Annotated in this window: 55 protein-coding genes and 2 pseudogenes (2 of these 57 only partly in view); 18 read left to right on the top strand and 39 right to left on the bottom strand. The window is 70.1% G+C overall.

The genetic code is table 11. From position 1 onward, the window contains the following. Positions 1–724, bottom strand: partial view of a FecCD family ABC transporter permease gene (locus BLV72_RS36790; RefSeq protein ID WP_093467832.1) — the 5' portion only. 335 nt of this gene lie to the left of the window's left edge; the window shows 724 of its 1,059 coding nt (coding positions 1–724); the start codon lies at positions 722–724; its stop codon lies beyond the left edge, outside the window. Between the two features lie 19 nt (positions 725–743). Further along, positions 744–2,099, bottom strand: coding sequence for a lysine N(6)-hydroxylase/L-ornithine N(5)-oxygenase family protein (locus tag BLV72_RS36785; protein ID WP_093467830.1), 1,356 nt, complete (start codon positions 2,097–2,099; stop codon positions 744–746). 238 nt (positions 2,100–2,337) lie between these two features. Between BLV72_RS36785 and BLV72_RS36780 the strand changes: the two genes are divergently transcribed. Then, on the top strand, positions 2,338–3,285 hold the full coding sequence (locus tag BLV72_RS36780; protein ID WP_093467829.1) for a methionyl-tRNA formyltransferase: 948 nt from the start codon (positions 2,338–2,340) through the stop codon (positions 3,283–3,285). A gap of 98 nt (positions 3,286–3,383) precedes the next feature. Here BLV72_RS36780 and BLV72_RS36775 read toward each other — a convergent pair whose 3' ends face one another. Both BLV72_RS36775 and BLV72_RS36770 read right to left on the bottom strand, forming a co-directional pair. Then, positions 3,384–4,076, bottom strand: coding sequence for a TOPRIM nucleotidyl transferase/hydrolase domain-containing protein (locus BLV72_RS36775; RefSeq protein ID WP_093467827.1), 693 nt, complete (start codon positions 4,074–4,076; stop codon positions 3,384–3,386). A gap of 108 nt (positions 4,077–4,184) precedes the next feature. Further along, entirely contained in the window at positions 4,185–5,219 is a 1,035-nt protein-coding gene (locus BLV72_RS36770; RefSeq protein WP_093467826.1) for a LacI family DNA-binding transcriptional regulator, read from the bottom strand. 346 nt (positions 5,220–5,565) lie between these two features. Here BLV72_RS36770 and BLV72_RS36765 point away from each other — a divergent pair, with 346 nt between their 5' ends. From BLV72_RS36765 to BLV72_RS36755, 3 genes are all read left to right on the top strand, one after another. After that, positions 5,566–6,771, top strand: a complete 1,206-nt coding sequence (locus tag BLV72_RS36765; RefSeq protein ID WP_093470764.1) for a Gfo/Idh/MocA family protein — start codon at positions 5,566–5,568, stop codon at positions 6,769–6,771. A 25-nt stretch (positions 6,772–6,796) separates the two neighbouring features. Beyond that, on the top strand, positions 6,797–7,795 hold the full coding sequence (locus BLV72_RS36760) for a sugar phosphate isomerase/epimerase family protein (RefSeq protein WP_093467824.1): 999 nt from the start codon (positions 6,797–6,799) through the stop codon (positions 7,793–7,795). A gap of 93 nt (positions 7,796–7,888) precedes the next feature. Then, a complete protein-coding gene (locus tag BLV72_RS36755; protein WP_093467823.1) occupies positions 7,889–8,773 on the top strand; it encodes a sugar phosphate isomerase/epimerase family protein in 885 nt (294 codons plus the stop codon). A gap of 95 nt (positions 8,774–8,868) precedes the next feature. Here BLV72_RS36755 and larC read toward each other — a convergent pair whose 3' ends face one another. The 11 genes and pseudogenes from larC to BLV72_RS36695 form a co-directional block, all read right to left on the bottom strand. Beyond that, positions 8,869–10,080 carry a nickel pincer cofactor biosynthesis protein LarC gene (gene larC, locus BLV72_RS36750; protein WP_244321193.1) on the bottom strand — a complete coding sequence of 404 codons (1,212 nt, stop codon included), beginning with the start codon at positions 10,078–10,080 and terminating at the stop codon, positions 8,869–8,871. Further along, entirely contained in the window at positions 10,073–10,756 is a 684-nt protein-coding gene (larB, locus tag BLV72_RS36745) for a nickel pincer cofactor biosynthesis protein LarB (protein ID WP_093467819.1), read from the bottom strand. Before larB ends, larC begins: the two co-directional genes overlap by 8 nt. Next, on the bottom strand, positions 10,753–11,577 hold the full coding sequence (gene larE / locus BLV72_RS36740; RefSeq protein ID WP_167746463.1) for an ATP-dependent sacrificial sulfur transferase LarE: 825 nt from the start codon (positions 11,575–11,577) through the stop codon (positions 10,753–10,755). The genes larB and larE overlap by 4 nt, the downstream gene beginning before the upstream one ends. Before the next feature lie 280 nt (positions 11,578–11,857). Further along, positions 11,858–13,165, bottom strand: a pseudogene (locus BLV72_RS36730) (lactate racemase domain-containing protein); the annotation flags it as partial. A gap of 422 nt (positions 13,166–13,587) precedes the next feature. Next, a complete protein-coding gene (locus BLV72_RS48980; protein ID WP_208905847.1) occupies positions 13,588–13,827 on the bottom strand; it encodes a hypothetical protein in 240 nt (79 codons plus the stop codon). A gap of 62 nt (positions 13,828–13,889) precedes the next feature. Continuing rightward, positions 13,890–15,155 carry a 2Fe-2S iron-sulfur cluster-binding protein gene (locus BLV72_RS36720; protein WP_093467815.1) on the bottom strand — a complete coding sequence of 422 codons (1,266 nt, stop codon included), beginning with the start codon at positions 15,153–15,155 and terminating at the stop codon, positions 13,890–13,892. Beyond that, positions 15,152–16,048 (bottom strand): FAD binding domain-containing protein, encoded by an 897-nt coding sequence (locus BLV72_RS36715; RefSeq protein WP_093467813.1) that lies wholly within the window; start codon positions 16,046–16,048, stop codon positions 15,152–15,154. Before BLV72_RS36715 ends, BLV72_RS36720 begins: the two co-directional genes overlap by 4 nt. An 8-nt stretch (positions 16,049–16,056) precedes the next feature. Continuing rightward, entirely contained in the window at positions 16,057–16,836 is a 780-nt protein-coding gene (locus BLV72_RS36710) for an enoyl-CoA hydratase/isomerase family protein (protein ID WP_093467811.1), read from the bottom strand. A 1-nt stretch (position 16,837) separates the two neighbouring features. Continuing rightward, a complete protein-coding gene (locus BLV72_RS36705) occupies positions 16,838–19,270 on the bottom strand; it encodes a xanthine dehydrogenase family protein molybdopterin-binding subunit (protein WP_208905846.1) in 2,433 nt (810 codons plus the stop codon). Between the two features lie 5 nt (positions 19,271–19,275). Further along, positions 19,276–20,829: a class I adenylate-forming enzyme family protein gene (locus BLV72_RS36700; RefSeq protein ID WP_093467810.1), complete on the bottom strand. Its 1,554-nt coding sequence runs from the start codon at positions 20,827–20,829 to the stop codon at positions 19,276–19,278. A 419-nt stretch (positions 20,830–21,248) separates the two neighbouring features. Continuing rightward, positions 21,249–21,824, bottom strand: coding sequence for a PadR family transcriptional regulator (locus BLV72_RS36695; RefSeq protein WP_093467808.1), 576 nt, complete (start codon positions 21,822–21,824; stop codon positions 21,249–21,251). 266 nt (positions 21,825–22,090) lie between these two features. On the opposite strand from BLV72_RS36695, the gene BLV72_RS36690 reads away from it, so the two are divergent. From BLV72_RS36690 to BLV72_RS36675, 4 genes are all read left to right on the top strand, one after another. Continuing rightward, a complete protein-coding gene (locus BLV72_RS36690) occupies positions 22,091–22,438 on the top strand; it encodes a nuclear transport factor 2 family protein (RefSeq protein ID WP_244321191.1) in 348 nt (115 codons plus the stop codon). A gap of 262 nt (positions 22,439–22,700) precedes the next feature. Next, positions 22,701–23,318: an MPN domain-containing protein gene (locus BLV72_RS36685; protein ID WP_093467805.1), complete on the top strand. Its 618-nt coding sequence runs from the start codon at positions 22,701–22,703 to the stop codon at positions 23,316–23,318. 59 nt (positions 23,319–23,377) lie between these two features. Beyond that, a complete protein-coding gene (locus tag BLV72_RS36680; RefSeq protein WP_244321190.1) occupies positions 23,378–23,788 on the top strand; it encodes a VOC family protein in 411 nt (136 codons plus the stop codon). A 411-nt stretch (positions 23,789–24,199) separates the two neighbouring features. Next, positions 24,200–25,738: a pentapeptide repeat-containing protein gene (locus BLV72_RS36675; protein ID WP_093470761.1), complete on the top strand. Its 1,539-nt coding sequence runs from the start codon at positions 24,200–24,202 to the stop codon at positions 25,736–25,738. A 53-nt stretch (positions 25,739–25,791) separates the two neighbouring features. Here BLV72_RS36675 and BLV72_RS48280 read toward each other — a convergent pair whose 3' ends face one another. Together BLV72_RS48280 and BLV72_RS36670 are read right to left on the bottom strand one after the other, a co-directional pair. Continuing rightward, positions 25,792–25,962, bottom strand: coding sequence for a hypothetical protein (locus BLV72_RS48280; RefSeq protein ID WP_167746462.1), 171 nt, complete (start codon positions 25,960–25,962; stop codon positions 25,792–25,794). Continuing rightward, positions 25,953–26,225, bottom strand: a complete 273-nt coding sequence (locus tag BLV72_RS36670; RefSeq protein ID WP_093467803.1) for a LysR substrate-binding domain-containing protein — start codon at positions 26,223–26,225, stop codon at positions 25,953–25,955. The genes BLV72_RS48280 and BLV72_RS36670 overlap by 10 nt, the downstream gene beginning before the upstream one ends. A gap of 57 nt (positions 26,226–26,282) precedes the next feature. Between BLV72_RS36670 and BLV72_RS36665 the strand changes: the two genes are divergently transcribed. Together BLV72_RS36665 and BLV72_RS36660 are read left to right on the top strand one after the other, a co-directional pair. Next, positions 26,283–26,711, top strand: a complete 429-nt coding sequence (locus BLV72_RS36665) for a PALP domain-containing protein (protein ID WP_093467802.1) — start codon at positions 26,283–26,285, stop codon at positions 26,709–26,711. Next, a complete protein-coding gene (locus BLV72_RS36660) occupies positions 26,708–27,214 on the top strand; it encodes a pyridoxal-phosphate dependent enzyme (RefSeq protein ID WP_167746461.1) in 507 nt (168 codons plus the stop codon). The genes BLV72_RS36665 and BLV72_RS36660 overlap by 4 nt, the downstream gene beginning before the upstream one ends. Before the next feature lie 42 nt (positions 27,215–27,256). Here the strand turns inward: BLV72_RS36660 and BLV72_RS36655 are convergent, their stop codons facing one another. Then, on the bottom strand, positions 27,257–28,843 hold the full coding sequence (locus tag BLV72_RS36655; protein WP_093467799.1) for a Na+/H+ antiporter: 1,587 nt from the start codon (positions 28,841–28,843) through the stop codon (positions 27,257–27,259). 196 nt (positions 28,844–29,039) lie between these two features. Between BLV72_RS36655 and BLV72_RS51225 the strand changes: the two genes are divergently transcribed. The 3 genes from BLV72_RS51225 to BLV72_RS36640 all read left to right on the top strand — a co-directional run bounded on the left by BLV72_RS51225 (position 29,040) and on the right by BLV72_RS36640 (position 32,679). Continuing rightward, a complete protein-coding gene (locus BLV72_RS51225) occupies positions 29,040–29,360 on the top strand; it encodes an enoyl-CoA hydratase-related protein (RefSeq protein WP_280143031.1) in 321 nt (106 codons plus the stop codon). A 340-nt stretch (positions 29,361–29,700) separates the two neighbouring features. Then, the gene (locus BLV72_RS36645) at positions 29,701–31,242 is read left to right on the top strand and encodes an FAD-binding oxidoreductase (RefSeq protein ID WP_244321189.1); all 1,542 of its coding nucleotides are present in this window, start codon (positions 29,701–29,703) and stop codon (positions 31,240–31,242) included. A 186-nt stretch (positions 31,243–31,428) separates the two neighbouring features. Next, complete coding sequence (locus BLV72_RS36640) at positions 31,429–32,679, top strand: MFS transporter (RefSeq protein ID WP_167746460.1); 1,251 nt, start codon at positions 31,429–31,431, stop codon at positions 32,677–32,679. 33 nt (positions 32,680–32,712) lie between these two features. On the opposite strand, the gene BLV72_RS36635 is transcribed toward BLV72_RS36640, so the two are convergent. The 10 genes from BLV72_RS36635 to BLV72_RS36590 form a co-directional block, all read right to left on the bottom strand. Next, the gene (locus BLV72_RS36635; RefSeq protein WP_093467793.1) at positions 32,713–33,633 is read right to left on the bottom strand and encodes an NAD-dependent epimerase/dehydratase family protein; all 921 of its coding nucleotides are present in this window, start codon (positions 33,631–33,633) and stop codon (positions 32,713–32,715) included. Next, positions 33,630–34,154: a hypothetical protein gene (locus BLV72_RS36630; protein ID WP_093467792.1), complete on the bottom strand. Its 525-nt coding sequence runs from the start codon at positions 34,152–34,154 to the stop codon at positions 33,630–33,632. Before BLV72_RS36630 ends, BLV72_RS36635 begins: the two co-directional genes overlap by 4 nt. Then, positions 34,151–35,848: a class I adenylate-forming enzyme family protein gene (locus BLV72_RS36625; protein WP_244321188.1), complete on the bottom strand. Its 1,698-nt coding sequence runs from the start codon at positions 35,846–35,848 to the stop codon at positions 34,151–34,153. Before BLV72_RS36625 ends, BLV72_RS36630 begins: the two co-directional genes overlap by 4 nt. Next, positions 35,845–36,447, bottom strand: a complete 603-nt coding sequence (locus BLV72_RS36620; RefSeq protein ID WP_093467789.1) for a hypothetical protein — start codon at positions 36,445–36,447, stop codon at positions 35,845–35,847. The genes BLV72_RS36625 and BLV72_RS36620 overlap by 4 nt, the downstream gene beginning before the upstream one ends. Then, positions 36,444–37,619 (bottom strand): beta-ketoacyl synthase N-terminal-like domain-containing protein, encoded by a 1,176-nt coding sequence (locus BLV72_RS36615; RefSeq protein WP_093467787.1) that lies wholly within the window; start codon positions 37,617–37,619, stop codon positions 36,444–36,446. The genes BLV72_RS36620 and BLV72_RS36615 overlap by 4 nt, the downstream gene beginning before the upstream one ends. Further along, complete coding sequence (locus BLV72_RS36610; RefSeq protein WP_093467786.1) at positions 37,609–37,872, bottom strand: phosphopantetheine-binding protein; 264 nt, start codon at positions 37,870–37,872, stop codon at positions 37,609–37,611. The genes BLV72_RS36615 and BLV72_RS36610 overlap by 11 nt, the downstream gene beginning before the upstream one ends. Then, positions 37,869–38,141, bottom strand: a complete 273-nt coding sequence (locus BLV72_RS36605; RefSeq protein ID WP_078646301.1) for a phosphopantetheine-binding protein — start codon at positions 38,139–38,141, stop codon at positions 37,869–37,871. The genes BLV72_RS36610 and BLV72_RS36605 overlap by 4 nt, the downstream gene beginning before the upstream one ends. A 63-nt stretch (positions 38,142–38,204) precedes the next feature. Next, positions 38,205–39,590, bottom strand: coding sequence for a class I adenylate-forming enzyme family protein (locus BLV72_RS36600; RefSeq protein ID WP_208905842.1), 1,386 nt, complete (start codon positions 39,588–39,590; stop codon positions 38,205–38,207). Further along, entirely contained in the window at positions 39,590–40,630 is a 1,041-nt protein-coding gene (locus tag BLV72_RS36595) for a 3-dehydroquinate synthase II family protein (protein ID WP_093467784.1), read from the bottom strand. The genes BLV72_RS36600 and BLV72_RS36595 overlap by 1 nt, the downstream gene beginning before the upstream one ends. Then, positions 40,627–41,433: a 2-amino-3,7-dideoxy-D-threo-hept-6-ulosonate synthase gene (locus BLV72_RS36590; protein WP_093467783.1), complete on the bottom strand. Its 807-nt coding sequence runs from the start codon at positions 41,431–41,433 to the stop codon at positions 40,627–40,629. Before BLV72_RS36590 ends, BLV72_RS36595 begins: the two co-directional genes overlap by 4 nt. Before the next feature lie 211 nt (positions 41,434–41,644). Here BLV72_RS36590 and BLV72_RS36585 point away from each other — a divergent pair, with 211 nt between their 5' ends. From BLV72_RS36585 to BLV72_RS36575, 3 genes are read left to right on the top strand one after another with little or no spacing between them, the layout of a single operon-like run. Beyond that, entirely contained in the window at positions 41,645–42,241 is a 597-nt protein-coding gene (locus tag BLV72_RS36585) for a flavodoxin family protein (RefSeq protein WP_093470758.1), read from the top strand. After that, on the top strand, positions 42,238–43,845 hold the full coding sequence (locus tag BLV72_RS36580) for an MFS transporter (protein WP_244321187.1): 1,608 nt from the start codon (positions 42,238–42,240) through the stop codon (positions 43,843–43,845). The genes BLV72_RS36585 and BLV72_RS36580 overlap by 4 nt, the downstream gene beginning before the upstream one ends. Next, a complete protein-coding gene (locus tag BLV72_RS36575) occupies positions 43,829–44,707 on the top strand; it encodes a LysR family transcriptional regulator (RefSeq protein ID WP_162003934.1) in 879 nt (292 codons plus the stop codon). Before BLV72_RS36580 ends, BLV72_RS36575 begins: the two co-directional genes overlap by 17 nt. A gap of 23 nt (positions 44,708–44,730) precedes the next feature. On the opposite strand, the gene BLV72_RS36570 is transcribed toward BLV72_RS36575, so the two are convergent. From BLV72_RS36570 to BLV72_RS50495, 5 genes and pseudogenes are all read right to left on the bottom strand, one after another. Next, positions 44,731–45,900, bottom strand: coding sequence for a sensor histidine kinase (locus BLV72_RS36570; protein WP_143059834.1), 1,170 nt, complete (start codon positions 45,898–45,900; stop codon positions 44,731–44,733). A 144-nt stretch (positions 45,901–46,044) separates the two neighbouring features. Beyond that, complete coding sequence (locus BLV72_RS36565; RefSeq protein WP_093467778.1) at positions 46,045–46,740, bottom strand: response regulator transcription factor; 696 nt, start codon at positions 46,738–46,740, stop codon at positions 46,045–46,047. 4 nt (positions 46,741–46,744) lie between these two features. Beyond that, complete coding sequence (locus tag BLV72_RS36560; protein WP_143059833.1) at positions 46,745–47,020, bottom strand: hypothetical protein; 276 nt, start codon at positions 47,018–47,020, stop codon at positions 46,745–46,747. Between the two features lie 87 nt (positions 47,021–47,107). Next, entirely contained in the window at positions 47,108–47,821 is a 714-nt protein-coding gene (locus BLV72_RS36555; protein WP_093467775.1) for an SDR family NAD(P)-dependent oxidoreductase, read from the bottom strand. A gap of 217 nt (positions 47,822–48,038) precedes the next feature. Beyond that, positions 48,039–48,188, bottom strand: a pseudogene (locus tag BLV72_RS50495) (mycothiol-dependent nitroreductase Rv2466c family protein); the annotation flags it as partial. Between BLV72_RS50495 and BLV72_RS36545 the strand changes: the two are divergent. Then, positions 48,179–49,189: a Glu/Leu/Phe/Val dehydrogenase family protein gene (locus BLV72_RS36545; protein WP_167746459.1), complete on the top strand. Its 1,011-nt coding sequence runs from the start codon at positions 48,179–48,181 to the stop codon at positions 49,187–49,189. The pseudogene BLV72_RS50495 and the gene BLV72_RS36545 overlap by 10 nt on opposite strands. 76 nt (positions 49,190–49,265) lie before the next feature. Here BLV72_RS36545 and BLV72_RS36540 read toward each other — a convergent pair whose 3' ends face one another. The 4 genes from BLV72_RS36540 to BLV72_RS36525 form a co-directional block, all read right to left on the bottom strand. Beyond that, positions 49,266–49,703 carry a DUF7919 family protein gene (locus BLV72_RS36540; protein WP_093467772.1) on the bottom strand — a complete coding sequence of 146 codons (438 nt, stop codon included), beginning with the start codon at positions 49,701–49,703 and terminating at the stop codon, positions 49,266–49,268. 88 nt (positions 49,704–49,791) lie between these two features. Beyond that, on the bottom strand, positions 49,792–50,661 hold the full coding sequence (locus tag BLV72_RS36535) for an ABC transporter permease (RefSeq protein ID WP_093467771.1): 870 nt from the start codon (positions 50,659–50,661) through the stop codon (positions 49,792–49,794). Then, complete coding sequence (locus tag BLV72_RS36530; RefSeq protein ID WP_093467769.1) at positions 50,621–51,475, bottom strand: ABC transporter ATP-binding protein; 855 nt, start codon at positions 51,473–51,475, stop codon at positions 50,621–50,623. The genes BLV72_RS36535 and BLV72_RS36530 overlap by 41 nt, the downstream gene beginning before the upstream one ends. Further along, a complete protein-coding gene (locus tag BLV72_RS36525) occupies positions 51,472–51,927 on the bottom strand; it encodes a MarR family winged helix-turn-helix transcriptional regulator (RefSeq protein WP_093467768.1) in 456 nt (151 codons plus the stop codon). Before BLV72_RS36525 ends, BLV72_RS36530 begins: the two co-directional genes overlap by 4 nt. A gap of 148 nt (positions 51,928–52,075) precedes the next feature. Between BLV72_RS36525 and BLV72_RS36520 the strand changes: the two genes are divergently transcribed. Continuing rightward, positions 52,076–54,049, top strand: a complete 1,974-nt coding sequence (locus tag BLV72_RS36520) for an alpha-L-arabinofuranosidase C-terminal domain-containing protein (protein WP_093467766.1) — start codon at positions 52,076–52,078, stop codon at positions 54,047–54,049. A 22-nt stretch (positions 54,050–54,071) separates the two neighbouring features. On the opposite strand, the gene BLV72_RS36515 is transcribed toward BLV72_RS36520, so the two are convergent. Together BLV72_RS36515 and BLV72_RS36510 are read right to left on the bottom strand one after the other, a co-directional pair. Then, positions 54,072–54,542 (bottom strand): GNAT family N-acetyltransferase, encoded by a 471-nt coding sequence (locus BLV72_RS36515; RefSeq protein ID WP_093467765.1) that lies wholly within the window; start codon positions 54,540–54,542, stop codon positions 54,072–54,074. Between the two features lie 104 nt (positions 54,543–54,646). After that, positions 54,647–55,155 carry the 3' portion of an ABC transporter permease gene (locus BLV72_RS36510; RefSeq protein ID WP_093467763.1) on the bottom strand. The gene runs 352 nt beyond the window's last position, so 509 of the gene's 861 nt are visible here — the last part of the coding sequence; its start codon lies beyond the right edge, outside the window — the gene reads right to left on this strand; its stop codon occupies positions 54,647–54,649.

The following is a 55,155-nucleotide window of genomic DNA, read 5'->3' as shown; positions in this document are numbered from 1 at the left end:
CGTCACCCAGGTTGAGCAGGTTGAGGGCAGGCAGCGTGGTCACCGCCAGCACCAGCCCGACCGCGATGAACAGGGCCACCGGCCAGATGACGTCGAATCCGACACCGGCCACGGAGCCCGCGTTCCAGAACCGCAGCGCGTTCAGCGACGCCTGGTCCGAGAGCGCGACCGCCGTGGTCATCGCCGCCAGGAACACGGTGATCCCCTGCCCGGCCAGTGCGAGCGTCAGCGGATTGCCGGCCCCTCGTCCGATGCTCGCCAGCCCGAACACCACGACACCGGAGCCCGCCGCCCCCAGGAAGGCGAACCAGACGTACTGGAACGGGTCGGCGAACCCGAACACGGCGATCACCGACACCACGGCGAACGAGGCGCCGGAGTTCACCCCCAGCAAGCCCGTGTCGGCGATCGGATTTCGCGTGTACCCCTGGATCAGCGCCCCGCCGACCCCCAGCGCGATGCCCGCCACGATCGCGAGCACCGTCCGGGGCATCCGCACGGTCCGCACGATGAGTCTGATCTCGGTGAGCCGCTGGTCGGAGTCCGGCGCCGCGAACAACCCGTGCCACACCTCGGCGGGGCTCAGCGCGCGCGCACCGACGGCCAGCGACACCGCCGCCGCGATGACGAGGACCGCCACCAGCGTGCCCAGACCCACCACCCGCCGCCGACGGGCCTTTGTTGTGCCCCTGGTCAAGGGGCGTTCCATCGCAGTCGTGCCCATGTCTCAGTACGTCATCCCCCTAGCGAGCGGTGCTGCCGACTCCGTCGGCGACCGGCCGGGCCCCGTCGGAGGCGAACGGGACGCCCCGGTCGATGAGCGAGTCCAGGATCTCGCCGACCCGGGTCGCGGTGTTGGACAGCAGGGAGGAGGTGATGCCGTGGGTATGCTCCGTACCGCCCTGCAGATAGATCCCGCAGCGCAGCCCGGGAATCGTCGCGACGCGGTAGTCACGCTCGACACGGATGCGGCCCTCGTCGTCACGGAGGCAGCTCTCGGCGACCTCGCCGAGGAGACCGAGGGGGTCGGCGGGGCTGTAGCCGGTGGCGAAGACCACCACATCCGCGTCCAGGAGCGTCTCCTCGCCGGTGACGAGGGACGTCACGGTGGCACGGACCTGCGTCGCCGTCTCCTTGACGTCGGCGAGCCGGGACACGTTGAGGAAGCGCAGCCGCTCCACGCCGAGGACCTTCTCCTGGTACATCTGCCGGTACAGGTCGTCGATCAGGTCGATGTCCACCACGGAGTAGTTGGTGTTCCCGTGGTAGTCCATCAGCCGGCGCTTGACGTCCTCGGGCGCGGCGAAGTACTCGTCGACCGCCTCGGGGTCGAAGATCCGGTTGGCGAAACCGCTGTCGTCCGCGGGGCTGTAGCCGTAGCGGGAGAAGACCGCGCAGACCTCGGCCTCCGGGAAGCGGCGGTGCAGGTAGGCGACGTTCTCGGCGGCACTCTGCCCGGCGCCCACGACGATGAACCGGGAGGGCGAAGTGCCTTCCAGGGCGTCGGCCTTCGCCAGCAGTTCAGAGGTGTGCCAGACGCGGTCACCGCGTTCCACCCCCTCGGGCATGAAGGGACGCAGCCCCGTACCGATGACGAGGTTGCGGGCGCGGTGGACCGCGAGCCCCTCCCCCGACCGGACCGTCACATCCAGGTACTCCACGGCTCCGTCACGGACGACAGGCGCCACGCCGACGACCTCATGGCCGTAGGAGACCATGTCCCCGACCTTGGCCGCGGCCCATTCGAAGTAGTCGTGGAACTCCACCCGCAGCGGGAAGAGGTTCTTGTGGTTGATGAAGTCGATCAGCCGCCCCTTGCTCTTCAGATAGCAGAGGAAGCTGAACTCACTGGCCGGGTTCCGCAGCGTCACCAGGTCTTTGAGGAAGGACACCTGCATGGTCGCGTCGTCGATCAGCATGCCTCGGTGCCAGCCGAAGCGCGGCTGCTGCTCGAAGAAGTGAGCGCTGATCTCCTCTCCCCCGGCGGCGCGTGCGTTGTGCTCGCTGAGTGCGATCGCCATGGCCACATTGGACGGCCCGAAACCGATGCCAATGAGGTCGTGGACCACTGATGCGCCACCAGGAAGAACCTGTGACATGTCACTCCCATCGTGCGGGGCAATCGCCTGTCAGGCGTGGGGAAGCCGCAGTGGGCAGGCCGATGAAGCGGCACGCCCACTGAAACTTAGGTGAGCCTAAGCTAAACCCGCGAACCTGTCGATAGGGCGGATCAGGCAATCACGCCCGCCAACTACCCCATTTCATACACCCGTTGCAGGCTAAGGTAAGCCTTGCTTTACTTGCTCCCGGCCATCCCCTGCTTCGAGGAGGAACCCCATGCGGGTCGTCATGTTCGGTTACCAGACCTGGGGGCACCGCACCCTGCAAGCCCTCCTGGACTCCGAGCACGACGTGGTACTCGTCGTTACGCACCCCAAGAGCGAGCACGCGTACGAGAAGATCTGGAGCGACTCCGTCGCCGACCTCGCCGAAGAGCACGGCGTCCCGGTGCTGATCCGCAACCGCCCTGACGACGACGAGCTGTTCGAGCGCCTCAAGGAGGCCGACCCGGACATCATCGTGGCGAACAACTGGCGCACGTGGATCCCCCCGCGCATCTTCGACCTGCCCCGCCGCGGCACGCTGAACGTCCATGACTCGCTGCTGCCGAAGTACGCCGGCTTCTCCCCGCTGATCTGGGCCCTGATCAACGGCGAGCCCGAAGTCGGCGTCACCGCGCACATGATGAACGACGAACTCGACGCGGGCGACATCGTCCGGCAGGAGGCGGTTCCGGTCGGTCCGACCGACACCGCCACCGACCTCTTTCACAAGACCGTCGACCTCATCGCCCCGGTCACGATCGGAGCGCTCGACCTCATCGCCTCCGGGCAGACGGAGTTCACCAAGCAGGACCGGTCCCAGGCCAGCTTCTTCCACAAGCGGTCCATCGAGGACATCCGCGTCGACTGGACCTGGCCGGCGGAGGACCTCGAACGCCTGGTCCGCGCCCAGTCCGAGCCGTACCCCAGCACCTACGCCTTCCATAAGGGCAAGCGCCTCGAAATCCTGGCCGCGGTGGTGTCCCAGGGCCGGTACGGCGGCACTCCCGGCCGCATCTTCTACCGCGAGGGCGACGGCGTGGTGATCGTCGCCGGAGCCGACGCCCGCACCGGCCGCAACCACGGCCTGGCCCTCACACGTGTACGGACCGAGGACGGCCATGAGATGGCCGCCACGGAGTACTTCACCTCCATGGGCGGCTACCTGACCAGCCGCCCCTGACGCGGCAACGCACCACAGCAACTCCCGTGGCCCGAAGGGACATCGCCACCGCGCGGACCGGAGGTCCGTGCGGTGGCGATTCGTCGTCGGCCCGGCGGTCAGAGGCTGGTGAGCAGGCCGTCGAGTGGGGCGGGTATGCGGTCGGGGTCGAGGGCCTCGGCGAGGACGCGACCGTAGTGGATCTTGCGCCCCTTCTTCGTGCCGAGGAAGCGCCGCAACTGCTGCTGTGAGGTGCGGCCCCGCTGTGCGGGCTGGCGCAGGAAGGTCTGCAGGGCGCGCAGGTCGCCCTCCGCCCGGATGAGCTCCTCCACCCGGGTCACGCCCAGCGCGCGGATGAGCTCGTCCTCCAGATCCACCGCGCAGACGAAGATCCGTCGCTGGGCCGGATCGGGCTGTGCCGCATGAGGCTGCGCTGCGTTGAGCTGTGCCGCGTTGAGCTGTGGCGTACTGGGCTGTGCCGCATTGGTCCGCTCCAAGCCGCGCGCGTAGTAGCCACGCTCCGCCTCGTCGCACAGTCCCGTGAGGCGAAGGCCCAGGCCGCAGGGCCCGAGGAGGCGGGCGAAGCGCCCGACACTCATCGCGCCGCCCATCGACAGGACGCAGACTCCCTCGGCCGCCAGGTTCCGTCCGCGACTCGCGGCCAGCGCGCCGACCGCTGCGACATCACTCGGGCCTTCGAGCAGGACGGCCGCCCGGACGGGCAGCCGCGCGGCCATCTCGCGCGCACGGTCGCCGGGCCCACCGGCCGCCCACGCGATGACCGCTTCCCGGAACGCCCCCATGTCTGCCATGAGAGGAGTCTCCGCCCATTCCGGCCACCACGGTAGGGTATTTCCGCCGGCTCGTCGCTCGCCGGCGAGCGGTCGGCCCCGACGGTGCCAACGAATGGAGCCGCCCGCTCAGGCCGGGCCGGCTGTGCTGCCGCGTACGACGAGACGGGGCGGGAGAACGACCTCGCGGGGCTCGGTGCGGCCCTGGTCGAGACGTTCGACGGCCGCGGCCACCGACTGCCGCGCCTGCTCCCGCGCGTTCTGACTGACGGTGGTCAGGTCGAAGCAACTGAGCCGGGAGAGGGTGTCGTCGTCGTATCCGGCCACGGACACCTCGCCCGGGACGGCGATGTCGGCACGGGAGAGGGCGGCGAGAACACCGATGGCGCACTGGTCGTTGAAGGCCACGACCGCGGTGGGCAGCTCGCCGCTGTCGAGGAGGTGGCGAGCGGCGCGCTCACCGGCCGCTTCGGTGTTGTCGCCGTGCAGGATCCGGATGTGCGCGCCGAGGCCATGGCGGCGCATGGCCGTACGGTAGCCGCGGCGCCGGTCGGTGGCGATGACGCCGCCCTTGCCCCCGTCCACGTAGACGATCGCGCGGTGGCCGAGGCCGACCAGATGGTCGACGGTCTGGCTCACACCGTCGTCATCGGCGGTGCGGACGACATCCAGCTCGGCGTCGGCGATCCGGCGGCCGACGGCGATCACCGGGGCCTTGCGGTCGAGGGCGGCGAGGGTGTCGGCGGGACCGGTCGGGCCGAGCAGGATCAGGGCCTCGCTGCGGAAGGCCAGCAGGGTCTCGACGGCGGTGTGCTCGTCGCGGGTGCGGGTCTGCGTGCTGAGGACGAGGTCGTAGCCGACCTCCTCGGCGGCCGTGTGCAGGTGCTCGACCAATTCGGCATGGAAGGGGCTGTGGATGTCGACCATCACGCCGAGCAGCCGGGTGCGCCTGCTGGCCAGCAGGCTGGCGGTGCGGTCCGCCTGGTAGCCGAGGTCGGCGGCGGCCTTCAGGACGCGCTGCCGTGTGCGTTCGCTGGGGCCGGGCACACCACGCAGGACCAGGGACACCGACGCCGTGGACAGCCCCACCCGGGCGGCCACGTCCTCCAGCCGGGGGCGCTTGTCCGCGCCACTTCGGTGGCGCTCGGAGCCGACGTCATCCACTGATACCTCCCGCGGCCATCTCCTCGGGCAACCCCTTGACACCCCCAGGAAACGCGCCGATAGTACCAGGGATTTAAAGCGCTTTAAAGCTCGCGAACAACGTCTCCGCGGGCAAGGCCGACCCCCCGTATTTCGCCGCGAAGGGGACCCGGTGATGGCCAGGGCCCGGTCCACGGCACGGGCGGCGAATCCTTCGTGGCCGCCGTGGAAACACCCGCGTCATCGCGTAGCGACAACCTATTGACATGACATTTGAGCCCGGGCATCGTATTGCGCAAGCTGATCTTAAAGCGCTTTAAGACCAGCACCGCCCCGGAGTCCGACCCTCACCGTGAAAGGCACCTACATGCCCACCCACCCCAGCTCCGGCAAGCCCCTCTCCGTGGCGGTGATCGGGGCCGGAATGGCCGGCCGCACCCACGCCGCGGGCTACCGCAACGTGAACACCGTCTACGGCGCCGGGCTGCCGCCGGTCCGCCTGGCCGCGATCGCCGACGCCAACATCGAGCTCGGTGAGGACGCCGCCCGCCGCTACGGGTACGAGAAGGCGCTTCCGAGCTGGGAGGCCGTCGTCGAGGACCCGTCCATCGACGCCGTCAGCATCGTCGTCGGCAACGATCTGCACCGGCCGATCGCGGAGGCGCTCGTCGCCGCGGGCAAACACGTGCTGTGCGAGAAGCCACTGGCCGGCTCGCTCGCGGACGCCCGTGCGATGACCGAGATCGAGCGCACCGCCGATGTCGTGACCGCCGTGGGATACACCTTCCGGCGCTCCCCCGCCATCGCCGCGATCCGTGACCATGTCCGAAGTGGCGAGTTGGGCGACCTCAGCCTGTTCAGCGGCCGGTACTGGTGCGACTACGCCACCGACCCGAACGGGCCGCTGAGCTGGCGGTTCAAGGGCGGCCCCGGCTCCGGCGCGCTGGGGGACGTCGGCGCGCATGTCATCGATGTCGCCGAGTACATCGCCGGACCCATCGCCTCGGTCTCGGGCGCCTCGCTGTCGACGCAGATCCCCAAGCGGCCCCTGCCACTGGGCGCGGTCGTCGGGCACAACGCCGCGCCCGTCTCGGACGAGGTGGGAGAGGTCGGGAACGAGGACACGGCGTCCTTCACCGCGCGCTTCGAGTCCGGTCTGGTGGGCACCTTCTCGCTGTCGCGCACCGCCTTCGGCCTGCCCAACGGGCTCTCCTTCGACGTCGTGGGGCTGGGGGGCCGGGCCGCGTTCGACCAGCACCGGCCGGCCGAGTACCTCTTCGACGACGCGCAGCCGGAGGCCCGCACACGCGGCGCACGCCACATCATCGCCGGTCCGCAACTGCCGTACTTCGCGGGCGGCTACCCGATGGAGGCGCCGGGCGTGGGTGGCGGCAACGCCGAGATGTTCACCTACCAGGCCCGGGCCTTCCTCGACCAGGTGGCGGGGGTCACCGAACCACTTCCCGCCTGCGCCACGTTCGCCGACGCGCTGCGAACCATGGAGATCATCCAGGCGGTCGTCGCATCCTCCCGCAACGGTGGCGCGGTCGCCACGGTTCCGCCCCACGCCTGACCCGACCACACCGAAGGAGAAAGCAATGGCCCTCAAACTCGGCGCCTACACCGCCTGTCTGCACGACCGGGCCCTCACCGAGGCCCTCGACGTGTTGCGGTCCAACGGCCTGACCTCGGTGGAGGTCAACACCGGTGGTTTCATCCCCGCCCCGCACTGCCCGGTCGACCTGCTGTTGTCCTCGGCCACCGCGCGCGAGGAGTACCTGGCGACATTCGCCGACCGCAGGATGGAGCTGACCGGGCTCAACTGCAACGGCAACCCGCTCAACCCGCTCCCGGGGGTCGGGCCCAAGCACGCCGACGATCTGCGCCGTACCATCCGGCTCGCGGGCCTGCTCGGTGTGCGGCACGTGGTGACCATGTCCGGCACCCCCGGCTCGGACCCCGACGCCAGGTATCCCTCCTGGGTCGTGAACCCGTGGGACGGCGTCTATATGGACGTCCTGGACTACCAGTGGGGGGTGGCCGTCGAGTTCTGGACGGAGATCGACGCCCTGGCCCGCGAGAACGACGTACGGGTCGCCATCGAGATGCACCCGCACAACGTGGTGTTCTCCCCCGTCACACTGAAGCGCCTCATCGACGAGACGGGCGCGACGAACCTCGGCGCCGAGATGGACCCGTCGCATCTGATGTGGCAGGGCATGGACATCGTCGCCGCCATCAAGTGGCTGGGCCCGCTGGTGTTCCACGCCGCCGCCAAGGACGCCATGCTCTGCCCCGGCGCCGACATCCGCGGCGTATTGGACACGTCGTTCACCCGGGTACCGGCCGATGCTCCCGGCAAGGTGCCCACCGGCTACGGGTTCTGGTGCAACGCCTGGCCGGAGAATCCCGCCTGGAAGTTCGTCGCCGTCGGCATCGGACACGACGTCGCCTACTGGACGGAATTCCTGCGCGCCCTCGCCGAGGTCGATCCCGACATGGCCGTCAACATCGAGCACGAGGACGCCGCGTACTCCCAGACCGAAGGGCTCGCCCTGGCCGCCAAGAACCTGAACCAGGCCGCGGCCGCTGTGTAACGGCTCCGGCACGTGGCCCCCATTGCCTCGTTCCCGCGGGACGGGCACCGGGCCACGCGGCACCACCCACACCCATCACGACGGAGGACAGCGGTGAAACTCGCCCTGGATCCACAGATGTTCTACGCGACCCACTCCGTGCTGGAGCTGCCCGATGTGGTCGCGCGCATGGGCTACTCCTGGATGGAGCTCTCGCCCAAGGCCGATTTCATTCCCTTCTTCGGCCACCCGCGCGCCGACGACGCCACGGTCGCCAAGCTGCGCAAGCGGGCCGCCGACGCCGGGGTGGGCATCGCCTCGGTACTGCCGGTGCAGCGCTGGTCCGGCCCCGGGGAGGAGGAACGGCAGGCCGCGGTCCGGGCCTGGAAGCGGGCCATCCGGATGACCGTCGATCTGGGCGTCGACACGATGAACTCCGAGTTCAACGGCCGCCCCGAGGCGGCGGAGTTCGCCGAGAGCCAGTTTCTGCGCTCGATGGACGAGTTGATCCCGCTCTTCGAGCGCGAGGGGCTGAAGCTGGCGCTCGAACCGCACCCCGACGATTTCATCGAGGACGGCCACGCCGCGGTGAACCTGGTGCGCGGGCTCAACCGGGACTGGATCTCGTTCCTCTACTGCACCCCGCACACCTTCCACCAGGGCAATGACGCCACCGGCGTCATCAGCCACGCCGGCGAGAAGGTCACCCATGTGCATCTGGCCGACACGCTCGACCACACCGCCTCGAACGGGCTGCGCTACATCGTCAACCCGCCCGGCTCGCCCGCGCGGGTGCACCAGCACGCCGAAATCGGCCGTGGCGAGGTCGACTTCGACGAGGTGTTCGCCGCGCTCGCCCCGGTCGGCTTCGACGGCGTGGTGTCCTCCTGCGTGTTCGGCTGGGAGGAGCAGGCCGCCGAAATCAGCGTCCGCCAGCGGGAGAAGGCCACCGCCCTGATCGAGAGGTACTTCGGCGCCGGCACACTCGGCGGCAGCTGACCCCGGGACCCGCCGCCGGCGGCGAAGCCGTACGCGGGGCTGCCGGAGAGGGGTCGGCTTGGCAGGCGGCGACGGCGCCCCTCCCCGGACCGGTTTCACGGGTCCTGGCGCTGGAACTCGGTCATCAGCTGATCCACCACCACACGCAGCGGCAGATCCAGGGCTTCGGCCGCCGATTCCACATCGGAAAGCTCCGGTTTGACCGTACGGCTCCCGTCTCCGACTTCGGACACCTTGACGCTGATGCGCTGCCGTCGCCCCTCCGGTCCGACGGCCACGGTCACCGACCGGCGGGGAAGGGTGGCCCGTTGCCAGGACGACCAGCGCACGCCCACGGTGGTGGTGTGGCGGAACACCGTGTCGACGATCGCCCCCCGCAGGCTCTCGTCGCACAGGGCGGTGAGGACCTGCCCGTGCCTGCCGTGCCGGGCGGTGATCGGGCTCGTCCAGCAGTCCCAGGCACCGGCGGCCCGGACCGCGGCGAGCACCGACGGCCACAGCTGCGGATCCAGGTCGTCGATCGTGGCTTCGACCACCAGCACATCGCCGGAGGGCCGGCGTACGGTCTCCTGGGCGGTGCCCAGGACGACCCGGGTGATGTTGGGGCGGTCGGCGGGGTCCCGGGAACCGCCGCCGATGCCGACTCTCCGGACCGTCATGGCGGGAAACACCCCGGGCCGGGCGAGCGCCGCGACCAGGGCCGCCCCGGTGGGGGTGGTGCGTTCCCCCTCCAGGTCTCCCTCGGTCAGCGGCAGGCCCGCTCGCGCGGCGATGCCCAACACGGCCGGGGTGGGCACCGGCAGCCGGCCGTGCTCGGCGCGCACAGTGCCACTTCCGGACGCCAGTGGCGAGGTGGTCACCACGGGGCTTCCGGTGAGCAGCCCGAGGTCGTCCAGCGCCGCCGCGCAGCCCACGACGTCGGCCAGCGCGTCCAGCGCCCCCACCTCGTGGAAGTGCACCGCGGTGGGGGCGGTTCCGTGCACGCCGCCTTCGGCGTGAGCGAGCACGTCGAACACCCGCCGGGCGTAGCTCTTCGCGTCCGGGCCCAGCTCCGCCGCCTCGACCAGCGCCAGGACGTCGTCCAGGTGCCGGTGCACCGGAGGTCCCGCGGGAACGCGGACCTGGGCGCGCAGACACCTGAATCCGCCGCGCCGGTCGGGTTCCGCGTGTACGACGACGCCGAGACCGAGCGACGCTACCGCGGCGGCGACCCGGTCATGGGCCGCGCCCGCGTCGAGGAGGGCGGCCATCAGCATGTCGCCGGCCAGCCCGGACGTGGCGTCGATCCAGCAGGCTCGCTCAGCCACGGCACGCCACTTTGAGGATCTTCGCCACATGCACGGCAGCGCCGAAGCCATTGTCGATGTTGACCACGGCCAGCCCAGGGCTGCAGGACGACAGCATGGTCGCGGCGGCGGCGACGCCCCCGGCGGCCACGCCGTACCCGACACTGGTCGGCACACCGACGACCGGGGCCGCGACAAGCCCGGCGACCACGCTCGGCAGGGCTCCGTCCATTCCCGCCACGACGACGAGACAGTCCGCGGCGCGCACGTCGTCCAGCTTCGCCAGCAGCCGGTGGAGTCCGGCCACTCCGACGTCGGCCACCACCTCGGCGCCCACGCCCAATGCCGTCAGCGTGACCAGGCATTCGCGGGCCACCGGCAGGTCGGTCGTCCCCGCGGTCAGGACCAGGGCTTGCCCCGTCGGTGGTGGCGGCTCCCCGACGGTGACCGTCGCGGCCGTCCGGTCGACGCTCACCACCTCGCCGGGAAACGCCTCGGCCGCGGCGTCGAGAACCGCTTCCGGGCAGCGGGTCGCCAGAGCCGGGCCGGTGCGGTCATGAGCCCGCAGCTCGGCCAGCAGCCGTAGCGTCTGCTCGGGCGGCTTGCCCGTACCGAAGACCACCTCCGGGACGCCCGTCCGCGTCCTGCGGTCCACATCGAGCCGGGCGTACTCGTCGACTCCGACCGCCCCGCTCACCGGCTTCGCTCCACGGGAGTGATCGGCAGGTTCAACGAACCGGAGCGGAAGGGCTGTTCGTCGATTTCCACCTGGTCGTAGCCGGCGGCCCGGACGGCCGCCACCACCGCGGCGCGCTCCCCGGGATCGCCCACCCGCACGAGTTCTTCGGCGGCCAGCTGCACCCTGCCGAGGAGCCCGTGGTGCCGCACTCGCAGAACCCGGTAGCCGAGCCGCTTGAGCGCCAGCTCCGCCCTGTCGACCTGCGCGAGCACGGGAACGCTGACGGCCGTGCCGTACGGAAGGCGGGAGGCCAGGCAGGGGGAGGCCGGTTTCTCGGCGGTGGGCACGGCCAGGTCGCGGGCCAGCGCCCGGACGGCTTCCTTGCCGAGACCGGCCTCCAGCAGGGGATGCCGTACACCGCGCTCGGCCGCGGCGCGAAGCCCCGGGCGCCAGTCGCCGACGTCGTCGGCGTTCGCGCCGGACAGCACCGCGGCGTAGCCACGCCGCACGGCGAGTTCATCCAGCCGGTCGTAGAGTTCGGACTTGCAGTGGTAGCAGCGGAAACGGTCGTTGCGGCGGTAACCCTCGCGGGCCAGCTCGGCGGTGTCGACGACTTCGTGGGCGATACCGACCGAGGCGGCCACCGCACGCGCCTCCTCGAGCTCGCCGGTGGCCAGCGCGGACGACACGGCCGTCACGGCCAGCGCCCGTGGCCCCAGCGCTCGCGCCGCCACCGCCGCGACCAGCGACGAGTCGACGCCGCCCGAGAAGGCGACGACGGCACTGCCGACGGCGCCGATGCGCTCGGTCAGGGCCTCCAGCGGGGTGGTGGTGTGCACGGTCAGCCCTCCTTGGGTTTCTTCGCCTTCGCGGCGGCTATCAACTCATCCGACGGCCACCCGTCGTCGAGCGCCTGGCATACCCGCAAAAACGCCCCCGGGTCACGGCCGTGCCGGCGGGCGGCCAGGGTGATCGGCTCCCGCGGAGCTCCACCGCAGTAGACACAGCCCACTCCGATGGCGGACAGCAACCGCGTCGCGGAGCCGTCAGGATGCCGCCTGATCAGTTCCGTGATGGTGGTCGACCCCCGGACCGGTGGCCGGGGTGGCCCGTCCACACTCACCGCAGCGCCTCTTGCGGGAAACGCAGGGGCTGGGCGTCCAGTCGGACCAGTTCGCGGGGCAACTGATACCGGGCGAAGGGCAGGATGGCCACCTTGGCGTCGGGGCCATGGCGCTCCATGGCCGCGGCGAACGCCACATCCAGCGAGGTGGTGGCGTCGATGCCGATGTCGGCCGCCATGGCGAGGTTCTCCTCGAGGGTGACCAGGGTCAGGTGCTTGCGCACCATGACCTCGTAGATCGGGGCCCAGATGCAGCCGGCCCACATCTGGATCTCACGGGCGTGGATGTCCTTGAGCAACCGGTGGTATCCGGCCTCGGAAGGCGGCATGTAGGGCTTCATCAGATCCATCAGGGCCAGCCCGGGGAAGAAGCCCGTCTCGGTCCGCACACCGGGCGAGGGACTGGTGTAGATGACGGTGCCGCCGTCGCGCACCACATGGTCGGCGGACATGCAGCCCCAGCCGGTGTGGAAGAACAGATGGTCGGTGGGCGCGAACACCCCGCAGATGACGATGTCGGCCGGGCCGCTTTCGGCGACCGGGCTGTCGAAGGCGTAGATCTCGTTGAACCGCTCGATGGTCCTGCGGTGCGACACCGGATGTGCCCCGAAGTTCATCTCGATCACCTTGCCGCGGGTGTCGAGCAGGACGTCCAGGGTCGCGGTGAGCCCGGCCATCGTGGCGATCTCGTCGATGTCCGAGCGCATCGGCCCGGCCAGCGCCCCGTAGTGCGTCTGGGGCGACATCACGAAGTTGCCGTGATTGGCCTCGATGGTGATGTCGGCGCACACTCCCGGCATGACCAGCTTGCCGCCTCCGCCGTAGCCCCAGTGGTTGGCCTGTGCCTGTCCGATCGCGATCACCACGTCGTGGCTGGTCACGGACTCATGCACCCATGCGGGTGTGCCCCGCGAGGTGACGCCGAGGTGGGTGTAGACGTCGTAGTTGAGGGGATCGTTCTGGAGCAGCGGGATGCCCAGCCGGGCCATGCGCGCGAGGTTGTCCCGGCCGACCTTCTGCTCGATGTCGCGCCGCGACATCGAAATGACCTTGCCGTTGCCGGTGATGACGGTGGCCTTGGTCGTGCCCGCCCGTTCGATCTCGTCGAGTACCGCCGGAAGGATCTTCGAGGCAGGTGTGGGCCGGAACTGGTTGTCGATGATGACCGTGATGCTCCGGCCGCCCTCGAGCAACTGCGCGAGACTCGGCCCCGCCACCGGGTTGGCCAGTGCGCGCCGCGCCTCGTCGGTGGTGTTCGGCACCGCGGGGGGTTCGTCGGGGTAGATCGCCGCGAGCAGGTTGCGCTCGGGATGTCGAGTTCGAGTTCTTCGCGGCGGACGTTGCTTTCGTCGTCCATGACGCCGATGGTCAGCGGGTCCAGCGACTCATAGGGGATGCGTGCGTGGAATGTGCCGGTCATCGTCGACCCTCTCCCGACAGGTGGCCCCGCATCGCGGCAACGATGCTCAACGGACCGTATGCTTCATACCATCTGTTCAAGATTTTGGACGCTAGGCGAGATTTCAGACCCTGTCAACGGCCCCGCCATCACGGTTTCCGACCCGTTCCTGCCGTCGGCCGAAGGACACCGAGCCCCGGGTCCCCGGGACGGCGATGAGCGCGACGACGAAAACGAGGCTCGATCCGGCCAGGAAGAACACCAGCCGCGAAGGAACATGGGCGAGATCAGGACTGAGCAGGGTGCAGCCCGAATCCCAGCATGGTCCTACGGCTCGCCGAGCCGCTCGCTCAGCTCCCCCGCACCGATCGCCGCGACCACCACAGCCAGGCCGCAGACCAGCAGGATCGTCCCGCGCAGGCTCTCGCCGACGGGCACGATCTCACTGAGCAGGGTGGGCAGGAAGCCCGATGTCAGGTAGTACCGCGCCCCGCCACCAGCCGCGACGGCGATGTTCAGCGCGAGGACCTTCTTGCCCGTGCCGCGGAGGAGTGCACGGAACGGCACCGGCTCGGGGGCCCGGCCGGCCTCGCCCCCGTCCCAAGCCGGTGAGTCGTAACACCTGGGTCCTAACGCTCCTTCTCGCGGCCGCCGCGCCGACGCCTTCCGCCCCTGCGCAGCAGCCGCTTGACGCGGTCGAGCAGGGGGGCGAACACCAGGCTCAAGGCGCTGGGGGCCTTCACCGGGCCGGACGGGGCCTGCCCGGATGCCGCCGCTTCGGTGACGGCGTCGGCGAACTGCTCGAACATCCGACGGCTGACGTCACCGGCGAGAGCGCGCCCGAACTGGGCGATGCGGCCGGTGAGATAGACCTTGGCGTCGGCGTGCATGGCGGTGCCGGTCTCCGTGGCCTCGGTGGTCAGGGTGATGTCCGCCTGTGTCTGCGCTCCACCGGTGTCCTGCCCTTGCGCGATGGCCCGCAGCCGACCGGCCGCACGGTCGTGTTCGAGGATCTGCGCCACCCCGTTGAACGTCAGTTTGACCGGTCCCACGGAGACCCGGGCCCGGCCCGCGTAGTGGCCATGGCCGTAGTCATCGGTGAGTTCCGCGCCCGGCAGACAACGCGCCAGCAGGTGGATGTCGTCGAGAACGCCCCAGACCCTGTCCTCGGGCAGGTCGATCCCCGTGGTGATCCGCACCGCGATCGTGGGATCGCCGCCCGGCAGCACGATGTCCTGGGTGCCCGACGACGCCGCGTTCTCGGTCTCGTCCGGGCCGTCGGACGCGTCCGCGCCCTGCCCGGCACGGCCGACGAGCGCCGTGCGCCCGCAGTTGCCCGGCGCGGGGACGCCCTCGGGGTGTGCGCGCCGGGTCTCGTCCACCGCGGTGAGGATGTTCCGGTACCCGGTGCAGCGGCAGATGACGCCCGACAGCTCCTCCGGCAGTTCCTCCTCGGTGACGTCCGGCTGGTTGGTCAGCAGGTCGTAGGAGCTCATCAGGAATCCGGGGGTGCAGAAGCCACATTGCAGGGCGTGGTGACGCCCGAACGACTCCTGCAGCGGGTGCAGGGCGTCGGGTCGTCCCAGGCCCTCGACGGTGACGATGTCCGCCCCGTCCAGCTGCACGGCGAACAGCAGACAGGCGCGGGCGGCCTCGCCGCCGACGAGCACGGTGCACATACCGCAGACTCCGTGCTCGCAGCCGACATGCGTACCGGTGAGGCCGAGGTGGTCACGCAGCGCGTCGGCGAGGGTGACCCGCGCCGGGAGGCTGAGCGCCGTGGGCGTCCCGTTGACGGTCATGCGGACCTCGACCGGATCGTCCGCGCCCGCCTTCACCGGGCGCGGTGTGAAGGGCACCCCCTCACCGCGGGGCACGGCTTCGTTGACGGTCACGTGGCCACCTCCTCGGCGCCGTCGCGGGCGCGCTCGTAAGCCTTGGACAGCTCCCGGCCGGCCAGGGCGAGAAGCAGCCGGCGCCGGTAGTCCCTGGATGCGTGGATGTCGCCGTCGGTGTCGACGATCTCGTCGGCGACAGCGGAGAGCGGCCCCTTGAGCCGGTCCGCGGGCGCGTCGCCGCTGTCGGTGACCGCGGCGGCGAGCTGCTCGGAGACGTCACGGGTGACCGGCCGGTCGGACACGCCGAACGCGGTCAGCGTCGCCTCCGGACGGCCGGCGCGCAGACGTACCCGCACGGCGACGCCCGCGAGCGCGAAGTCGCCATGGCGTCGGGCGATTTCGGCGAATCCGAACCCCTCCCGCTCGGCGGCCACGGGCAGCCGTACGGAGGTGAGGATCTCGTCGGGGGTCAGCGCGGTGGTCATCGCGCCGTGGAAGAACTCCCGGGCGGACACGCGCCGGTGGCCGCTCGGCCCGGTCAGCGTCAACTCCGCGTCGAGGCAGCAGGCCACGGCGGGCAGCTCGGCGGCCGGGTCGGCGTGGGCGAGGCTGCCGCACACCGTCCCCCGGCTGCGCAGTTCGCGGTGGCCCACCCAGGGCAGCGCCAGGCGCAGCAAGGGAACACTTCCGCTGAGCGGGTCCCGCTCCACACGGCGCTGCCGTACGACCGCGCCGATGTGCAGCGCCGATCCGGAGCGGGTCAGCGCCCCGAGTTCTCCGATGGAGTTGATGTCGATCAGCGTGTCGGGGCGGGCGAGCCGCATGGCGAGCACCGGTGCCAGCGACTGCCCACCCGCGATGACCTTGCCGCCCCCGCGGGTCTCCGCCAGCTCGGCGATCGCGTCGGACAGACGTGGGGGACGAACGTAGGCGAACGGTGCGGCTTTCATGGATCAGATCACCGGCCCTGGAACTTCGGGGCACGCTTCTCGCCGAACGCGGCGACGCCCTCGGCGAAGTCGTGGCTCGACCGCAGCATCGCGTACGCCTTGCGCTCCAGCTCGATCCCGGAGTAGAGCGGTGCGTCGACCCCCTTGTCGAGGACCTCCTTGGCGGTGCGCAAGGCCAGTGGCGAGTAGCCCAGCATGGTCTTCAGCACCCGCTCGACCTCCGCGTCAAGCGCCACGCGATCGGGCACCACGGCCGACACCAGGCCCCAGTCCCCGGCCTGCCGCGCCGTGATGCGGGTGGCCGTCATGACGTGGTACTTGGCACGGGAGAGACCGATGAGCCGGGCGAGGCGCTGGGTGCCGCCGGAGCCGGGAATCATGCCCAGGCGCATCTCCGGAAGGGCGAACTGGCTGCGCTCGGTGGCGATACGGATGTCCGTGGACAGCGCGAGCTCGAAACCGACACCGAAGCAGTAGCCGTCGACCGCGGTGATGACCGGCTTCGGGCTGCGGGACGGAGCCGTGATGTCCTGACCCAGGTCGGTGAGGTCGGCAGGCTCCACCTCCATGAAGCCGGCGATGTCGCCACCCGAGGTGAAGTGCTCGCCCTCGGCCCGGATGACCACGGCCTGGATGTCCTGGTCCGCGTCGACCTCGGCGAAGCGGTCGGCCATCACCTGGCGGGTCTCCATGGTGACGATGTTGTACTTGCCATGATCGAGGGTCAGGTAGGCGACACGTCCGTCGTGGCCGCGGTCCAGCCTGATCTGGCCTCCGGTCAGTGCCATGTCACAGGTCCCTTTCGCTGTCACTGCCGTTGAGCAGCTCGTTGAGTACGTTGCCGTGGAGGGGGAGGGTGGTGATGTCCACACCCGCCGGAGCTAGCGCGTCGGCGACCGCGCTGGCGATCGCGGCGGGAAGGCTCATGCTGCTGCCCTCGCCGCACCCCTTCGCGCCGAGGCGGGTGAGCGGGGAGGGCGTCTCGAGGTGGTCGCTGTTGAGCGCGTACCGCGTCTCCGCCGTGGTGGGGCAGAGATAGTCCATGAAGGTCGCCGTCGGTTGCCCGGCGTCGGTGTAGCGCATCTCCTCGAACATCGAGCCGCCTATGGCGTGTGCGAGCGCGCCGTGGATCTGGCCTTCGAGGAGCGTGTGGTTGAGGATGGTGCCCGGGTCGTGGACGGTCACCACCTGGTCGAGCCGGAGCTGCCGGGTCTCGGCGTCGATGCGTACGGTGACGAGCTCGGCGACGAATCCGTAACACAGGCTCGAGTTGATCTGATCACTTCTGCTTGCGGCCTTCGACTGAGGAGGCGTGAAGGCGGCCTCCTCGTACAGCCGCGCGGTGGTGCCCTCGGGCAGCGCACCGGGGTCCCAGTGGACCAGCCCGGCCGCGTGCCGGAACAGCGCCGCCCGCTCGGGCTCGTCCCGGACCCGGATGTGGCCGTCGGCGAGTTCCACCTCGTCCGGACGGACGTCCAGCAAGGTGGCGCCGGCGACCTTGACGGTCTCTGCGAGTTTTTCACTGGCTTCGACCAGTGCGCTGGTCAGCAAAGGGGCGAACCGCGACGAATAGCTACCGGAGGTCACTGTCCAGGGGGTGGTGGCGGTGTCCATCTCGACCACCGGACGGACCTGATCCAGCGGCAGCCCGAGCTGTTCGGCGACCACGGCCTGTGCCACCGTGGCGTGCCCCTGTCCCTGTGGCACGGTGCCCAGCAGGACGGACACGATGCCGTTGAGGTCGACGCTGACGCGCACGTGCTCGGTGGAGCCGGACTTGCCGCGCCCCGCCGTGCGCTGCTCGGCCGGGGTGGCCAGGCTCACATAGCCGATGTTGGTCGCCGACGGGTCGACGATGGTGGCGACGCCGATGCCGTAGTATTCACCGCGCTCACGCGCCGCACGCTGCTGTTCCCGCAGCGCCTGGTAGTCGGCGTTCTTCAGCAGCATGTCCATGGCGCGCTGGTAGTCGCCCGAGTCGTAGATGCCGCCGGTCGGAGTGGCGTAGGGGAATGCCTCACTGCCGACGAAGTTGCGCTGCCGCAGTTCGACCGGGTCCAGACCGCAGACCCCGGCAATCTTGTCCATCAGCCGTTCCAGGCCGAAGTACAGCTGCTGACCGCCGAATCCACGGTTGAGTCCGGTGGGTGTCTTGTTGGTCACGACCGCGCGGGAGCGGATCCGCACGGCGTCGATCGTGTACGCGCCGGTGATGTTGCCGAAGCAGCGGTACAGCGTGCTGGGCTCCGGCGGGCGGAGATACGCGCCGACGTTGTCCACCAGGTCCGCGCTGAGCGCCCGCACCTTGCCGTCTGCTGAGACCGCCGCTTCGAACCACATCACGCGGTCGGATCCGGCGGAGCTGGCGAGCATGTGCTCGATGCGGTCCTCGGTCCAGCGCACCGGGCGGCCGGCGTGCTTGCTGGCCAGCGCCATCAGGGCCACGTAGGGGTAGATGCCGGCCTTGATGCCGAAGCTGCCGCCGTTGTCGGACGGGATCATCAGCCGGACGCGGGAGGCGGGTACGCCCAGCGCCCCCGCCAGCACCGGAACCATGGAGAACGGGCCGTGGAAGTTCGCCCACGCCTGAACGGCCGGTCCGTCGGCCTCGTCCTGCCATTGCGCGATGACCGCGTAGCACTCCATCGGGGTCGAGGAGTACCGCGGGAAGGTGTACTTGCCCTTCACCACGTGGTGGGCGGTGGCGAAGCAGCCGTCCACATCACCGAATTCGAAGGTACGATCCGTCGCCACATTGCTGTCGGCGCCCTCGTGCAGTCGCGGGGCGTCGGGCAGGAGCGCCTTTTCGACGTCGACCACCGGGGGCAGCGGGTCGTAGTCGATCTCGACGAGTTCGGCGGCGTCCTCCGCGAGGTAGCGGTCCCCCGCCACCACCACGGCGACCGGTTCACCGACGAATCGGACCTTGTCGGTGCCCGTCGGGTAGTACGGCATGGGCGTCTTGAGGGAGAGCGGGAACGGCCGCAATGTCGCGGTGACCTCATCGGGACCGATCACGGCGGCCACACCGGGGTGCCGCCGCGCCCGTTCGAGATTCACACCGCGGATGCGGGCGTGAGGGTGCGGGCTCCGGACGACCGCGGCGGTCAGTGTGCCCGGCAGCGGGTCGAGATCGTCGAGGAAGCGGCCTCGGCCGGTGAGCAGCGCGGGGTCCTCGATCCGTGCGGTCGGCGGGCCCGTCCGTCCCATGGTCGCGGTCACGTGGTTCACCTGTCTGTCGCGGTGTCGCTGTCGGCCAGCGAGTGGTAGTCGCCGGAGCTCAGCCGGCGGCGGAGGATCTTGCCGGCGCCCGACTTCGGGATTTCTTCGACGGCGATGAGCCGCTTGGGGCGTTTGAGGGACGGCAGTCCGGAGCCCTCGCGCACATAGGAGTGCAGCTCCGCCAGCGCGTGGTCGGGGGTCGTCCCGCTCTCGGGGACGAAGAAGGCGGTGGCGGCCTGTCCCCAACGGTCGTCGGGAAGCCCGACGACGACGACTTCGCTGATCACCGGACAGCCGATCAGCTTGTCCTCGATCTCGTCCGGATAGAGGTTCTCGCCGCCAGAGTTGATCATGTCATCGACGCGTCCGGTGACCCACAGGTCGCCGTCCTCGTCGGCGACGGCGAGGTCACCGGGGAAGTACCAGCCACCGCGAATCGACTTGGCGTTCGCGTCGGGCCGGCGCCAGTAGCCGGCGAAGGCGTCCGGGTTCCGCATGGAGACGGCGATCTGCCCCTGCTCGCCCGGTGCCACCTCGGCGTCGGGCGAGGCGTCCGGAACCGGCTCCACCAGGCGGACCCGGGAGAAGATCCCGGCCCGGCCCGCACATCCCGGCTTCCCGATGACGTCGGCCCCGATGGTGAAGGTGTAGATCTCAGTGCTGCCGAAGTGGTTGACGAAGGACTCCGGCCGCAGCGTGTCCACCAACTGCTCCACCAGCCTCGGAGTCATCGCAGCGCCGGCATAGGCCAGCTTGCGTACGGATGTGGCTTGCTCCAGGCGGCCCGTGCGCAACAGCGACCAGTAGATCGTGGGCACCAGGTAGAGCGAGCTGATCTCCTCGTCGGCGATGAGGCCGAGCATCTCCTCGGCGTCGAACTTCGCCTGGGGAACCCAGGTGCCCGCGGCGACGACGGTGGAGATCAGCGTGCGCAGCCCCATGGTGTGGAACAGCGGCATCACGCCGAGCGTCGTGTCGAAGAGTGACTGTCCGCTCTGCAGCAGGTGGGCGACCGAGGCGTGGTACTCGGCGCTGTGCGTGCGTGGCACACCCTTGGGCCTGCCCGTGGTCCCCGAGGTGTAGAGCATGACGCTGATGTCCTGCTCGGACACCTGGACGTCGAGCGGTCCGTCCGGCTGGGTGCGCGCCAGGCGTTCGATCGTCGCCTCGCCCGGGTCTCCCGAGCGGATCCACGGCACCGCCTCGATGGCACCGAGTGCCTCCTGTGCGACGGCCGAGGTGGAGTCGTCCGCGATCACCAGCGCCGACTCCGCGTCGGATATGCAGTAGGCGAGTTCCGAAGCGCCGAAGCGGAAGGACAGGGGGACGGAGGCGGCACCCAGCTTCTGCGCCGCCAGATGGAGGCTGGCCAGCGGCTCGCCTCCGCTGCTCAGCAGCACCACCCGTTCCCCCGGACGGACACCGAGCTCGGCCATCGCCCGAGCCAGCCGATTGGTGTGGGCGTCCCACTCTCTGTACGTCATGGGGGTCCTGCCGCCGATCGCCCGGCGATGCGGATAGCGCTCGGCTGTCCAGCGCAGAACCGTGCTCAGATCCATCGCGGTCCTCTCCGTTCCACACGCGCCTGCCAGCGTTCGGCAGAAGCTGCGAATCGTACGGTGCTATGCGCACCGTATGATTCAGACTATTGGAGGTTGGAGTTGGAAGCTACGCCGACCTGGGGGACGTGTCAACGGTCCGGACGACGACGGCGCACCCCGCCCCTCCGGGCACGTGCGCAAGGAAGTGGCGCGGAGCCGGCCGGCCCAGCCTTCGGGGGCATTTCGCGGTGCGATGCTCGCTCCGGAAGCGGCGGTCACGGCACATCGGGGCCCGGGTGACGGCGTCGCGCGTCGCACGCGCGAGTGACGCAACCGCCCAGCGTGTAGTGGCCTGCGGCCGGCAGCCAAGGGATGATGCGGCGTACGGAGGCCGCGAAGGGCGGCGAGAGTGGTTGGCGCGTCAGCGCGTGATGGCCCTACCGGGCCATCGGCCGCCCCTTCACGGACGAGAACTCACCACGTTCGACGCGCGCCTGGACACCGCGCCAGAAGTCGCGCGCGGCGTATTCCATGCCGAGGCCGAGCTCGAGGGTGACCATCCGGCTGGAAACCTCTTCGATCCCGCCGTAACGGCGCCGCATCTCCTCGTACTCCGCGATGCGCCGCTCGTGCTGCTCGATCTGGTCCCGGGCGAGGCGCGCCACGTCGTCCGGCTCCGCCAACTCGTTGAAGAACAGCTTGATCTCCGCGATGTCGCGCAGCTCGAAGTGCTCCTTGACCGGTTCGGCCAGCCAGCCCCGCAGCGCGTCGTCGCCCGCCTCGGTGATCGTGTAGATCTTGCGCCGCCGCCCGGTGTCCTCCTCACGCACATCCAGGAGCCCTGCCTCCTGAAGCCTCTTGGGTTCCGCATAGAGCTGAGCGTGCGGGAAGTTCCAGAAGTAGCCCACAGACCGGCCGATCGCACGCTTGAGGTCGTAGGGGGTGGACGGGCCACGCATCGCGATCATCCCGAGAACCACGTACGACGTCGTCGAGAGCCGGAGTGTTGACATGGTCTGAATCGTACCGTGCACCCCCCGCGGCCCCTCAGAGAGGAGGCGAGGCCCGGAGCCCTTGGGCGCGCGCGGCACGGGAAGAGCGCGAGGAGAAGCCGTGACCGGCGTCCGGACGCCAGACACCGACACCCCGAAATAGACGGCGCTTGCAATGAACGGCGTATGCAATTATTTTTTTCGGAGCCACGCCCAGTGGGCGGCGCGCTTTCCCACCGACCGGGAGGAGAGCGCATCACATACCTGAGAACGGAATGGTTGCAGCGATGACCCGGACACCCGAACAGATCTTCCACGACCACGGCCAAGCGCTCGGCTCAGGAGACTTGGACGAGATCAGCGCCAACTACGCGGAAGACGCGGTCTTCGTCACTCCTTCCGGCGTGCTGCGGGGACGCGACGGAGTGAAGCAGGGCATCGGCACCTTGCTCGGCGATCTTCCGGACGCCGCATGGGACTTGAAGCCTCAGTTCGCGGATGATGTGCTCTTTCTCGAATGGTCGGCCGCCACCGCCCATGCGCGAGTGGAGGACGGAGTCGACACCTTCGTCTTCCGTGACGGCCTCATCCAGGCCCAGACCGTGCGTTACACCCTGGTCACCGAAGACGGCTGAGCTTCGGGGCGGGGGCGGCGCGGAGCGCGGTTCCGCGCCGTGATGGATGCGATGAGTGGCGAGGTGGGCGGCTCCGTCGTGCAACCGGTAGCGGTGTGACACGTGGCCATCCCCCGGGGCCGGTCAGGGCCGATCCCTGAGGGCGGGGACGAAGGCAGGGATGAAGGCGCGGATGCCGTTTGAGACTTCAAGAATACCGGGATACAGTACGACGGCTCCGCTCCCCCACCGCATTAGACATCCACGCCAAGAGGTGGTTGACATGCGCGCGACGCATTTAGGTGAAGGTTGTACGGTCCTGATAGAGGATCAGGCGCTCGATGAATTCCTCGAGGTGGCCGTCGGTGAATACCAACGCATCACCTCCGAAACACCACTGCCGTGCTTCGCCCTCCTCGTAGGTTCGGCGGACCATGCGACATTCACCGTCGAGCGCGTCGCGTTCGGCCGCAATGCCCGTACCACCGACCCGGCCGCGCGCCGTGAGTTCACCGAGTCGATCGTGCCGCTCTTCGGCCCGGCGTACGAGAACGAGACACGTGGCTGGTGGATCGACTCCCACGACCTGCTGAGGGCCTCGCGCGAGGCCGAGGCCGACGGTCTGGAGATCCTGGGGTCCGTGCATATGCACCCCGACTGGCATCGCATAGGTCCGCCGGAGGAGCGGAAACTCATCCTCAGTGAGCGCCCCACCCCGATGGATCAGCATGTCTTCGGCAACACCGGCTGGCCCGTCAACCTCATCTGCTACCTGGAACGTCGCGGCGATGTCATGTACCACGCCCTCGCCGCCTGGGCGCCGCCCCCACCCGCGAACCCTCATCAGCCGTGCGCCGAACTGCCGCTGCGGATACGGACCAACGCCGTGGTGGCGGTGTGAGGCGATGACCACGACCGACCGGCCACTCCACCGAGTTCCGAGAACCGAAGGAATTGCCCATGTCTGACGCGCCCACCCCGGACAGGCCCAAGCTGCGGCATCTGGCCATCGTGGCCCGTGACCCCGAGAAGCTGGCCGAGTTCTACAGCGAGATCTTCGGCATGGAGCTCTTCCACCGGGACCCCGATGGCAGCTGCTTCCTCTCCGACGGGTATCTCAGCCTCGCCCTGATCAAGCATCAACTCGACGGCGACACCCCCGTGGGCATGAACCACTTCGGATTCCACGTGGCCGACACATCCGAGACCTCCGCCGCTCTGGTCGCCGCCGGCGCCGACAAGCCCGCCGAGCGCTTCACCAACCGCCCCTTCGCCGAGTATCGGGCCATGGACCCGGAGGGCAACTGGTTCGACCTCTCCGCGCACGGCTTCGGCGGTCCCCGCCCGGCTGCCGAAGCGGACGAGGAGTAACGGGGCCGAGAGGGCGCGGAGTTCACTCCTGTCTCCCTCCCCCGCCGACGTACACGAGGCTCAGGGGCCGCTTCCGCACACTTGCGGGGCGGCCCCCGGCGCGAGGCGCGGCGCGGGCAACCCGCCAGACGTAGACCGCATACGCCGCCAGCGGTCGGTTGGACACGCTTCTCGGGATCCTGCCGAGCACATCGGGCGGCAAAGTCAACGCGGTGATATGGGCAGTGGCGGCCTGCCTTCCCCACACTGGTGTGGATCGCGACCCGCCAGGCGTGGCTGCCCTGGGACCGCCTCGCGCCCCGCCATCTGCGCCACGCGCGCCGCCACCCCGCCGTTCGGATGCCCGACCGGCTGCACAGACCCCCGTGAATTGGCTGCGCACGGCCCCTCCTCGCTGGTGGGATGGCCTCCATGGATATCACTGCCCCGGATTGGACCCACTGCGGTGACGGGGCCACAGGGGACGAGCCGGTCGGATGCACGGGCATCAGGATCGGCGGATTCCAGCGGTGCCTCGGACACCTGGGCCAAGAGGAGCGCCACGCCCACCTCGCGACCCTGACGCCCGGGGACGACATCGACGCGCGAGGCACCGAGATCAGCGGTGAGTTGCTGGACGAACTGTTGGACGCGCTGTGCCGGCCTGGCGAGGAGCGGCCGCGCTGTGGACGGGCTCGGTTCGACAAGGCGGTCTTCACCGGCGCCGCCCACTTCAACATGGTGTGCTTCGACAAGGGAGCGTGGTTCAGGGAGGCGACGTTCAGGCAGGACGCCGTGTTCGCCGGCGCGATATTCGGTTCGGCGGCCCGGTTCGACGGGGCCGAATTCCACGCGCTCGCCAACTTCGACGAGGTGCGGTGCCCGGCCGACGGCACAACCCCGGCCGGGCACCTGGTCTTCCGCGGTGCGTCGTTCGCGACCGGTCCCTGGTTCATGGGGGCTCACGGCGTACGGCTGCTGAACCTGAGAGAGAGCCACATCACCAGGCCTACGGTCGCCCAAGTCGTCGCCGAACACGCCGACTTCACCGGGGCCTGGTTCGAGGCACCGGTCACCCTCAAGGCGAGTGGCGCGTCCGTCGACCTCACGCGCGCCCGTCTTGCCGAGCGATGCACCCTGACGTCGATGGAACACCATGTGGCGCACTCCGGTATCCCGGCCTACCCGACCGCGCCCGACCAGCGCCCCTCGGTCACCTCGCTCTCCGGCGTCGACGCGTCCATGCTGCTCCTCTTCGACGTCGACCTGTCACGGTGTGTCTTCGCGGGAACCCATCACCTCGACCAATTGCAGATCGAGGGCTCCTGGGTCTTCGCCGAACCGCCCCGCGGCCGACGCTGGACCCGACGGCATGTCATCGTCGAAGAGGCGTGGTGGAGGGGCTGGCAGACCCCGGAACCGGCCCCGTACCCGGCCGCCCTCGCCGATACCTACCGGCAGTTGCGCAAGGCCCGCGAGGACGCCCGCGACGAACCGGGAGCCGCCGACTTCTACTACGGCGAGATGGAGATGCGCCGCCACAGCCGTACGTGGAGTGAGGCGGACCGCTGGCTGCTCCAGGCGTACTGGCTGCTGTCCGGCTACGGTCTGCGTGCCTCACGCGCGCTCGGGTGGCTCGCTGCCTCGATGCTTCTCACCATCGTGCTGCTGACAGGCTTCGGCCTGCCCCAGGGTTCCCCGAAGCAGGAGGCGACGGCCACGGTGCCGCCCCCGGGCGGCAAGGTCACCTTCGAGATCGACAAGGAGGACCCGGAGAACCCCACCGGCGACCGGTTCACCGGCAAACGCCTTGAGAAGGCTCTGGAGGTGACGCTCAACTCGACCGTGTTCCGCTCCGGCGGACAGGACCTGACGGTAGCCGGCGGGTACATCGAGATGGCATCCCGCTTCTCGGAGCCGGTCCTCCTCGGCCTCGCCGCCCTCGCGATCCGTGGGCGGATGAAGCGATGAGGCATCGGACCATCGGACGTCCGTCCCGGCACCGCCACGGCCCGGCCACCGGGCTAGCCGCTCGCCCGCAGGTCAGCCGCGGTCGCCGCCAGGCAGGTCTCCAGCCGGGCGACGATGGTCGGCACCCGGCTCGTGTCCACGCGGCAGGAGTACAGGTAGCGAACGAGCGGCTCCTCGGTGATGGGCCGGGCCACGATGCCGTTCACCGGGCCGGTCAGGGCCAAGGCCGGAAGAAGGGCGATGCCGAGCCCGTGCGCGACCAGCCGAGCACCGTCCGGAAGTGGTCACCCTCGAACGCGAGCCGTGACGTGAAGCCGGTGGACCGGGCCAGTTCGGCGAGCAGGTCGAGCTGGGCGCCGGTGACGGGAGTGCCGATCCACGCCTCGTCGGCCAGATCGGCCAGGCTCAACGACGGGCTCTGCGCCAACGGGTGCTGCGTGGGCAGTGCGACCAGGACGGGGTCCCGGTCGATCAGTGTCCGGTGCATAGCGTGACGTCCACTCGCGGAGGGGTCACGCGGAAGCGAGCGAGCGCCCGGGGAACGATGCTGCCTGCCGCGGAGACGAAGGCGCTCAGCCGCACCGCGCCCGCGAGCCCGGCGTCCAGGGCGGCCAACTCGGCGGCAGCCCGGGTCATCGCGGTGCGTACCGAACCCTGCGCCTCCAGCAGGACCAGTCCGGCGGCGGTGTGCCGGACGGGTCGTCGTTCGATCAACCTGTCCGCCACCCACGGCGTCAACTTCTTCCTGAAGCGTGAGGACATGGCCGGGCCGGGCACCCTCAGCGGAAGCAAGACCCGCCTCGCCGAGTTCATCATCGGCCAGGCACTGCGAGAGGGCGTCACCCACGTGATCAGCCAGGGCGTCTACCTGACCAACTCCGGGATGCCGTTCGCCACCGCCTGCCGGGTCGCCGGACTGACCCCCATCCTCTACCTCACCCGCGACGAGAACCGGCACGGCGAACTCACGTGATCGAGCAGGCCGAGACCCATGGGGTCGGCCTCGATTACGTCTACCACACCGCGGGCACCGGGACCGCCCTGCCGGGGCTGATCGCGGCGAAGCTGATGACGGGCCATCCCGTGCGGTTCCGCTCCATCGCGATCTGCGGCTACCAGCCGGGCGGCTGGATGAACGTCGAGGTGATCGTCGAGCGCGCGCGGCACATCCTCGAGCTCCTGGGCGTCCCGGTGCCCACCGACGAGGTCATCCGCGCCGAGATCGACGTGGACGAACGGTTCATCGGCGAGGACTACGCGGTGCCCTCGCCCGAAGGCGTCGCCGCCATCAGGGAACTCGCGACGGCCGACGGCGTCTTCCTCGGCCCCGTCTACACCGCGAAGGGCTTCGCAGGTCTGCTCGATCACGTCCGATCGGGCCGAGTCGAGCCGGGCAGCAACGTGGCCTTCCTGCACACCGGTGACACCGGCAACCTGTTGAAGATCCCGGAGGTCGTCGGCAACGTGGCGGTGTGACAAGCCGTCGTCGTACTGAGCAAACGGTCCGGCCGCCGGCGGCTACGGCGGCCGACCGGTGAAGGCACGCAGGGCCAGCTCGATCCTGATCTCCTCGGTGTCCAGCAGCGACTGCAGCCGGCGCAGAACGATGTCGTCGATGCTGCGCTGGTCCCGCAGGCGGATCAGGGCGCTGCGTTCGACGCCGATCAGGGCGCGGCGCAGTTCGAGCCCGGCCCGCACACCGGTGTCGTCGGTGTCCGGTGGTCCCGCCTTTTCGGCGGCGTACTGGCGCAGTTCGCTCAGAATGGCGTCGGCGATCTCCGGCGGCGTTTTCAGACGCTCGGCGTGGCCGGGAAGGGCCTCCAGCGCGGCGGCGATGATCTGGCGATGGGCGCGGCGTTCCTCGGTGGTCTCGTCGGGATCGCCGTGCAGTCCGGACCAGCGGATCACCGCGGGCATCGTCGTCCCCTGGAGGACGAGCGTGACCAGGATGACGGTTACGGCGGTGAAGACCAGCAGGCCGTGTCCCGCGAGCGGCCGGCCCGCGGTGGTGGCGGTCGGGACGGCGAGCGCGGCCGCGAGCGAGACGGCACCGCGTACCCCGCTCCAGGCGACCGGGAACCTCTGCCGGGCGCCGTAGCGCAGCGTGCGCTGGACCGGGCGGCGGTCGACGGCGCGGATGATGTAGGGCACCGAGTACAGCCACAGCAGTCGGGTGGCGATGACTACGCCGCTGACCAGCGAGGCGGTGATGACCGCGTGTCCCGGGGAGACGGAGCCGATCGCGCTGACGATGGCGGGCGTCTGGACGCCGACCAGGACGAAGAGGGCGCTGTTGAGGAGGGAGGTGCTCACCTCCCAAAAGGAGATGATCTGCACTCTGGAGCTCGCGCTGATCACCTTGGGGCCCGCCTGGCTGAGGATGAGACCGCAGATGACCACCGCCAGGACGCCGGAGACGCCGAGCACTTGTGCGGGCAGATAGGTGGCGAACGGGGTGAGCACGCCCAAGGCGTTTTCCACCCTGCGGTCACGCAACCGCCTGCGCAGAGCCACGACGACGGCCGCGCATCCGCAGCCGATCGCGGCACCGCCCGCGTAGGCGAGCAGGAATCGCACGGTGGTGTCCGTCCAGGTGACGGCCAGCCCCTCGACGGCGACACCGATCACCACGGCGTAGAGGGTGAGCGCGGTGCCGTCGTTGATCAGGCTCTCGGCCCGGAGGATGGTCCGGATCCGGCGGGGCAGCCCGCGGGCGACCGTCGCCACGGCGATGGCGTCCGTGGGGGCGACGACGGCACCGAGGACAAAGGCCAGTGGCCAGGACAGGCCCAGCGCATGCCCCACCGAGGCCACGGCGGCGGCGGTGGCCAGCACCAGACCGGTCGCGAGCAGCACGATGCCGCGCACGTTCGTCCGGATCTCCCGGAGCGAGGTGGTCAGCGACTCCCAGTAGAGCAGCGGGGGCAGGAACAGCAGCAGGACCACCTCGGGCGGCAGGGCCAGCCCGCGGAAGTCGGGGATCAGGCCGATCAGGCAGCCGCCCGCCACCAGCATGACCGGCTCGTTCCAGCGTAGGCGGCGAGCCAGCCAGCTCATGGTCAGCACCGCAGCGAGCACCACCACGATGACTTCGAGGCCACGCATCCGGTACCGCCTTCCCGATGGGAGCGTGGTGCGGGCCACGCCCCGGGAAGCCTGCCACCTCGAATCCGATCAGGGTCGCGCCCGACCACCGCCGAATGAGTGCTCCGGCCTGCGACTTCCGCCAACCGGAGCACTCGCTCACACGGAGGTGTGACTGCGTGCGGGGAGATGGCCGCGTCGGCCGTGCGGTGGCCCGATGCCGGAGGTCCGGGCGACGCCTCCCCCGGGATGCTGTTCCGCAGGCTCAGCGAGATCCCGGCCGTCACCATCGCCAAGCTGCGCGGCCGGACACCGGGGGGCGGGCAGCGAGTTTCTTCTCGCCCGCGATATGCGCTTCGCCTCCCGGGAGAACGCCGTCCTGGCCCAGCCCGAAGTCGGCATCGGCACCCCGCCCGGCGCGGGAGCGGTCCAGCACCTCACGCGCCTGCTGGGCCGGGGCCGGTCGCTCGAAGCCGTGCTGACGTCGGCCGACTTCGAACTCGGCTCCGTGCTGGGCGACTTGAAGGCCGTCGACTGAGCAAGCAGGAGATGCACGAAGGGTCGCCACCGGCACGCGATGATGGCGGCCCGCATCGCACAGGGCGCCATCGACGGCGAGCTGGCCGAGGCGGGGCGGACGGGGTAGGCGCGCGCTGTTCGTCATACCGGGCTGGGGCATATAGCGGCAGGTCGGCCTTCTTTCGGGTTGCGGCCCCGTGGGCGGGAATCGGTTTCGCGGCTGTGCCGATCGACGGCCGGTTGACTCTGCGAGGGAGGGAGACGATCGCGTCTCCGGAGCACTTCTTGCGAGGGCAGCCACGTTGATCAACAGGCGGAACCTACTGCGAGCGGGCACGGCCGGTGTTCTGGGCACGGAGGTGGCGGGCTTGCCGTCATCGCCCGCCGCTGCCGCGCCCCTCACCGAGGTGGCGGAGCGGGTCGGCGAACGGGACTGGGAACTGCTGGCTCAGGCGCTGTCGTCGCGTTCCACGCTCTATCGGCCGGGCGATTCCGGCTACCCCCCACTGGCGCTTCCGTTCAACCACCGGTACGCCGGGATCCGCCCCGCGGGGATTGTGGCGTGCGCGACGACCAGGGATGTCCGTGCGGCGGTCCGCTGGGCCCGCGCGGTGGGACTGCCCGCCGTCCCTCGTTCCGGGCTGGGCCACAACTACGCCGGGTACTCCGCCACCACGGGTCTGCTGCTCAACATGGCCCGGATGAAAAGCATCGTCTCCACCCCGCTGCCGGGTGCCCGCTCCCGGACCCGGACCTACGGGCGGATGAGGGTCGTTCACGGCGCGGGCACCCTTACCGTGGGAGCCGGCGTCACCAACGGCGACCTGCACCCGATGCTGGAGGACCGCGGCATGTTCGTGCCGACCGGCCGCTGCCCCACGGTCGGGGTGGCGGGGCTGGTGCTCGGCGGCGGTATCGGCTTCAGCGACAAGATGTTCGGCCTGACCTGTGACCGGCTGGTCTCGACGACCGTGGTACTCGCCGACGGCCGCGTGGTGCAGGCCGGCGAGGACTCGCACCCCGATCTGTTCTGGGGCTGTCGCGGCGGGGCGGGGAACAACTTCGGTGTCAACACCTCCTTTACGTTCCAGTACGAGCGGTTCCAGGGCGACGTGGGCTTCTACGAGTTGCGCTGGAGCCCGGACTCGGTACTGCCGGTGCTCGCCGCCGCGCAACAGATCGCCGTGGACACCCTGGACGACAAGCGATTCCATCTCCGCGTCGGCATGGGGACCCACGGGCTCACCAGGGACCAGATCCACGCCAACGCGGGCGTCAATGCCATCGGCCAGTACTACGGTGACCTCGAGGAGTTGCGCGCCATCCTGGCCCCGCTGCTCGCCATCGGCACGGCGGAGGAGCGCGCCCGCAACAGGGCGTCCGTCCGCGAGGTCACTCCGGGGCAGGCGAGCGAGCTGCTGAGCGCGACCACGCCGGTGCAACAGTTCGCCGCCAAGTCGGCGGTTCTGACCTCCCGGACGCTCCTGACCGATGAGCAGATCGGTGCCGCTGCCGAGCGGCTGCTGGAGTGGCCCGGCAGCGACAACGAGGACGGGGCCGGGTTCGCCCTGTTCGCCCTCGGCGGCGAGATCAACCAAGTGCCGCCGGACGCGACGGCGTTCGTCCACCGAAACGCAGTCTTCATCCTCGCCGCCGAGACCTCCTGGGCGGATTACGATCCGCCACGCGTCGCCACGGCGAATCTTCACTGGCTCAGCGAGTTCTACCAGAGCCTTTTCGGTGACACTCCCCCGCCGCAGTCCTATCAGAATTTCCCGGATCCGACCCTGAAGGACTGGCGGCGGGCCTATTACGACGCGAATTACGACCGGCTGGTCCGAGTGAATCGGACGTACGATCCGACCGACTTCTTCAGCTATCCCCAAGCGATCGGCACCTGACCTGCGCGAACCGTCGCGGCGGTGTGTCGGCCGCCGGAGCGGTGCGGTCCGCCTCGGGGTCGCACCGCCTGCGTCCGTAGGCTTGACACGCTGTTCAGGCACTTCATATGTTGCTCGTCTTGCCCTTTTCGGGGTGGGGTCGCATGAGACGTGGTGCGGCTGGGACGTCCCCGAAAGGGCTCTGCTGTGCGCGCATGGCTTCCGGACGCTCGTGGCCACCGCCGCCTGTTTTCCGCGCTGTCCATCGATGCCCTGGGCACCGGCCTCTTTCTGCCGTTCTCGATCCTCTATTTCACCGCGACGACCGATCTGACCCTCGGCAGGGTCGGACTGGCCTTGTCCATCGCCGCGTTGGTCCGCATTCCGGCGACCGCGGGCGCCGGGATGTTCTGTGATCGGTTCGGCGCCCGTAGCACGGTGATCGTCTCCAATCTCACCCAGGCCGTCGGGTTCTTCAACTACCTGTTCGTGGGGTCCTTCGGCCATCTGCTCATCGCCGCGGTCGTCGTACAGCTCGGCAACTCGGCGTTCTGGGTGGCCTACCCGGCCCTGGTGCATGACGTCGCCGAGGGAAAGCAGCAGGAATCCTGGTTCGCCCTGATCACCACGCTGCGCCATGCGGGACTCGGCGTCGGCGCTCTCGGCGCGAGCCTGGCTGTCGCGATCGGCGGGGTGGACGGATACATCACGATCGTTGCCGTCAACGCCCTGTCGTTCACCGTCGCGGCGATCCTGACACGGCTCGACTCCTCCTCAGGTAGCGCTCATGCCGTCGCCGTCAGCGCCACGACCGCCAAGGGCGGCTGGGCGAACACGCTTCGGGACCGGCCCTTCCTCGGGTTCGTCGGTCTCAACTTCGGACTCGCCCTGCTCTCGCTCGCCTTCGGCCTCGCCGTTCCCGTCTTCCTCGTCAACACGGTGCACTTGCCGCCGTGGATACCCGGCACCGTCCTCGCGGTCAACGCCGTACTCGGCGCGGTGGGTGCCACGCCCGTGGGCGCCGCGCTCACCGGGCATCGGCGATGGAGCAGCCTGATGGCATCGCAGGCCATCGTCGGCGGTGCCTTCGTCGCGGTGCTGTGCTGTGCGTACGTGCCGTCGGCACTCGGTATCTGCTGCGCTCTCGCCGCGGTCGTCCTGGTGACCGTCGGCGAACTGATCCAGAGCCTGATCGTGTCGCCCATCGTCAACGACTGTGCCACCGCGTCGAGTCGCGGCCGGTACAACTCGCTGTCCCAGATGGCCTTCAGCATCGGTGACGTGGTCACGCCCGCGCTCATGACCATGCTTCTCGCCCGTGGACCGGCCGCCACCTGGATACCGATGGCGGCCCTCGCCCTCGTCGACATGCTCGGTATCGCCCTGCTCGCCAACCACCTCCCCGCGATGCGGCGACGTATCAATCACCCCAGCCGCACCGAACCCGACGGCCTGTAGACGGCCATTGCTGTTCATGGGCCCGCTGCCCGGTCAGTCGTCGGCCAGTCGTGTCCGCCAACTCGGCACCGCCGGCTTCCAGTTGAGCGCCCGCCGTGCGCGGTCGTTGGCGGCGCCGCGCATGGCGGTGAGCTGGTAGCCGGTGAGCCAGCCCAGCAACCGCTCGGCCAGTTGCGACGGCACCGTACGGGGCGGGGGCGCTCCGAGCAGGCGGGCGTACTCGGGCAGCCAGACCGCGGCCTCGGCCGGGTCGTCATCGGCCACGTTGAACACGCCGTCGGTATCCGCTTCCACCGCGCACACCGCGGCCCGTGCGGCGTCCTCGATGTGGAGGAACGAGGTGACGCCGACGGCGGGCTCCGGTAGTGGCAACCTGCCGCGCGCCACCGCGCCGCCGATCGCACCGGCGCGGTGGTAGAGGGTGCCCGGCCCGTACAGGGTTCCGTAGCGCAGTACGGTCCCGGAGAGGTGTGCGGCGCCCAGTACCCGGTGCTCCAGTTCGGCGATGGCGCGCGTGGTGAGCGCCCAGCCCGGATCCGGTGCGTCGACATACAGCGGTGCGTCCTCGGTGAGCACCGGCCCGCCGCGGGGAGCGGTGGCGAACGCGATGCTCTGCGCCACCATGCGTTCCGCCCCGGCGGCCTCGGCCGCCGCGATCAGCTGCGCGGTGCCTTCGGTGCGCAGCCGGGCGGTCCGCTCGAAGCCCTCCGCCGTGGAGCCGCGCAGGGCGGTGAGCTGATGCACCACCACCTCGGGCCGGGCCGAGAGCACCGCCGCGCGCACCGCCCCGGCTTGCAGCGCGTCGGCCACCACGACGCCGTCCAGGGCCAGCCCGGCCGCCCGGGAGGGCTCCCGTACCAGCGCGGTCACATGATGGCCGCGGGCACGGAGCAGCGGAACCAGTGCGCGGCCGATCACCCCGGTGGCCCCGGCGACAAGGACCCGCGCCGTCATACCGGGCTCCCGACCCGCATCAGGAGCCGGCAGGCGGGGTCGCCGTCCCGCAGACACGCGGTGGCGCAGTTGCGGGTGAGTTCGACCCCGAGCCCCTCCGACCAGCCGGCGTGGATGTCGGTGCACGGGCACTTGTAGCCGTCGAGCGAACCGGCCATCCGGACCATCACCACGGCGAAGTTCTGCCGCATGGTCAGCTCGATCTCCCCGTCCGGGAGCACCGCGGTCGCCCCGTCCCGCAGCTCGCTCGGGAACATCCACTCGGAACAGGCGTCGTAGCGGCGGCGGAGCTCCTCGAGGTCCACCGCGGGCTTTCCGCCGAACTGACGGGCTATCCGTTTGCCCACCTGGACGGCCACGTACCGCAGCGCCTCGGCGTTGATCTCATTGGCCACCGCGTGTCCGAACCGCTTCGCCACCCCCTGGTACCAGCGTGCGTCGTGCAGCCACCACTGCCGGTACACGTCCAAGGTCCGGGGCCGGGGGCTCGTACCGGGACTCGTACGGTCGACCGCGGTCATCGCACCTTCCCGTCCAGCTCGCCGGCGGCCACCCTGGCGCGGAAGCGTTCGCGCATCTCCCGCTTGAGCACCTTGCCGGTGGCTCCCTTCACCACCTCGCTCGGATCCATCCGCAGCGCTCCGGTCAGCTGCGGGAAGCCCGCGGCGATCAGCACCCGGTTGACCTCGGCCGTCCATCGGGCGTCGTCGGTCTTCGTGTCGGCCGCGTCCGCGCGCACCTGCAGCAGGGCGTAGGCGTCGGCGGTGCCGTCGCCGTCCCAGTCCGCTCGTACGCCCTCGGGCGCGACCGCCACCACCGTGCAGTCGTCCAGCTCGGGCATCTCGCGCAGCAGCAACTCCTCGGTGCGGGTGCTGAACACGATGCCCGTGGGGGTGCGGATCGCGTCCGGCGCGCGGTCCAGGTGGTAGAAGTTTCCTTCCTCGTCCCGATAGGACAGATCGCCGGTGAGCCAGTAGCCACCGAGCCGCAGCCGGTGGAAGGTCAGCGAGTCGTTCCAGTATCCGGGGGTGAGCGTGGGCGAGCGCACGCCGAGGCGGCCGATCTCGCCGGGTGGCAGCGGTGTGCCGTCCTCGGAGAGCACCGCCGCCTCGGCGAAGCTCATCGGTTTGCCGACGCAGCGCGAAAAGGACGATCGGCCGGGCTTGTGTCCGTTGTGGAAGAGCGAGTAGCCGGTCTCGGAGGAGCCGAGTCCGTCGGTGAAAACGGAGCCGGGGACCCGGCGCCGCTGCAGATCCCGGCCGACGGTCTCATGGCTGCCCTGTTCGATCAGCGCCTTGATATGTGTCTCGTGCGCCGCGTCGCCGGTGTTGTACCACGCCTCCACGCTGGACAGATCGCGGGCGGAGAGATCCTGGGCCGCCATCTCCCCGTAGGTTCCGGCGAACGCGAACACCGTGGTGGGGCGGAACGTCTCCATGGCGTCCAGGACGTCGATCCCGCGCTGGCTGGACAGCATCGACACGGGCGAGCGCAGCAGGAAGCCGAACAGCATGACCGAGATGGCGGCGTTGTGCGAGCCGGGCAGCGCGACCAGCAGCCTGCCCATCGCGGAGCCGACCGACAGCTTCAGCCGGTGCAGTTGCGCATACAGCAGGGTCTGATGCGTGTGCGGAACGGCCTTGGGCATTCCGGTGGTGCCCGAGGAGTGCGAGATGATGATCGGGTCGGTGGCGTGGTGGGAGTACGGATAGACCGCGGGGAGGGGCTCGCGGTTCTCCGCGCGGATGTCGGCCGCCGTGACACAGAAGCCGAGGCCCAGTTCGGCACGGTCGGGAGCGAGGACCGCGCGATGGGCCCGGTCGGTGACGGCTCCCACCGCGCCCTGGCGCCGCACATACTCGCGGGCGATCTCCGGGCGGAGGTTGCCGTTGACGAAGGAGGGGATCGCGCCCAGGGAAGTGAGGGCGAGGAAGTTGATGGCGAACTCGGTGCTGGAATAGGTCTGGATCGCCACCGGGTCGCGGGGCCCGACGCCCTGTGCGTGGTACCAGCTCGCGTAGATCTCCACGGCGTCGTGCAGCTCGCCCAGGGTCATCACCTCGGGGTGGCCGCCGTCCGGGGCCTGCCAGGTCGCGTCGGTCCACAGGACCTGCTCGTCGAGTTCTCTGCCGTACGCCTTCAGCCGGTGGATCACATTCCCGGCCCCCAGGGCGGCGTCCTCGCTGATCCGCGCGCGTTCCTGTTTGGTGATCATGATGTGGTTCCTTGGATTCGGGCGGCCAGCTCGACCAGGCCGCGAAGGGTGCCGTACTCCCCCGAGGGGGTGGGCGGGGTGTCGGGCGGAAGGCTCGGGACCGGATCGTCCCGGTCCAGCACGATCGCCACGGCCAGGTCCGCGGCGGGTGGGCCGGTACGAAGCTCGCGGTACGCCGCCGTGGTGCGCTCGGTGCCGGTCAGCTCGACCCCGATGAGCACGATCCGGTCCAGCTCCTCGTCCTCCAGCAGCAGTTCCGCGGTGCCCAGCAGCTCACCGGCCGGGTCCGCCACGGTGGACAGGCAGAGCAGCGGTCCGGTGATGGCGAACTCGAGGCTGAGCCGGCCGAGGACCGCGTTCGGGGTCGACTGCATGAACAGCAGCGGATTGTGCACCTGCCCGGCCACCAGCAGACGGCTGCCGAGATCGAGGGTGGCGGCATCCCCCATCGTGCTGGCCAGGACCATGGCGGTCCGGGAGCCGTCGCCCGGCCGGGCGGTCAGACATCGCTCGACAGCCTGGTGCACCATCGGGTTGAAGGCGGACTCCACAAAGCCGGCGACGGGCGGCGCGGACGGCCCGGATATCGCGGCGATCATGCTCGCTCCAGTACCAGTGCGGTGTTGGCGCCACCGAACGCGGCGTTGACGGTGAGCGCACGCCGGAGCTCGGCCTTGTGGGGGCGGTTCGGCACATAGTCGAGATCGCAGTCTGGATCCGGTTCGGTGAATCCGGCGGTGGGTGGCAGGACCCCGTCCCGCAGCGCGAGCAGGGTGATCACGAGTTCCACCGCACCGGACGCCTCCAGCAGATGTCCCGTGGTGCTCTTGGTCGAGCTCACCGGTGTGCGGGCCGCGTCCGCGCCGAGGAGCGTGCGCAGTCCGCGCGTCTCGGCGGGGTCGTTGTGCCGGGTCGCGGTGCCATGCGCGTTCACGTAGTCGATCCGCGGGCCGCCCGCACGCCGCAGGGCCCGGCCGGCGGCCGCGACCAGCCCGGCGCCTTCCGGATGGGGCCGCGCGATGTGGTGGGCGTCGCCGGCGGCGCCCCAGCCGGTCAGCGCAGCGAGCGCACGTGCTCCCCTGCGCCGGGCACTGTCGACGGATTCGAGCACGATGGCGGCGGCTCCGTCGCCGAGCAGCAGACCGCTGCGGTCGGCGCAGAACGGCCGCACCATTCCGTCCCGGGAGAGGGCGAATCCCGAGTCGAACTTGGCCAGGTTCTCCTCCTCCACCAGGTACGCCCCCGCGCAGATCGCGGTCTCCGCCCGGCCGGAGGCGATGAGCTGGCAGCCATGCGCGATCGCCGCGGCCGAGGCGACGCACGCGCCGGTGAACGCCAGCCGGGGGCCGCGCACGCCGAGCGCGTCCGCGAGGGCCTCGGCCTGCCAGGCGGGCACGGTCTCAGCGGCGCCGCCGGAGGCCGCCGCGCCGGGAGAGCCAGGAGAGCCGGGAGAGCCGGGAGAATCCCGGGCGCGCCAGAAGCGGGTCAGCCCGGTGAAATCGCCCGCGGTCCCCACCAGGACGGCGGCCCGCGCCCCCGTCGGCAGCCCGGCCATGCCGACCGCCGCCGCGGCGACCTCGGCCAGCACGTCGCGCAGCGGGGCGGCCGGGCCGTAGGTGGCGGCCAGGCCCGTTCGGTACGGGCCGATGTCGAAGCGGGTGATCGGTGCGAACGCGGGTCTCCCGTCGAAGACGCCCTCCCGCAGTGCGTCCGCCCCGGTGCCGAAGCCCGTACGCACCCCGAATCCGGTCAGCAGCACCTCACGACTCATGGACGTCCACCAGGTAGTCGGTGATCCGGCGGATCGAGGTGAACTCGGCGAGGAAGGCTTCCGCCGGCTCGATCTCCAGGCCGTACCGCAGCTCCAGTTGGTGCAGGAACCACACCAACCCCAGTGAGTCCAGAGCGAGTTCGGCGTCGTCGTCCAGGCCGGGCGGCAGTTCGGCGAAGATCTTGGGGTCGGACAGCAGCTCCCGCACGGCGTCGACGGTGATCCCCGGCCGGGCCTCGGATTCCGCGGTCATGCCGTGGCGCCCCGCCCGACGACCTCGTTGATCAGGTCGCCCAGGTTCATCGCGCCGGCCTGTTCGATGTCACCGTCGGGGAACTTCACATCGAACCGGCGCTCCAGACGGAGGAGCAGCTCGATCAGGCCCAGTGAGTCGATGTCGATTCCGCCGGTGCCCATGGGGCTGTCATCGCTGATCTCGTCCGCGTCGAGCGGATGGTTCATCTCCTCGCTGATCGTGCTGAGCACGAAGTCGCGGATCTCCTTCTGCAACGCCGTCTGCATGGTGCGCAACCTTTCTGTGCCACGGGAATCGGTGGGGGTGGGCGGCAAGGGGCGGTCGGCGGGTCAACGGTCGGGAGCGCGGGCGAGCAGGGCATCGCGGCGCCTGACGAGCTTGCCGTTGGAGGTGCGGGGCAGGTCCGCCAGGACGTGGACGACGCGGGGCACCTTGTAGTCGGCCAGCCGGTCCCGGCACCAGCGCAGCAATTCCCCCGGCGAGGGGCCGTCCGGCGCGACGGACACATAGGCTTCGGTGGCGCCGGCGTGCACGACCACGGCCCCGTTGACCCCCGGGTGCCGGCACAACACGGCCTCGACCTCGGTCAGATCGACCTTGAGGCCGCCGATGACCACCAGGGAGTCGCCACGGCCCAGCAGTCGCACACCGCCGGAGGAATCCAGTTCGGCCCGGTCGTGGGTGTGCAGCCAGCCGTCGGCGTACCGGTCGCCGCCGGAATCGTGCAGATAGGGTGAGCCGTCCGGCAGCCGGACGTCCAGCTCGCCCTCGCGGACACGCAGCCGCACACCGGGTGCCGGCCGGCCGACCGAGGGCCTCGAGGCGCCGCTCACCTCCATCGCGATGACGCCGGTCTCAGTGGTCCCGTACGACTCGCCAACCCCGGTGCCGAACCGGTCGGCGAACCGCACGGCGGTCTGCGCCGGCATGATCTCCCCGCCCGAGACCGCCGCGCGCAGGGCGGGCAGCGCGGGCAGGTCCCGGGCGGTGCTCAGCAGCTCGTAGTGGAACGGCGTGCCGAAGATGACGTGGACGTCGTGACGCGAGGCGGCGGCCAGGATGTCCTTGGCCGACACCCGTCGCGCGAAGACCGCCGAGACGCCCGCGGCGAGGGAGTGCAGCACCCCGGCGATCAGGCCGAAACTGTGCGCGGTCGAGCTCAGCAGCAACACCCGCTCGCCCCGGGTCGGCATCCCCTCGATCCGGGTGAACCGCTCGATCTCGGCCGCCAGGGAGGCCGCGGTCCGCCCGATCACCTTGGGCAGCCCGGTGGAACCCGAGCTGAACTGCACCAGCCGGTGCTCGGTCGCCGCCGGGCGGCCATCCGGGTACCGGGAGGTGACCACCTCGTACCGGGGCTCGAACCTGAGCGACGAGCGGCCCGCCGTACCCGCGCCGACCATGAACTGCGGGTGGCACAACGAGCGCAGGGCGTCCACTTCCGACGGTTTGAGCCGGTGGTCGACCAGCATCACCTGGGCGCCCAGTTGCCACAGCGCGAGCAGTACCTCTATCTGGGTACAGCTCGGTGGTATCCGGAGCATCACCGTATGCCCCTCGCCGACGCCGTGTCCGGCGAAGACCGCCGCTTCCACGGCCACGGCGGCCCGGACCTCTCCGCGGCTCACCGGGTGGTCGCCGTGGACGAGGTAGGGCAGCTCGTCGGGATGGGCGTCGAACAGCGTGTCAAGGAGCTCCCGCATGCGGACGCTCATCAGTTTTCCTTGCAGAATTCGCCGATGGGAAAGCCCACATGGCGCTGGTCCGTGGCCAGATAGCCGAGGAGTTCGTCGCCGCGCCGCAGCTCGGTGACGTTGTGGACCTTGCCGCCGGGCCCGAGCACCCGCACATGCCAGTCGTCCTGGACGGTGAGGCTCACCACGATGTCGTCGGCCGCTCTCGCGGTGATGGTCAGCAGCGGCCGGGACTCCAGCTTGGCCCGGCCGACCGTGACCGGCCGGGTCCGGCCCTCGGCGTTGACCGCAAGCGTCGTGCTGCCCGAGCGCAGCTCGCTCAGGTAGTTGGTCCGGTTCTCCGGGCCGAGCACATAGGAGTGCAGGGCGCCGGCGTTGACCCGGAACGGGCGGGTCGGCATGTACGGCAGCGGATGGGTCTCGCTGCAGCACAGGATGAAGCCGGTCGAGTACGAGCCGACCAGGATGCCCTCGTCCTCGGCGAAATGCGTGCAGGTGTCCACGCACACCCGGTCGCCGAGCCCGTGGTGCTCGATGCGGTCGACGGTCAGCGTGGTCAGCTCCAGCGGAGAGGTGCCGGCCTCGAGGAGCCGGGCCAGCGCGAACACCTCGCCGGCGTCGGAGGGAGCCAGCAGGACTCCGTCCGAACCGCGTTCCAGCACCTCCAGGACGGTGGCGGCTTCCTCCAGATCGGCGCAGACGGTGATCAGCTTTCCGGCGGAGCGGTCCGCGGCGGCGAGCACGATCTCCAGCGGGATCTTGGTCGGGTCGGCGAAGCGGACCACGGTGAGGGGCAGCGCGACGGCGGCCTCGCACGCCAGCCGCAGCGACGGTTCGTCGTGTACCTCGACCCATGCGGCGGTGTCGGCGCCGAGGTCGTACAGCTCCTTCTCCTCGGTCACCACCGTGGTGGTGACGCCGGTGACGGTGGGGGGCAGTGCGGCGAGGACGGATGCGTCATCGCAGAGCACGCCCTGCATCCGCGTATGGATGGCGGCGTCGACGATGGATTCGAGCTGGGGCTGTGGAACGGCTCGGAGATCGATCCATGCGAACTTCATACGGCTCCTGTCGCGATCGTCGGGGGGTGGGGGGTCGTTCCGGCATCGACGGCGTGCACGACGGCGGCCAGCCGCGCCACCAGCGAGGAGGGTGAGGGCGAGGAGAAGATCCGACGGCCGACCGCGAGGCCGCGGCAGCCGGCGAGCATCAACGAGGTCGCGTGACTGATCAGGTCCGAGCCGTCGGGCGGGCCACCCGCGGCGAGGACCGGCAGCGGACAGCTGTTCACCACCTCGGCCATCCGGTCCATCGGCAGCGCGATCGAGGTCTTCACCAGGTCGGCACCGAGATCCGCGGCGATGTTGACCGCGTGGGCGAGCAGCGCGGGATCGTGCGGATCGGCGATCCGCGGCCCCCTCGGATAGATCATCGCGAGCAGCGGCATGTTCCAGATGTCGCATGAGGCCGCGACGGCCCCGAGATCCGTGAGTTGCCGGTGCTCGGTGTCCGATCCGAGATTCACATGCACGCTCACCGCGTCCGCGCCCAGCCGTACGGCCTCTTCGACGTCGCCGACGAGCACCTTGGCATCGGTGTCGGCCGCGTGCGCCGTACCCGCACTCAGGTGGACCACCAGGGCGCAGCGGCGCAGGATATCCGGTGCGATCGCCCGCGCCCGGCCCTTGTGGACGACGACCGCGTCCGCGCCGCCGTCCACCAGCGCCCTCAACAGCCCGTTCCAGCGGGCCTGGGACACCACCGGCCCATCGGACACACTGTGGTCGAGCGGGACGAAAAGATATCTTCCGTCCCCGACGCCCGAGAGCCGCCGCATCCGGAATGATTTACCAATATCGGTCATGGGCCAGGCACACCTCTCCCAAGGGGCGAACCACGCAGGGGGATTGCTCGGTCAGAATGGCACGTCCACGCAGAGCCGAGCGGATATCGAATCTCCATCACTCTGCGGTTATGCGACTCTGAGGAATTTCTGAGATTGCTCTGACAGGCTGTCCGACGGCTATTCCGCCGGAGCCGAAAACCGCGTTTTCGAGGAGGCAGTTGTGACCGCCTTGACCGACCCGGTACGCATCTCGATCGCCTGTCACGGCGGACGAGGTCACACCGCCAGGCTGGCGGAGGCCGTACGAGCGGGGGCGAGCCGGGTCCCGCACACCGAGGTCGCCTCCATCCGGGTCGACCGGATCACCGATCAGGAATGGCATCGGCTCGACGACGGCGACGCGATCATCTTCGGCGCGCCGACCTATATGGGCACGGCCTCGTCGGCCTTCCACGCCTTCGCGGAGGCGAGCGCCCGACGCTGGCTCACCCGCCGCTGGCAGGACAAGCTGGCGGCGGGTTTCACCAACTCCGGCTCGATGGCCGGAGACAAGGCCGGCACCCTGGGCTTTTTCGCCACCCTCGCCGCACAGCACGGCATGCTCTGGGCCAGCCTCGGCCTGCCCCCCGGTTGGAATTCCTCCTCCGGAAGCGAATTCGACCTGAACCGGCTCGGCTTCTTCCAGGGGGCCGCCGCGCAGTCCGCGGTGGACGACAGATCGGGTGCGGTGCACAAGTCCGACCTCGCCACCGCGGAACACCTCGGGCACCGGGTCGCGGAACTCACCCGGACCCTGGTCGCGGGCAGACGAGCGCTGGCGCCGTGAGCCACCGGACCGCGGCGCCGGCCGCGGCCGGGGGCGAGGGCCCGGCCGTGGCCACCTCCGCCCGGCAGTGGTGGACCGTGGCCGTGGCGGTCCTGGCGCAGACGCTGGTCCTGCTGGACAACACGGTCCTCAACGTGGCGATGGAAACCCTCGCCGATCCGGTGCACGGGCTCGGGGCGAGCTCCGCCGACCTGGCGTGGGCCAACGCCTCGTACTCGCTGGTCTTCGCCGCGGGCAGCTTCGCCGGAGGCGCTCTCGCCGACCGCTACGGGCCGCGCCGCATCCTGGTCACCGGGCTGGTGCTGCTGGCCGGCGCCTCCACCCTGGCCGCGTTCTCGGACGGGGCCACGGAGCTGACCGTCACCCGCGGTTTCATGGGCGCGGGCGGGGCGCTGATCACCCCGGCGACGCTGGCCATCGTCACCCGCGCCAGCGCCCCGACCGACCGGACCCGGGCGATCGCGGTCTGGGCCTCCGCGGGCGGCGCCGCCGTCGCGCTCGGACCGGTGGTGGGCGGTGCGCTGCTGACCCGGTTCTGGTGGGGCTCGGTGTTCCTGGTCAACCTTCCGGTGGTGGCGGTGTGCCTGCTCGGCGTGTGGCTTCTGGTGCCCGGGCTGCGCTACGCCGAGCGCAGGGTGCTCGACCCACTGGGCCTGGCGCTGTCCGTGCTGGGGCTGGGTCTGGTGGTGTACGGCGTCATCCGGGGCGGCCGCCCGGCCGGCTGGTCGAGCCCGGCCACGCTGTTGCCCCTGGCGGTCGGTCTCGCCCTGCTGGCGACGTTCGTGATGTCGCAGAGCCGCCGCGCCGCGCCGGGTTTCGATGTGCGCCTGTTCACCGAGCCGCGCTTCGCGGGCGGCACGGTGACCCTGCTGCTGCTCTTCTTCGGCCTGGCGGGGCAGCTCTTCTACTGCGCCTTCTACCTGCAGGGGGTGCACGGGCTGTCGACGCTGGCCGCCGGGGCCGTGATGGCGGCTGCCGCGGGCGGCATCGTCCTCGGCAACCAGATCTCCCCGACGGTGTCCCGGCTGCTGACCGTCCGCTGGTGCGCGGTGGCCGGGATACTCCTGTCCAGCGTCACCTTCGGCGGCTATGTGTTCTTCGACGCGGGCACCCCGGTGGCCTGGATCGCCGGGATGCTCTTCGCGCAGGGCGCCGGTATCGGCCTGGTGGTGGCGCCGATGACGGCGGAGATGATGGCCTCCCTGCCCCCGCGCTACACCGGCGCCGGCGCGGCGATCAACGCCGCGGCCCGGCCGGTGGGCAGCACCCTCGGGGTCGCGGTGCTCGGCTCGGTGCTCGCCACCGCCTACCGCGGAGCCATCCGGACCTCGCTCACCGATCTGCCTCCCGGGCCACGGGAGACGGCCCTGGACTCCGCGGAGGCCACCCGGGCGGTGGCGCGGTCGCTGAGCCGTCCCGATCTCCTCGCCGCCGCGAACCGGGCCTATCTGCACGCCATGTACGTCACCGCAGCGTGGACGGCGCTGCTGTCCGTGGCCGGTGCCGTTCTCGTCATCGGATATTTCCGGCCGCGACCATCAACGACGGAGGCAGGAAGTGGACATGGGGCTACGCCATCTTCGGATCGTGCTCACCGTGGCTGAGTCGGGCAGCATCAGCCATGCGGCCGCCACGTTGAAGATCGCCCAATCCGGCCTGTCCACTCAGCTCAGACGCATTGAGCAGGAATTCGGCGGGCCGCTGTTCCGCCGCCGCCCGCACGGTGTCGAGCCGACCGAGCTCGGCGTCCATGTCCTGGGCAGGGCACGGCAGTTGCTCGACGAGTTCGGTGATCTGCTCTCCACGGCACGGACCCTGGCCCAGCCGGCCGAACCGCCACAGGCCGTCGGGCTGGGCGGGGTGGACAACCCCTGGGTGCCCCTGATCGCCGTACTCATCCGGGAGCGGCTGCCGCACCACGAACAGCTGACCTATCTGGAACCCTCCTCCCAGGCCGTGCTGGAGCTGCTGCGCACCGAGAAGATCGCGCTCGCGGTCATCAGCGAGTTCCCGGATGTGGTGCCGCCCCCGGTCCGCGAATTCACCGTCCGCGACCTCGACACCGAACCGGTGCTGATCGGCCTCTCCCCCGGCCACCGGCTGGCCCATCGGCAACTGATCACCCTGGAAGAACTGGCCGAGGACACCTGGGTCGCCCCCGGCGACCGCTCCGACGGTCTCGGCCTGAGCCTGAGGATCGCCTGCGAGCGTGCGGGATTCACCCCTCGGTTCCGGTATTTCGGCGCCGACCAGACGACCGCGGCGGCCATCGTGAGCGCCGGGAACGCGATCGGGGCCTTCTTCGCACCGGGCGACCACTGCCCGGGGGTCGCGCTGAAACGGCTGGCGAACGGGCGGCTGTGGCGCCGGACCCGGCTGGTGTGGGACGCCGAGTCGCCGCTGGCCGGGCTCGCCGAAGATCTCGACAGCGGTGCCCTCGACTGGCGCCGGCCGCAGGCCTCATGAGCCGGGCCCCGGCCCCGGTCGCGTCAGTGCCCCGAAACATCCGGCCGTCTGCCTCCCGCGGAGAGGCACGAGGCGATCGTCCGTTGCCGTGGAATGGTCTCCCCGACCCGCGCCGCCGGCAGCTCCACGGTGAACAGCGCACCGTGCCCCGGCCGTCCGGCAGCGATGATCCGCCCGCCATGGCTTTCGACCACCTCGCGGGCCAGCGCCAGTCCGAGCCCGAATCGTCTGCCACGGCCGGCGGCCCCCCTGGCGAACCGCTCGAACATGCGGGTGGCCTCCTCCGGTGCGAACCCCACGCCGGTGTCGCGTACGGACAGCGACACGATGCCGGGAAGCGGGGCCTGCACGGACACCACGACCTCCCCACCGGGCGGAGTGTGCCCCATCGCGTTGTCGACCAGCGCGGCGATCACCCGGCGCAACGCCGACGTGGTGCCCATCACCACATGCTGCCCCGGCCCGCACCGAAGAGCCACGGTCAGCCGCATCGTCTGGGCCCGGGCGTCCTCCGCGGACACCGCCTCCTTGGCGAGCGTGGCCAGGTCGACCGGATCGCGGGACCCCGGCGACTGGGACAGCCGCGCGGACAGCAGCAGATCGTCTATGACGTCACCGAGCTGCCGCGTTCCGGTCACCAGACACCGCAGGTCGGTGGCGAGCTGCTGCGGGGTGGCCGAGTCGGAGCGCCGGACCAGCAACTGGGCGCGGGTGTGCAACTGGGTCAGCGGTGTGCGCAGTTCATGACTGGCGTCCGCGACGAACCGCCGCTGCCGGTCCAGCGCCTCGGAGAGCGGCCGCATCGCCCGTCGCGCGAGCATGCCGCTGGCGACGGCGACGAGCAGCAGACCGACCGCCTCGGCCGCCGCGAAGGCGAGCAGCAGATGGTTGCGGTCGGCGCGCTGGAACCGTTCGCCGTAGGCTGCCTGAACGACCTCCGCGCCACGCCATGCGGTGCGCACCGTGTACTCCTCGCCACCTCGCTTCACCCGTTCCAGCACCGCGGGAGCACCCGCGCGGACCGCGGCCAGGCTGGATCTCACGGGTAGCCCGGCGGGGGTGCCGGGGGTGCTGCTGATCACCCCGTTACGCTCCACGGTCATCCACACGCAGACCGGCGGGCTGTCGATGGTGTTGTGGTCGATGCCCCACTGGGTTTCGCGCTCCGCGTCGGCGCGCTGGGCGAACAGCATGACGCCATAGACGATGACCCGATGATCAACATGATCACCGACATCACCAGCGAGATGCGCCGGGTTATCGTCCACTGGGCGGAGGAGAGCCTCCGCTGCTCGGGCTCGGCGCCGTACGACGCGGGAAGCGGATCGGAAGCGAATTCACAGCGTCCCCATCTGATAGCCGCGCCCGCGCACGGTGCGGACGATGTCCCGGCCCAGTTTCCGCCGCAGGTAGTAGACATAGGTGTCGACAATGGACTCCGCCGAGGTATCGGGAAACACCCGCTCGCGAAGGTGTGAACGGTCGTGCACGATCTTGGGGCCTTCGGCGAGCGCGTGGAGCAGGCCGAATTCCCGCAAGGACAGCTCGATGCCCGTGCCGTCGGCAAGGCGGACCTCGCGGCGCCGCAGGTCCAGCTCTCCGTCGCCGAGCGGAAGGATTTCGGCGCCCGAGAGGTCGCGCCGGTGCAGCGCCCGCACCCTGGCCAGCAGTTCGTCCACTTCGAAGGGCTTGACCAGATAATCGTCCGCGCCCGAATCGAGGCCGGTGACACGCTCGCCGAGTTCACCCAGCGCGGTCAGCACCAGGACCCGGGTGGTCACACCGACCCTCCGTAATCGTTTCACCAGGTCCAGGCCCTCGATGCCCGGAAGCATGCGATCGACGACCATCACCTGATGTCGTCGGCTGAGCCCGAGATGAAGCCCCCGGTGGCCGTCGAATGCCACCTCGACCTCGTAGCCCTCTGAGCTGAACAATTCCGCCAGCATGTCTGCGGTTTCCCGGTCGTCCTCGATCAGTAACAGCCGTGTCTGATCCGCAGTCGACCGGTCTATATCGGCTGGATAGATCATTCGCTCATCTTGGCAGTCCGGACATGGGCACAGCGCGTCGTATCTCGGCCGTCGGACGACGAGTTCCAAAGAGCTTTATCGTCTCGACAGCGCCGACCGTGTCAGCTCCCCACGACGCCGCCAGGATCGGCGTCTGCAGCCGCTCACTGTCGTCGGTCAGCACCACTCTCAGCGCGTCCGCCATCCCGCTCTTGGCGGGCATGAAGCCGATGAAACGCTCCATCCAGGTCCGCAGCGCGTCCACCGGTGGCAGCGTGGCGGCGAGGTGCGGCGCCGCCACGCACAGGCGCCGCACTTCTTGCCGGTAGACCGATCGCCGCCGTTCCGCCGCACCCCAAGACCGGGTGGGGCCGGGTCACCGGCTGACTCAGTGTCCAGCGCTCTGGCCGCCGTCCACGTGCACGATCTCGCCGGTGACGAACGAGGCGTTCTCGAGGTAGACGATCGCGTTGACCACATCGTCGATCTCCCCCATCCGGCCGAGCGGGTGCAGTGCGGCGAGGGCCCGTTGCGTCTCGGGCGGATGCATGGGGGTGCGGATGCTGCCCAATGCGACGGTGTTGACCCGGATGCCACGGGCCGCATACTCGATCGCCAGCTCCCTGGTGACCGCGTTCAGTCCGCCTTTGGTCAGCGAGGCGAGCGCTGAGGGCGTCTGTGAGTTGGCGTGGTCGACCAGGCTCGTGGAAAGGTTCACCACGTGGCCGCCACCCTCCCGGGAGAGCATCGCGGCAATGGCGCTGCGGGAAGTTTCGAAGAAGCCACGCAGGTTGACCCCGGTCACGAGGTCATAGTCCTCGTCGGTGAAGTCGGTGAACGGCTTGGAGACGAAGATCCCGGCGTTGTTGACGAGCGTGTCGACTCGCCCGAACCGGGCCAGGGTCGCGTCGACGATACGGGCGCCCACGCCCGGTTCGGCCACGTCACCACTGACGGTCAGCACGCCGGTATCGCTCGACTCGTCCAGAGAGCGGGCGGTCGCGGTGACCGTGTAGCCGAGCTCGCGGTAGGCGGCGACCAGGGCCGCGCCGATTCCCCGGGAAGCCCCGGTGACGATGGCGGCCTTCTGCACGGTGTTCATTCGACCACCGCTCTCTCCTGTTTCAGGCGCCAGTTGCGATCCGGACGATCGGTCATGCCCGACCGTCGGACTGTCGCCGGTCAGTCCGCGGTTGCTCCGTTGTCTCCATCATGCGCCCGACAGCGGCGCATCCGCATGCCGGGGCGTCGGCACCGGTCTCCCCGGGTTCCGGCGCCCCCGGGGTGTCGCGTCAGGAGGCAGGGCTCAGTCGAAGAGCGCTCATGACGTGCCAGGTGATGTCGACGGGCCGGGCCTTGCGGACCTCCAGCATCCAGCGGGAGGTCAGCCACGTCCACGGGCAGACGGGGTCGAACCAGAGTCGGCCGCTTGTCGGTGCCGCCGGTGAGAATGCCGGGCATGATGACACCGATCCATGCTGATGGCTTCGAGCAGGTCGCGCTCTGCCACGATGAGGAAACCGGGCTCCGGTCGGTCGTCGTGATCCACGACACGACGCTCGGACCGGCCCTGGGCGGGGTGCGGATGCATACGTACCCCGACGAAGACGCCGCCGTGGCGGACGGCATGCGCCTGGCCGAGGCCATGACGCTCAAGGCAGCGGCCGCCGGGCTGGGACTGGGCGGGGGCTGGAGCATCATGATCGGTGACCCGGCGCGCCACCGGAACGAGGGGCCGCTGCGGGCGCACGGCCGTGCCCTCGCGGCCTTCGAGGGGCGGTTCATTCCGGTCAACGACATCGGCACCACGCAGGCCGACATCAAAGTGATCGGGCGGGAGACCTCACCGGTGTGCGCCGCCGGGGATCCCTCTCCCCTGACGGCGCTGGGGGTGCTGGAGGGAATCCGTGCCTGTCTGCGCGCCTCCGGTGGTGACGGCGACCTGGCCGGGGTGCGGGTGTGCGTCCAGGGAGTGGGCAATGTGGGATCGGCCCTGGCCGATCTGCTGGCCGCGGAGGCCGCGGAGTTGATCGTGGCGGACACCGACCCGCGCCGGGCGGACGCCGTCGCGGCGCGGCACGGCGCCCGGGTCGTCGCACCGGAAGTGGCGCCGGCCGTCGCATGCGATGTGCTGGCGCCCTGCGGGCTGGGCAGCGTCGTGACCGACGAGACGCTGCCGCTGCTGGACTGCCGCATCATCGCCGGTGGCGCCAACAACGTCCTGGCCACGCCCGCTCACGCCGCCATGCTTCAGGCGCGTGGAATCCTCTACGCGCCCGATTTCTGCGTGAACGCCGGCGGCCTGATCTTCCTGGAGGAGCAGCTCCTCGGCCACGACAGCGCACACGCCGAGGCACGCGTCCGCCAAGTCGGTGTCCGCGTGGCCGAGGTGATCGACCGCTCACGGCGCATGGGCGTATCCACCGCGGACGCCGCCACCGAACTCGCCCGGGCACGACTGCGCCCGTGACGCGCCGCGCGGACGAGGCCCGATGGCCCCCGATGGCCCCCGATGGCCCCCGATGGCCCCCGATGGCCCCCGATGGCTAGAACCGCGGCATTCCGGAGGGCGGTTCCGGGATCGCCCGCCTTGCCGTCACCGCCTCGATGAACTCCCCTGGCGGGAGGTAGCCGTGGGCGGTGACGTAGTGGAGGACGAGATTGGGGGCGATGAGCCACCGGCCGTCGCGGGCCAGGAGCCTGATCTCGGCGCTGCCGAGGGTGATCTCGGTGCCGTCGACGTTCACCACGACGGGATGGGGCGGCTTTCCCTCCGGGTGTGGGAGGGCGCAGCTCTGCCAACCCCGCATGCGATTGGTGGAGTTGTCCCGACAGAGGACCGCGAGCGCATGGACGAATTCCGTCGGCACCTCACCGCGGGGGAACTCCTGCCGCTCCAGCCACCCGACATTGACCGCCTGGACGCCCTGGGGCACCCCGATGCCGGGGGTGTAGGCGTAAGGGGAGCCGTCCTCGTACCGCACCGCGTGTTCCTCTCGTACTCGTGGGGCATCGCTGATGGCCGCTGCCCCGGCGACAGTACGGTGTGGCGCGCTCCGCACACCGGCCGGGTCAGCGCGCCAGCCGCCCCAGCAGGGAGGAGGCCGCCGTGATACCGGCCGCGGCGGCCAGGAGCAGGACGGCGTAGTCGAGTGCGAGATGGTGCGGGGTGCCGAGCAGCAGTCCGCGCAACACGTCGACCTGGTAGCTCAGCGGATTGGCGGTGCTGACGGCCTGGAGCCAGCCGGGCATGAGCGCCACCGGGTACAGCGCGTTGGAGCCGAAGAACAGCGGCATGGTGATGGCCTGCCCGATGCCCATCAGCCGGTCGCGGGTCAGCACGATCCCGGCGATGGTCATCGACAGGCAGGAGAAGAAGGCCGAGCCCAGGATCACCGCGACGGCCACCCCGAGGAGCCGCAGCGGATTCCAGGTCAGCGCCACCCCGAGCAGCGCCGCGATGACGATCACCACGACCGCCTGGATCAGCGCCTTCACCCCGGAGGCGAATGCCTTGCCGGTGATCAGGGCGGCTCGCGGGGTGGGCGTGACCAGCAGTTTGGTGAGGATGCCGGCGTCCCGCTCCCAGATGATCTGGATCCCGTAGAAGATGGCGATGAACATCGCGGACTGGGCGATGATGCCGGGCGCGAGATAGTCGATGTACGGCGTGCCGCCGGTCGGTATGGCCTTGAGCCGGGTGAACGTCTCACCGAAGATCAGCAGCCAGAGGGCGGGCTGGATGGCCCGGGTGTACAGCTCGGTGCGGTCGTGCCGCAGCTTCTGCAGCTCGACCACGCACATCGCGACGACCCGCGCGGGCAGCACTCGCCATCCGGTGCGGGCGCGCGGCGGGGTCAGCAGCGGATCGGGCCGTCCGTCCGGGACGAGCCCGGCGGCATCAGCCGACCCGGGACGCGGTGCGACGGGTGCTTCGGACATCGCGGAAATCTCCTCCCTGCTCGTCGAGGCCACTTCCGGCGACGTCCCGGAAGACGTCCTCCAGAGTCGGCTTCGGATCGGCCTCGCCCTCCGCCCGGCGGCGGCCGGCCAGCTCGGAGCGGAGCTCGCCGGGCGTGCCGAGTGCGTGAATCCGGCCGCGGTGCATCAGCGCGACCCGGTCGCAGTACTGGTCGGCCTCGTCCATGTAGTGCGTGGTGACCAGCACGGTCATCCCGGTGGCCGCCCGTACCGCGTTGATGTGCTCCCACACGCTGGTCCGGGCGATCGGGTCCAGGCCGATCGTCGGCTCGTCCAGCATCAGCAGCCGGGGCGCGCTGACCAGGGCCTGGGCCAATTCGAGGCGGCGGACCATGCCGCCGGAGTACGTTTTGGCGAGGCGGTCGGCCGCCGGGGTGAGGTCCACGGCCTCCAGCACCCGCGCCACGCGGTCGGCCCGCTCCCGGCGGGGGACGTCGAAGACTCGGGCGAACAGCTCCACGTTCTCCCGGCCGGTGAGCCCGGCGTCGGCGGACAGCTGCTGCGGTACGTAGCCCAGCAGCCGGCGGACCGCCATCCGCTCCTTCGCGGCATCGTGCCCGAACACCCGCACCATGCCGGCGGGGACCGGCAGCAGTGTGGTGATGCAGCGGATCGCGGTGGTCTTGCCCGCTCCGTTGGGTCCCAGCAGCCCGAAGACCTCGCCCGCCCGGACCGACAGCTCCAGGTCGTCGACCGCCTTGGTCTCCCCGAACGTGTATCGCAGGCCCTCGCAGACGAGCGCGACCGCAGATGTGCTTTCCGGGGCGTCGGTCATATCCCATCCATCTCCTCACGCAGGTTCTCGGCCAGCTTGCGCAGCGCCGGAACGGCCGCGGCCAGCGCCGCCCGATCGCTCTCGGACAGCCGCGCCACCTGCTCACTGACCAGTGCGCCGCGCCGTGCCTGCCACTCCCGCAACCGGGTCTCGGCGGCGGGGGTGGTCGTCAGCCGTGCGGAGCGCCGGTCCTCGGGATCGGTCTCGCGGTACAGATAGCCCGCCTTCACCAGCTGGTTGACCAGGGTGGAGACCGAGTTGCCCGCAAGATAGAGCTCCTTGGCCGCGGCCGACACCCGGATCCCGGGCTGGGCCATGACCAGCCGCAACAGCTCCACCTGGGCACCGCGCAGCCGCGGCTCCGCCATCCCGGCCCGCAGCCGCCGCCGGATCAGCCGCTGGACGCCGCCCAGCACATCGGCGAACGAATCGGGGAACTCATCTGTCGCCATGTCTCCACTTTACCTCTCAGTGAGAGGTAATTTTCACCACCCGAGCCCGTCAGGGTCCGGCGGGTCACCTCACAAGAACCACACAAGGCCCTCCCCTACCGTCCCGTGCCCACGGAACGAAGATCGTCCAGGGAACAGAGGGACCACCATGAGTGAGATACGTCGGCACGGGATAGGTCGGCGCCACTTCCTGTACGGCGCGGCCGCGGTGGCGGCCGGCGTCATGAGCAACACCGGGTGCACCCCGGAGGACGCGCGGGGGTCGGGCGGCCAGGGTGGCGTGCCGGTCATCGCCGTCGACGCCCAGCGGCGATCGTTCACGGTGAGCCCGTTCATGACCGGTGTGAACGGGGCCAAGTGGTACGACGACGCCTACGGCATGTGGGATGCGGAGCACAACCGCCCGGCCCCGGGCATCGTCGGGAAGATCAAGAAGGCCGGGGTCGGGATGATCCGGTATCCCGGCGGCACCTCCTCCAATCTTTTCAACTGGCGGGTGACGGTTGGCCCTCAGGAGAGCAGGGGCCGTCAGGTCGAGGGGAAGCAAGGCGCCACCGTCGACAGCCGGTTCGGCCCGGACGAGTACATGGCCTTCATCCGGGAGGTCGGCGCGACGCCACAGATCATGGCGCCGTTCGCCAACTCGACCCCCGACGAGATCGCCGACTGGGTGGCGTACATGAACGCACCCCAGGGGACCACGTGGGGCGACCTCCGGGCGCGGAACGGCCACCCCGAGCCATACGGGGTGCGCTACTGGGAAATCGGCAACGAGCTCTTCGGCAAATACCAGCGCTATTGGATGAGTGCCGACGACGACAAGGCCATGCGGCAGTACGCCTTCGGGGGCACCCAGCGGCAGAAGCGCCAGCGCGTCGGAACACCCACCGACCACCGGCCCTCCGCCGCGGTGAGCAATGGCCAACCGAACCAGAGCTTCACCGTCTGGTACCCGCCCGTCGTACCCAAGAGCCAGACCATCCGCGTCGATGAGGACACGTGGCGCGAGGTCGCCGATCTCGCCTCAGCGGGGGCGGACGACCCCGTCTACACCTTCACGCCGAAGAGCGGCGGCATCCGCTTCGGCGACGGTCGGCACGGGAAGATCCCGCAGAAGGGCTCGAAGATCACCGCCGATTACGACTCCGGACCACACGCCGGTTTCGTCGACTACTACACGAAGATGAAGGCGGTCGATTCCTCCATCGACGTCCTGGCCATCTGGGCGCCCATCGAGGACGGGAAACTGGCGGGCGGGAAGAGCTTCCCGGAGCTCATGGCCGAGCACGGCCACGCGGACACGTACGACGGCATGGCCATCCACCCGTACACCGACTTCTCCCGGGACCTGAAGGCCACGAGCTTCCCCGACAAGCGGGCCGGACACGACTACCAGATGCTCGGCGACGCGGCCGCCGCCACGATGGTCTCCGACCTCACCGCACAGGTGCGCAAACACGGCAAGGACGACGCCTACATCGCCGTCTCCGAATGCGGCGCCCTCTTCTTCGGAGGCGAGCGCGAAGCCGACGCGTATCCCGAGTACACCTACGCCATGTCGCACGCCCTCTATATGGCGTCCCAGTGGGCCCGGTTCGCCGACCTCGGCGTCCGCTGGACCGCGAGCAACGACCTGATCGGGGAGAAACCCGGGCTGTCGCGAACCCTCTTCGGAGGCGCGCCCAGCTTCGTGACCACCCCCGACGCGATCGTGCGCGAGCAGCTCAGCGACTTCTTCCACGGCGGCGGACACGTCGTGGCCAGCGAAGTGAAGGACAACACCGAGGTTTCCACCCGGGAGACACCGCTGGGCTCCTCCTATGACGCGCTGGTCACCACCGCCGCCCTCGACAAGGACGGAGCCTTGAGCGTCCTGGTCGTCAACCGCTCGCCGGAGGACGACATCAAGTCCCGGGTCGAGCTGGGAAGTTTCCGGCATGCCACGACGGTCGACGTGTCCGTGGTGGCGGGCAGGAGCTACGACGACTTCAACGACGCCGAACTCCCCGACGCCGTCACCATCGAAAAGTCCCGCGCCACGGCCCACGGCACCTCCCTGACCTGGACATTCCCAGCACATTCGGTCACGCTTCTGCGATTCCCGCCATCCACGTCGAGCTAGGGCCTGTCCGGCGGATCAAGGTTTAGGTAAGTTCCAGTTCGCCGACGCGCTCGTCCCCGCTCATCTCTCCCGTCAGTCGGAATCCCAGTCCGAGGTAGAAGTCTTCGGGGCCGTCGTTGCCGGGATGCCAGCAAGCCGTCAGGCGGGTGCCTCCGCGGCGGCGGATCTCGGTGGCCACTTCCTGGACCGCGAAGCGACCGTAGCCGCGGCCCTGTTGCCCTGCTGCGATGTTGAGGCGCCACAGGCCCGAGCGGATGTCGGTGCCGGTACCGTCGCCGGCGAAGTCGATGTCGAAGAAGGCCATCAGGAAGCCGACGAGTCGGTCGCCGTCGAGGATGAGTCGGGGCCAGGCGACCTCGGGATGCACGTACGCCTCGGCGAGGGACTTGACGACCGGGGCGACCAGGTGGTCTTGGTCCGGGCGTACCTTCAGGGCGATCGCAGCGTCGAAGTTACTGGGGTCGATCTTTTCCAAGCGGGTCGTGGTGGCCATGCGCGAAGCCTAAAGGTGCAGGCCAGAAGGGTAAACACCTTTTCGGGGTGAGCAGGGTGCGCGCCCGGTCGGGCGTGTGGCAGGCGTGACGTAGGAATCAGGTTTCAGCGGCGCAGCAGGCTCGCGGTGAGACCGTCGGCCACAAGCTGGAATCCCAGTACCAGCAGGGTGACGGCGGCCATCGGGCCGATCGCGTACCAGGGGTTCTGTGCGAGGAAGTTCATGCTTCCCTGCAGCAGCGACCCCAGGGAGGGGGCCGGCGGGGGGATGCCGATCCCGACGTAACTCATGCCGCCCTCGATGAAGACGGCGGTCGACATGGACAGGGCGAACTGGACGATCAGCGGGTCGAGGCCGTTGGGCAGGATGTGGCGCAGCAGGATCCGCACCCGGCCCGAGCCGATGGCCGCGGCCGCCACGACATAGTCGCGCTGCCGCTCGCTGACGACCGAGGACCGGATGAGGCGGCCGAACAGTGGCACATTGACCAGGGCGATGGTCACCATGACCGCGGTGCGTCCAGAGCCGATGAGCATGGCGACCGTGACACCCGCCACGAGCGCGGTGAACGACAGCATCACGTCGAACGCCCGCTGGACGACGGTGTCGAGCC

Source organism: Streptomyces melanosporofaciens (genome assembly GCF_900105695.1).
In the GTDB taxonomy this organism is placed as follows: Bacteria; Actinomycetota; Actinomycetes; order Streptomycetales; family Streptomycetaceae; genus Streptomyces; species Streptomyces antimycoticus.
Note: the sequence above shows the minus strand (reverse complement) of the source record. Positions and strands in the feature narration are given on the sequence as shown.

Bases quoted from the DNA above. Each gene is read 5' to 3' on its own strand.
- BLV72_RS36785 (WP_093467830.1), bottom strand. From the start codon at position 2,099: ATGTCACAGGTTCTTCCTGGTGGCGCATCAGTGGTCCACGACCTCATT.
- BLV72_RS36780 (WP_093467829.1), top strand. From the start codon at position 2,338: ATGCGGGTCGTCATGTTCGGTTACCAGACCTGGGGGCACCGCACCCTG.
- BLV72_RS36775 (WP_093467827.1), bottom strand. From the start codon at position 4,076: ATGGCAGACATGGGGGCGTTCCGGGAAGCGGTCATCGCGTGGGCGGCC.
- BLV72_RS36765 (WP_093470764.1), top strand. From the start codon at position 5,566: ATGCCCACCCACCCCAGCTCCGGCAAGCCCCTCTCCGTGGCGGTGATC.
- BLV72_RS36760 (WP_093467824.1), top strand. From the start codon at position 6,797: ATGGCCCTCAAACTCGGCGCCTACACCGCCTGTCTGCACGACCGGGCC.
- BLV72_RS36715 (WP_093467813.1), bottom strand. From the start codon at position 16,048: ATGAAAGCCGCACCGTTCGCCTACGTTCGTCCCCCACGTCTGTCCGAC.
- BLV72_RS36710 (WP_093467811.1), bottom strand. From the start codon at position 16,836: ATGGCACTGACCGGAGGCCAGATCAGGCTGGACCGCGGCCACGACGGA.
- BLV72_RS36700 (WP_093467810.1), bottom strand. From the start codon at position 20,829: ATGGATCTGAGCACGGTTCTGCGCTGGACAGCCGAGCGCTATCCGCAT.
- BLV72_RS36695 (WP_093467808.1), bottom strand. From the start codon at position 21,824: ATGTCAACACTCCGGCTCTCGACGACGTCGTACGTGGTTCTCGGGATG.
- BLV72_RS36690 (WP_244321191.1), top strand. From the start codon at position 22,091: ATGACCCGGACACCCGAACAGATCTTCCACGACCACGGCCAAGCGCTC.
- BLV72_RS36685 (WP_093467805.1), top strand. From the start codon at position 22,701: ATGCGCGCGACGCATTTAGGTGAAGGTTGTACGGTCCTGATAGAGGAT.
- BLV72_RS36680 (WP_244321190.1), top strand. From the start codon at position 23,378: ATGTCTGACGCGCCCACCCCGGACAGGCCCAAGCTGCGGCATCTGGCC.
- BLV72_RS36675 (WP_093470761.1), top strand. From the start codon at position 24,200: ATGGATATCACTGCCCCGGATTGGACCCACTGCGGTGACGGGGCCACA.
- BLV72_RS36670 (WP_093467803.1), bottom strand. From the start codon at position 26,225: ATGCACCGGACACTGATCGACCGGGACCCCGTCCTGGTCGCACTGCCC.
- BLV72_RS36665 (WP_093467802.1), top strand. From the start codon at position 26,283: ATGCTGCCTGCCGCGGAGACGAAGGCGCTCAGCCGCACCGCGCCCGCG.
- BLV72_RS36655 (WP_093467799.1), bottom strand. From the start codon at position 28,843: ATGCGTGGCCTCGAAGTCATCGTGGTGGTGCTCGCTGCGGTGCTGACC.
- BLV72_RS51225 (WP_280143031.1), top strand. From the start codon at position 29,040: ATGCCGGAGGTCCGGGCGACGCCTCCCCCGGGATGCTGTTCCGCAGGC.
- BLV72_RS36635 (WP_093467793.1), bottom strand. From the start codon at position 33,633: ATGACGGCGCGGGTCCTTGTCGCCGGGGCCACCGGGGTGATCGGCCGC.
- BLV72_RS36630 (WP_093467792.1), bottom strand. From the start codon at position 34,154: ATGACCGCGGTCGACCGTACGAGTCCCGGTACGAGCCCCCGGCCCCGG.
- BLV72_RS36625 (WP_244321188.1), bottom strand. From the start codon at position 35,848: ATGATCACCAAACAGGAACGCGCGCGGATCAGCGAGGACGCCGCCCTG.
- BLV72_RS36620 (WP_093467789.1), bottom strand. From the start codon at position 36,447: ATGATCGCCGCGATATCCGGGCCGTCCGCGCCGCCCGTCGCCGGCTTT.
- BLV72_RS36615 (WP_093467787.1), bottom strand. From the start codon at position 37,619: ATGAGTCGTGAGGTGCTGCTGACCGGATTCGGGGTGCGTACGGGCTTC.
- BLV72_RS36610 (WP_093467786.1), bottom strand. From the start codon at position 37,872: ATGACCGCGGAATCCGAGGCCCGGCCGGGGATCACCGTCGACGCCGTG.
- BLV72_RS36605 (WP_078646301.1), bottom strand. From the start codon at position 38,141: ATGCAGACGGCGTTGCAGAAGGAGATCCGCGACTTCGTGCTCAGCACG.
- BLV72_RS36600 (WP_208905842.1), bottom strand. From the start codon at position 39,590: ATGAGCGTCCGCATGCGGGAGCTCCTTGACACGCTGTTCGACGCCCAT.
- BLV72_RS36595 (WP_093467784.1), bottom strand. From the start codon at position 40,630: ATGAAGTTCGCATGGATCGATCTCCGAGCCGTTCCACAGCCCCAGCTC.
- BLV72_RS36590 (WP_093467783.1), bottom strand. From the start codon at position 41,433: ATGACCGATATTGGTAAATCATTCCGGATGCGGCGGCTCTCGGGCGTC.
- BLV72_RS36570 (WP_143059834.1), bottom strand. From the start codon at position 45,900: ATGCTGTTCGCCCAGCGCGCCGACGCGGAGCGCGAAACCCAGTGGGGC.
- BLV72_RS36565 (WP_093467778.1), bottom strand. From the start codon at position 46,740: ATGATCTATCCAGCCGATATAGACCGGTCGACTGCGGATCAGACACGG.
- BLV72_RS36555 (WP_093467775.1), bottom strand. From the start codon at position 47,821: ATGAACACCGTGCAGAAGGCCGCCATCGTCACCGGGGCTTCCCGGGGA.
- BLV72_RS36545 (WP_167746459.1), top strand. From the start codon at position 48,179: ATGATGACACCGATCCATGCTGATGGCTTCGAGCAGGTCGCGCTCTGC.
- BLV72_RS36535 (WP_093467771.1), bottom strand. From the start codon at position 50,661: ATGTCCGAAGCACCCGTCGCACCGCGTCCCGGGTCGGCTGATGCCGCC.
- BLV72_RS36530 (WP_093467769.1), bottom strand. From the start codon at position 51,475: ATGACCGACGCCCCGGAAAGCACATCTGCGGTCGCGCTCGTCTGCGAG.
- BLV72_RS36525 (WP_093467768.1), bottom strand. From the start codon at position 51,927: ATGGCGACAGATGAGTTCCCCGATTCGTTCGCCGATGTGCTGGGCGGC.
- BLV72_RS36520 (WP_093467766.1), top strand. From the start codon at position 52,076: ATGAGTGAGATACGTCGGCACGGGATAGGTCGGCGCCACTTCCTGTAC.
- BLV72_RS36515 (WP_093467765.1), bottom strand. From the start codon at position 54,542: ATGGCCACCACGACCCGCTTGGAAAAGATCGACCCCAGTAACTTCGAC.